Raw genomic sequence first — 55,478 nt, 5'->3', positions numbered from 1 at the left:
GTCATCCCGGGTGGGGCGGGCGCGGTGTCTTGACCGGGTCCGGCTCTGTGCCGGAGGCAGGGTTCGGGGTGTCGGCGTCATCCCGGGTGGGGCGGGCGCGGCGTCTTGACCGGCTCCGGTCCTGTGCCGGAGGCAGGGTTCGGGGTGTCGGCGTCATCCCGGGTGGGGTGAGCGCGGTGTCTTGACCGGGTCCGGCCCTGTGCCGGAGGCAGGGTCCGGGCGGGTTCCGGGCGTCGGCGTCATCCCGAGTGGCCCGGGCGCGGCGTCTTGACCGGGTCCGGGCGCCGGACGCGGTCGGTGCCGACCGGGCGCCGGGTGCGGTCAGGCCCGGGCTCGGGTCGGTGGCTGTGCCGGAGCTGCGGCGGGCGCCGGCGACTCTCGCCGTCGTCGCGCGAACCGGGCCGGCCACAGCGTCCGCCCAGAGGCCCGAACCCGTGTCGGCCGCCGGCCTTCGACGGACGCCGGGCGCCGGCGCCACACCGGACCGCCCACCCCCGGCACCTTGACCGGCCCCGGACGCCGATCCCACCGCGGACCTCGTCCCGGCCGCGAGAGCCACCTTGGCCACAGGCCCCGGGCCGGCTCCAGCGCTCGGCCAGGGAGGACCGGACGCTCGCCACGCTCGCCCGCCACCAGCCGCGCCGACCGCAGGCCTCGATCCGGCCCCAGCTCCCGCCCGGGCTCCGGTTCCCGCCCCGCCCCCGGAAGCCACCCCGGCCGCAGCCCCCGTACGGACGACCCCGGCCGCATCCCCCCGGCAACCCCCCCTCGCCGCCCCCACCGCAGCCGGCGGCCGAGCCACGTGCCCGAAGCCACCAGCAGGCCCAAGCCGACCAGGAGCCAGGCGGCTGTGCGCAGGGTGGCGGTGAGGGCGTCGTAGACCGCGCCGGCCGCCGCGTGCGGGACGTCGGACGGCAGGTCGGCCAGGGTCACACCGCGGCCGACGGCGAGGGCGGTGACGAGCAGGGCGCCGCCGAGGGCCGTGCCCAGCGCGGTCGCGACGACGGCGCGGCGGCGCCGGAGGGCCAGGCCGATGCCGCCCACCGCGAAGCCGACGGCCGCCACCGGCAGCCAGAGACCGGCGACCTCCAGCACCTGGAACCCCTTCCTGAGCGCCACCAGTTCCCCGGCGGGCAGCACGGACACCGCGGTGTGCTCCACCGGTATCCGCTGGGCGAGCGGGATGTGGTCCTCGGTGAGCCGGCGCTTGACCTGCGCGGTGACCGGGGCGAGGTCGACGGTGACCTCGCGGTCGTCCTCCTCGCGCAGCGCGCGCAGCACCGCGTCGTGCGTGACCCGGTTGCCGGTGTCCCAGGCCAGCCGGAACGCCTCGGTCTGGGTGAAGGAGCGCACCGCGTCGTGCACGAACGGCCGGACCGAGCCGCGTACCGGACGGACGTCCACGCGCTGGTCCACCGCCCGCAGGATGCCGTCGCCGACCGTGTCCGCGACGGCGTCCCGGACGTCCGGGTCGGTGGCGAGCGGCGCCATCGCGGTGACGTAGCGGCCCGTGTCGGCGAGACCGTACGCCGCCCAGGCCGCCAGCGTGCCGAACGGCACGAGGAGGCAGGACAGCGTGATCAGTGCGGCCGAGAGGGCGCTCCGGAGGCGTGGGGGCACGCTTCCAGGCAACGGCCGGGGGGTCGGGCGCGCGAGCGGGGTGACTGCGTTCGGGGGGTTTTCCGGGCCGGACGGGTGGCGCCCGGCGCCGCCCGCTTGCGCAGGACTCCGAAGCGTGGCCCGGGTGGAAGAGTCGTCCGGACGGGTGTTTCCTGGTGCTGGGGTGACTGGTGGGGCGGGGCCGGAGCCGGGGGTGCGGAGGGAACAGGGGAGCGCGTGGGGCCCCGGCCGTCCGGCCGGGGCCCCACGCGTGCTCGCCGCCGGAGCGGTCCGGGGTCAGCGGGCCCGGCGTCCGAAGGCGTCCCGGTGCGTGTAGTAGTGGTAGAAGAGCGCGGCGAACGTCGCCGCCGACACCACCAGCGACATCAGCACCGTCCGCAGCATCGTCTTGTCGGTCTGGCTGTAGGCGAAGCCGAACGCGCAGCCGACGAACGCCGTCCACAGCAGGGCGTGCAACTCCTTCGGCAGCCGGGGGGTCAGCGTCAGCAGGGTCATGGACAGCGCCGCGAAGACCAGCGCGCTGACGAACCCGAGGAGCAGGTTCCAGCCGGTGATGGGGCCGCCCGAGCGGCTGTTGGCCGAGACCCAGTAGCCGTAGATCAGCCCGAGACCGACCGGGACGATGATCCGGGAGAGCGCGTGGACGCGGGCGTCGAAGACGTCGGGGGTCCGGACGCGTTCCTCGGCGGCCCGGCGCTCGGGTGCACGGCCGGGACGGTGGACGCCGCCGCCCGTGGGTGCCGCTTGAGCCATGAGAGCACTCCTCTCTCTCCGCCCCCGGCTTCCAATGCACACCGGCGGGCACACCCTGGCAAGTCGGCCGGGAACGTGACGAGTGCCCGGATGCGGGGTGTTGTCCCCCATGTTTCTCTGAGGACATGGAGGGCTGCCGGCCGTGACGGAGACAGGGAACGGGCGGTGGCGCCGGCTGCTGCGGGTGCGTGGCCGGAGCATCGCCTGGGTGCTGCCCCTGGTGCTGCTCGTCGGCATCGTGGTCGCCGACCTCGACACCCCCGAGCAGTTCCGGATCATCTCCTGGATCGTGCTGGTCCCGGGCATCTCGGCCGCCATCTGCGCGGTGTGGACGACGGCCCTGTTCGGTCTGGCGGCGGTCGTGATGTACGTCGCCGCCGACAGCGTCTGGCCCGACCAGTACAAGGCCGGCCTCGCGGACTTCGTGCTGGTGGCCGTCGGCGGGCTGCTGGCCACCCTGGCTGCGGCGGCGCGGATCGACAAGGAGCGGCAGAGCCTGCGCATGCGGGACATCGCCGACACCATCCGCCGTACCGTGCTGCGCCCGCTGCCGCCCTGCTGGGCCGGCCTGGAGCACGCGGCGGTGTATCTGACCGCGGACGTCGACGCCCGGGTCGGCGGTGACTTCTACGACATCCAGCCGGGCCCGCACGGCACCCGCGTCCTCGTCGGCGACGTGCAGGGCAAGGGCCTGGGCGCGGTGGAGACCGCCGCCGCGCTGCTCGGCACCTTCCGCGAGGCCGGGTACCACGAGGCGGACCTCGCGACGGTCGCCGGGCGGCTGGAGACCCGGATGGCCCGGCACCGCCTGCACACCAGGGCGCTCGGCCGGGACGTCGGCGACCGCTTCGCCACCGCCGTCCTGATCGCGTTCCCCGCCGATGCCGATACCGGCGCGGGGGAGGGCATCGAGCTGGTGAACTTCGGGCACGAGCCCCCGCTCGCCGTCGGTCCGTGCGGCGTCCGCGAGCTGCCGAGCGGCGACGGGCTGCCGCTCGGCCTCGCCGACCTGACGGGCCGCCTGCCGCCGGTGCGCCGGGTGCGGCTGGCCGCCGACGAGACGCTGCTGCTGGTCACCGACGGGGTGACCGAGGCCCGCGACCGGCCCGGGGTGTTCTACCCGCTGGTCCGCGAGGTGACGCGAGCCGTCCGCGCCGACCCGGGCCGCGCCGAACCGGGCCGTCTGGTGCGCCGGATCCGGGACGGCGTGCTGCGGCACAGCGGCGGCCGGCTCCAGGACGACACCACGGTGTTCGCCGTGCGCCGGGTGCGCGGGGCGGGGAACGAAGCGCTCGAAGGGGGACGTTTGCGGTCCTGAGCCGCCGGTGGCCGCCGGCAGCGGTTACGGTGCTCGCTGGAGAGCCGTTCGACAGGGACCACCCGACCGCGGGCCCTGGGGGGAGGACCGATGCCCGGAACCGTGCTGCTGCTCGCGGCCTCGCCGCTGGGCCGGAGCCGCCTGGTGGACGCGGCCGGGGTGCTGCCGGTGCTGGCCGCCGTCGCCCCGGCCGTGCTGGCCGGCGCCGACACGGCCAACGTGGTGGAGCTCGCCGATCCGCTGGAGCCGCAGGCCGTCCTCACCCGGCTGCGCGCCGCCGCGGCCGCGCCCGGACCGCTCACCGTGTACCTCACCGGCCAGCTCCACCTGGACCGGCGGCAGCGGCTGCCGCACCTGGCGCTGGCCCGCACCACCGCGGCCACCGTCCGCTACACCGCGCTGCCCTGGCACTGGATCCGCGAGGAGCTACGGCTGCGCTCGGCCGCGGAGACCACGCTGTTCGTGGACCTGCACGCGGACCCCGAGGCCTGGGCGCACATCGCCGGGCACGGACTCGACTGCGGCCCCACCACCGCGCTGTACGGCCGGGTCGCCCCGGGCGGCTCCGGGCGGCGGGGGATCGCGGAGCCGTCGTACATGAAGGCCGTGGCGACGCTGCTGCGCAGCGGGCACCGGCCGCCGCCGGCCGAGCTGCACGAGCGGGCGCTGGCCCGGGTCATCGAGCCGGGCGCGGGCCGCGACCTGGTGCTGGCCGGCGCCGGCGGTCTCGCCCCCGTGCCGGGACAGCGCCCCGGGACTCCCGCGCCGGCGCCCGCCGATCCGCACGACGCCCTGAGCGCCGCCGTGCGGGACGGGCGGCACGACGAGGCCGACGCGCTGGCGGCGCGGCACGAGACGGCCGCCGTACGGGCGTTCGGGCCGGCCTCCGAGGAGGCCCTGCACTGGAGCGAGGTCCGCGCCGACCTGGCGATGTTCGCGGGCGACACGGTGCGCAGCTGCCGGGCCTGGCTGGCGGTCGCCGGGACCCGGCTGGCCGCCGGGCAGGCGCCGGACACGCCCGCCGTGGAGGCGGCCGTGGACCGGGCGCACCACCAGTGGACCCGGATCGACGACACGGCGCGGGCCCGGGAACTGGGGCCCGCGCTCGCGGAGTTGCGGCTCAGGGTGCCGGGGCGCCGCAGTGGCGCGCTGGAGAGCGTCCAGCGGCAGCTACGGCAACTCCAGGCGCAGTAGTCTCACTTGGTGAAGGTGAAGTACTTCCAGGCGCCGTGCGTCGTGGAGTTCACGGTGTCGCCGGAGGACGCGTTGATGTACGACGAGCGGACCCGGAAGCGCCAGCCGACGTCCTTGCCGTGGTCGCCGTTGATCCGCACCTTGGAGACGCCGTCGGAGCCGAGCGCGAAGTAGGCGGGGTCGCCCGGGTACCAGCGGCCCTGGTAGTACACCTCGAACTCGAACTTCTGCTTGCGGCCCGGGTAGTACGGCATCCTCGTCGTGATCAGCGGGTCCTTGCTCTTGTGGAAGAAGTAGTACGTGTGGCCCCACGTCGACTTCGCCTGGTAGTGGCCGCCCACCGAGCTGCTCACGCTGACCTGGGCGCCGACCGTGCTGGTGGCGGTGGCCGGCTGGTAGCGGGCGTCGCCGGCGAACTTGGCGGTGAGCCTGGCGTCGCGCTTCAGGTCCAGGGTGACCGACACGTTGCCGTGCGCGTCGGCCTTGCCGGACTTCACCAGCTTGTTGGGCTTGTCCGGGCCGTACGGGTCGGACCAGATCTCCACCGTGCGGTTCTTGTAGGTCGTCCCGAGGTGGGCCGTGAACTTCACGTCCTTGCCGTACGCGAAGACCTTGCCGTTGTTGTTCAGCGTGAGCGAGGCCTTGGCGCGGGAGACGGTCACCGCGTCCGAGCCGGAACCGGCCGCGTGCCCGGCGTCCCCGGCGAAGGCGGCCTTGTACGTCACCTTGCCGCCGGCCGGCGGGGTGTCGGTGAAGGAGAAGGTGCCGTCCGCCTTGGTGACCGCCGACGCCAGTGCCTTGCCCTGGGGCGACTCCAGGTCGGTCCGGGTGACGGTGAGCTTCGTCCCGGCCGGCAGCGCCGTCTTCGAGGTGGCCTTGCCCTTGACCGTGAGCTTCTTGCCGCGGGCGGCGGTGGCCGGCGCGTCCACGGTGACGGTGGTGACGGCCTTGGTGGGCGACGTCAGCACGCGCAGCGCGTACACGCCCTCGTTGTTGGAGGTCACCGCGAACAGCCGGGAGCCGTCCGGGCTCCAGGCGAGCCCGGAGTCGGCCAGCAGGTCCGAGCCGGAGCTGGTGCCGGTGTTGGGGAAGTCGTAGGTGCGCACCGGCTCGCCGCTGCCGGGCCGGAAGACGTAGACGTCCGGCTCGTAGGAGCCGTCGATGCCGGCCGCGAGGGTACCGTCGGGCGCGATGGCGACCGAGTTCGGGTAGGAGTCGGTGTCGTACGTGCCGTCCTCGTTCAGGTCGGAGGTGCGGAAGACCTGCTGGTAGTTCGGCGAACCGCTGGCCACCACGACGTCCTTGCCGTCGGGCGTGAGCTGGAGGTCGCCGAGGTTGCTGCCGGCCTCCGAGGTGCTCGCCAGCTTGGTGGCGGTGCCGGACGAGACGTCGTACGACGCCAGCGTCACCGGGCTCTGCCCGAGCGCGCCCGCGACCAGGATGTCCGAGCCGGGCGTGGCGTCCAGCAGCGGGGCCGCGTACCAGTCGCGACTCTGGTCGAGGGTGACCTCGTGCCCCTCGCTCGTCAGGTCGACGGAGCCGATGCCGCCCGCCGCCGCGGCGCCGTAGCCGAACCAGAGCTTGCCGCCCGCGAGGGCGACGCTCTCCGGCTTGTCACCGACGGCGTAGCGGGTGGTCTCGGTGCCGGTCGCAGTGTCGAAGACGGCGATGGCGTCGAGGTCGCGCACGGCCGCGTACAGCGTGCCGGAGTCGGCCGACAGCTCCAGGCCGCTGACGCCGGAGAGGTTGGCGGTGAGCTGCTTGACGACGGTGCCGGCGTAGTCCGTGACGACGATCTTGCCGTTCAGCGGGTCGCTGACGAACACCCGCTGGTGGACACCGTCGACGACGATGTCCCCGGTCGCGCGGACCGGAAGGGTCTTGCTGGAGTCGGCGAACGCCGGGCCGGCGGCCAGGGCCACCGAGCTGAAGAGGACCGCCAGAGTGGTGGCAGCCGTGAGAGTGCGCATACGCACGCTGATTCGAACCCCCCGGAACGAATGAAGAGGAACGCCACGAGACACGCCCACTTGTGTGAGTCCCCTGTGGGGCGCGTGTGACGGGTGGGTGAAGACTAGGCCGGAACACTAAGTCATGCCACTGACAAAAGTGTGAGCGCCCCCGACACCAGCGTGCGCACCCCCGGGGCGAGCGTGGCCAGGTCGGGCGCGAAGTGCGGGCTGTGGTTGCTCGGCACCGCCGCGAGCTTCTCCGGGAGGGTGTCGCCGGCCGCCCGCTCCCAGACCTCGGCCGGGGTGGTCGTCACGAACCAGTAGGCGTAGGGGACCGCTTCCGGCGCCAGCTCGGAGAAGTCCTCGCTGCCCATCGCCGGACCCGGGTCGAACACCGTGCCCGCGCCGAACACCTCGCCGTGCACGGCGGCCACGGCGGCGTCGGCGGTGGCGTCGTTGACGGTCGCCGGGAAGGTGTTGCCGACGCTCACCTCGGGCTCGCGCGGGCAGCCCGCCGCCAGGCACTCGCCGTCCGCGATGCGCCGGATCGCGGCCAGCATCCGGCGGCGCACCGCCTCGGACCGGGTGCGCAGGTTCAGCGCGATGCGCGCCTCGGACGGGATGATGTTGTGCCGGGTGCCCGCCTCGATCCGGCCGACCGTCAGGACGGCGGACTCCCCGGCGGCGACCTCCCGGGAGACCACCGTCTGCAACCGCGTGACCAGGTAGGCGGCCGTCACCACCGGGTCCACGGTCGCCTCCGGGCGCGAGCCGTGGCCGCCCCGGCCGTGCACCACGATGTCCACGTCCGTCGAGGCCGCCATGATCAGGCCCGGCACGTGCGGGTACAGGCCGGCCGGGCCCGGTGTCGCGTGCTGGCCGAGCAGCACGTCCGGCCGCCCGAACCGCTCGTACAGCCCGTCGGCCACCATCCGCCGCGCGCCCTGCCCGGTCTCCTCGGCGGGCTGCCCCACCACCAGCAGCGTGCCGTGCCAGGTCTCGCGCCCGGCGGCCAGCGCCGCGGCGGCCCCGGCCAGCCAGGTGACGTGCAGGTCGTGCCCGCAGGCGTGCATCACCCCGGCGGTCTCGGACGCGTACGGCAGCCCGGTCGCCTCCGGTACCGGCAGCGCGTCCATGTCGGCCCGCAGCAGCACGGTCGGGCCGTCGCCGTTGCGCAGCCGGCCCACCACGCCGGTGCCGCCGACGCCCCCGGTGGTCTCGAAGCCGGCCGCGGCGAGGCGTTCGGCCAGCTTCCCGGCGGTGCGGTGCTCGCGCAGGGACAGCTCGGGGTGGCGGTGCAGGTCCCGGTAGAGGTCCTCCAGCGCCCAGGCGGCCGGGTCGGCGGTGAGGGCCAGGGCGGTACGGGCGGCGGCGGCCGGGCCGGCGGCGGCAGAGGTCATGCGCGCAGGGTAGGCCGCTGCCTCCGGTCCCGGTACCCGTCGTAGCTGTCGTAGCTGTCGTGCTCGTCGTACCTGTCGTGCCTCGTCAGGGCTGGACCGTGCCGGCCGTCGTCGTGGTCCGGCCGGCCGCCTCCGGTGCCGGGCCCGCGTGCGCCGCCGTGAGCAGGACGGCCACGGCGAGGACCGCGGCGGCGAGGGCCCTGGCGTACCGTGCGGTGGTGCGGTCACGGGCGGCGGCGGATGTACGTCCGAGCACGGCGTCCTCGCAAGGGCAGCGGCGGGTTAAACCTGCTTAATCCGCCGTTTAACCTAGGGCTGCGTGTGACGAACAGCAAGAGGTGCCAAGGGAGTTGGGGGCGGCGCGGATGCGGGAACGGGACGAACCGCAGGTCATCGGGCGGCGCGTGCAGCAGTTGCGCACCCAACAGGGCCTGACGCAACGCCAGTTGGCGGAGCCTGCGTACACGCCCGCCTACATCTCCACGCTGGAGGCCGGCCGGGTGCGGGCCTCCGACGAGGCGCTGCACCACATCGCGGGCCGGCTCGGGGTGGCCTTCGAGGAGCTGGCGGTGGGGCGCCCCGCCCATCTCGCCACCGACCTGCGGCTGCGGCTCACCGAGGCGCAGCGCGTGCTCGCCGACGGCCGGGCCGAGGACGCCGCCGAGCAGTACACGGCGCTGCTGGCGGAGGCCGAGCTGCACGACCTGCCCGCCGAACAGGCCGCCGCGCTGCTGGGGCTCGGCGAGTGCGCCCTGGAGACCGGCGAACTGGACCTGGCACGGGGACACTTCGAGCGGGCGGAGGAACGGCAGGCCGGCGAGTCGTTGCCGGTGCGGGTGCCCGCCGTGCGCGGCCGGGCGGTCTCCCACTACCTCGCGGGCGAACTCCGGTACGCGGTCTACCTGCTGGAGTCCACGCTGGACGAGCTGAACCGGGGCGGCCTGCACGACCCGGACGCCCTCCTGCTGCTCTACGCCAGCGTCATAGGGCCCTACATGGACATGGGCGCCCATGCCCGCGCCGCGCAGGCCGCCGAGTTCGCCCTCGCGCTCGCCCCGCAGGCCGGCGACCCGGCGCTGATCGCCCGGATGCACCGGTCGGTCGCCCGCACCCTGCTCGCCGAGGGCCGGGTCGCCGAGGCCGACGCCTCCCTCGCCAAGGCGGCCGAGCTGTACCGCCGCCTGCGGCTGCGCACCGAACTGGCCAACTGCCACTGGATGCGCGGCTACGTCTGCGCGCAGGACGGCGAGCTGGACCGCGCCGAGGACGAGCTGCGCCAGGCCCTCGCCATGCTGTCCCAGACCCGCGCGGCCCTCTACCGCAGCCAGGCCGCGGTCGAACTCGCCGACGTGCTGCACCGCCGGGGCAAGTCCGCCGAGGCCGCCGAGCTGCTGCGGGGGGTGCTCGGCGGCCTCTCCTCCGAACGCGGCGCCGTGCACGCCGCCGCCGCCCACCGCCTCCTCGGCATCATCGCCGAGGACACCCGGGACACCGAGGCCGCCGAGGAGCACTACGTCCGCGCCCTCAGCCTCCTGGAACGCGCGGGCGCGGCGGGCGACCTGGCCGACCTCTGCCGCCTCCTGGGCGACCTCCTGCGCCGCACCGGCCGCACCGAGGCGGCCCTCGACGCCTACCGCACGGGCCTGGGCCACCGCACGGCCCCGGGCACGACGACACTGGGACCGGCACCGGCTCAGCCGCCGTTGTGAGGGAGCCCCTGCTGTGGCGGGGGGCAGGCGGAGCGGTGCTCGGCTCGGTCGCCGGTGTGGCGCGATGTCCGACTCCGGCGCCCTCGGGCCCGTCCCCTCGGGCCCGTCCCCTCGGCCCCGTCCCATCGGCCATCGGCCATCGGCCATCGGCCGTCGGCCCGACGAGTTCGGCTGTGACGGAAGCTGTCCGGTGCTGTTCGGCCGGCGCGGGGGCGCGGGCCGTGCGCGGCGGCGACCGGCCCGGCACCGGTTCACGCCGTCGCCGTACGGCCGACCGGGACGGCGAGCCCCCCGCCGCTCACCCCCGTCAGACCTGGACCCGCCCCTGCTTGCGGATGTCGGCCAGACGCAGCGCGCCGACCTGGACGGCGGCCTGGGTGGCGTCGTTCGGGACGTCGCCGAGGCCCGCGTTGGTGAGGGCGAAGGCGTCCTCGCCGACCCGGACCGCGGCCAGGTCGATGGTGAGCAGGTAGTCCTGGCCGTCCGGGGTGGTGGCGGCGAGGCTGACGCGCAGGCCCTGCCGGGCGTCGCCGACCTCCGGCAGCGGGGCGTCGACGACCTGGACGTCCTCCTGGAGCCCGGTCCCCGTGGTGGCCGTGAAGCGGGCGCACTGCTCGGGCATCGACCGCAGCCACTCCAGCGCCGCGTCCACGTCCGCCGGGCGGCGCGCGCCGATCTGGTAGCGCAGCTGGGCGTCGGTGTCGGCGTCGTCCAGGCCGACCGCGACCCGGGCGGGACCGCCGAGCAGCTCGTCGCTGTACAGGGCGTCCAGCAGCCGCTGGCACGGTCCGGCCGAGCTGGTCGCCTTCAGCAGCCCGTCCCGCCAGGTGGCCGCGCCGCGGGTGGCCTCCCAGGGGGCGCCGAGATCGTTCCGGGTGATGAGCGCGGCCTCGGCCTGCTGGTCGCTGAGCGTGGAGCCGTCGGCCCGCGTGGACGCCTTGGGCGTCGGGGCCGGGGCGTCGATGGTCGGGAACGGGTGCGGAGCGGCCGCCGGGTGCCGCAGCCCGAGCGCCGCGCAGCCGCCGACGGCCAGCAGACCGGCGGCCGCCAGCGACAGCCGGAGGCCGCGGGGTCGTATCTCGGGGATCATGGCGGGTGCCTCCTGAGCTGCGGTCCGGGCGGACGGGCGGTGCCCCCGCCTCTCACGGCACCACCGCCCCGCCCGCCCCACCAGCGGTCCGGGCCCGTCCGGGTGAGGAGCGGGCTCGCCGGCCGGACCCGTCCCCGTCGGCTCCGGCGCCCGGGTCCGCCGCACGGCCGGGGGCCGCACTGCGGGACCGACCGCTCGCCGCCGCCCGTCCTGATCTAAGGTCGGCTCGACGGAAGGAGGCCGCCGTGGCCGGTCAGCCCATCCCCGTGATCATCGACTGTGACACCGGGGTCGACGACGCCCTGGCCCTGCTGTTCGCCGTGCGGCACCCGGGGCTCGACCTGCGGGCGGTGACGTGTGTCGCCGGGAACACCGACGTCGACGGGGTGGTCCGCAACACCCTGACCGTGCTGGAGCGGGCGGGCGCCCCCGACGTCCCGGTGGGCCGGGGTGCCGAGCGGCCGCTGCTGGAACCGGCCCGCTCGGCCCGGCACGTGCACGGCTCCGACGGCATGGGCGACCTCGGGCTGCCCGCGCCGACCCGGGCCCCCGCCGACGTGGACGCCGTCACCCTGCTGCGCCGCGAGATCCTCGCCTCGCCGCGCCCGGTCACCCTGATCCCCACCGCGCCGCTGACCAACATCGCCCTGCTGCTGCGCACGCACCCCGAGGTGACCCGGAACATCGAGCGGATCGTGTTCATGGGCGGCGCGGTGACCACCGGCAACGCCACGCCGGTCGCCGAGTTCAACGTCTGGCACGACCCGGAGGCCGCGGCCATCGCGCTGACGGCCGGGGTGCCGATCACGATGTACGGGCTGGACGTGTTCATGCGGGTCGTGGTGCCGGGGCCGGAGGTGCACCGGCTGCGCGGTAGCACCGAGCCCGGGACGCGGCTGGCCGGCGACCTCCTCGCGCACCGGCCGACCCAGCAGGGCGGTGACCCGGAGGCGGAGGAGGCGGGCGGACTGGGCGACGCGGGCGCGGTGTGCGCGGTCGCCGACCCGGAGGGCATCGTCACCCGCCGCCTCCCGGTGGAGGTCTCCCTCGCCCCCGGCCCGGCCCGCGGCCAGACGATCGTGGACCGCCGCCCGCGCCCCGGCGAGTCGGAGATCCACGAGGGCCGCCGCGAACTGGCCCTGGTGGACGTGGCGTTGGACGTCGACGTGGACCGGTACGTCAAGCTGTACCTGGAGACCGTCGGGCGGCCGTAGGCCGACGGGGCGGTCCCGGCGGCGTGCGAATGTTCCCTTTCAGGGGGATGTGGACAGATTCCCCGGAGCGGTGCCGTCGACCTTCCCGAAGGGATCCCCATGGCAGACCTCTCCTCCAGGAACCCCGACTGGTGGCGGCAGGCCGTCGTCTACCAGGTCTACCCGCGCAGCTTCGCCGACGCCGACGGGGACGGTCTCGGCGACCTGCGGGGCGTCGCCCAGCGGCTGCACCACCTCGCCGCGCTCGGCGTGGACGCCCTGTGGCTGAGCCCGTTCTACCCCTCCGAACTCGCCGACGGCGGCTACGACGTCGCCGACCACCGGGACGTCGACCCGCGCCTCGGCACCCTGGACGACTTCGACGCGCTGGTGGCCGAGGCGCACCGGCTCGGTCTGAAGGTCGTCGTGGACCTCGTCCCGAACCACACCTCGCACCTGCACCCGTGGTTCCAGGAGGCGCTGCGCTCGGCGCCCGGATCGCCGGCCCGCGACCGGTACGTCTTCCGCCCCGGCCGCGGCGCGCACGGCGAACACCCGCCCACCGACTGGCAGTCGGTGTTCGGCGGCAGCGCCTGGCGGCGGACCCCGGACGGCGCGTGGTACCTCCACCTCTTCGCCGCCGAACAGCCCGACCTCAACTGGGACGACGACGAGGTCCGCGCCGACTTCCGCACCACCCTGCGCTTCTGGTCCGACCGGGGCGTGGACGGCTTCCGCGTCGACGTCGCCCACGCGCTGGCCAAGGACCTCACCGAACCGCTGCGGGACGTCGGCGACATCGGCGCCACCGGCGAGCAGGCGCTGCCGCGGGTCGCGCCCGGGGACCACCCCTACTGGGACCGGGACGAGGTGCACGAGATCTACCGCGACTGGCGCACGATCCTCGACACCTACAGCCCGCCCCGCACCGCCGTCGCCGAGGCCTGGGTCCCGGGCACCCGGCGCGCCCTGTACGCGCGCCCGGACGAACTCGACCAGGCCTTCAACTTCGAGTACCTGGAGACGCCCTGGGACGCGGCGGAACTCCGCCAGGTCATCACCGACTCCCTGGCCACCGCCCATGCCGTCGGCGCCTCCGCGACCTGGGTGCTCTCCAACCACGACGTGGTCCGGCACGCCTCCCGGCTGCTGCTGCCGCCCGGCACCGACCCGGCCGCCTGGCTGCTGTCCGGCGGCCGGGCACCCGCACTCGACCCGGCGGCCGGACTGCGCCGGGCCCGGGCGGCGACCCTGCTGATGCTGGCGCTGCCCGGGTCGTTGTACCTCTACCAGGGCGAGGAACTGGGCCTGCCCGAGGTGGCCGACCTGCCCACCGAGGTGCTCCAGGACCCGATCTGGGAGCAGACCGGGCACGTCCGCAAGGGCCGGGACGGGTGCCGGGTGCCGATCCCGTGGACGACGACGGGACCGTCGTACGGCTTCGGAACCGGCGGTGCCTGGCTGCCGCAGCCCTCGTCCTTCGCGGCGTACGCCGTCGAGGCGCAGACCGGTGCCGAGGGCTCGACGCTGGAGCTGTACCGCACGGCCCTGCGGCTGCGCCGCAAGCTGCTGGAGGGCGAGACCCTGACCTGGACCGAGGGCGGCCCTGCCGGGGTGCTGGACTTCACCCGCGGCGAGACCTGGCGCTGCGTCACCAACCTGACGGCCGACCCGGTCCCGCTGCCCCCGGGCGAGGTCCTGCTGGCCAGTGTCCCGCTCCCGGACGACGGCACCCTGCCGCCGGACACCACGGTCTGGCTCGCCTGAGCCCTAACGGACGGTCGGACTGGCGCCGGGGGCCGGGGTGCCGCCCCCGCTGCCGCCGCCCGCGATGCCGTCGATGTCCAGGGGGGTGGACGTGGCGGTCGGGGGCGGGGTGAGGACCACCTCGGGCTGACCGGCCGGCGGGGCCGGGGGAGTCAGGTCGGCGGACGGCAGCTTGGGCGGGGTGGTCTGCTGGAAGATGGTCTGGTCGAAGTCGACCAGACCGGTCTTCTCCATCACCGTGATGTGGTCGAGGACGGTGTCGTTGGCCTGGTCGGCGAGCGCCCGCACCAGGGAGTTCTTGGTGGTGGAGCGGATCTTCGCGATGGAGTTGAAGATCGAACCGTGCGTCATCCGCAGGATGTTGGCGAAGTCGGTGTCGAACTTCTTCCCGCTCTCGCCCTTCAACTGGGTGACGAAACCCTCCTGTTGCGGGCTCGCCACGTTGGGCAGGGTGATGTTGAGCATCGGGGCGATCTTGCGGCAGGAGGCGTCCAGCGCGGCGTGACCGTCGATCAGGTGCTCGCTCGCCGTCCGCACCCCCTTGCTGCTGCCCTTCTGGAGCCCGATCTGCCCGAGCGGGTACTCCCACAGCCCGGCCGCGCGCACCCGCACCACGAAGTCGCGGTCGCCCTCGGTGAGCGGCCCCCACTGGGTGCCGGCGATGATCCGCGTCTGCGAACTGGAGACGGTGCTCACGCCGAGCATGCTCGGATAGGCGAGCGCGGCGAGGGTCAGGACCATCGCACCGCCCACGAAGAGAGTTCCCGTCGCGTTCCGCGAAAAGCGCACCGTGCCTCCTGGTCGTGGCTCCGCCCGCGGGGTCGGCGCGGGCGGTTCGGACGCCCAGCAGTACGGACGCGGAGGCGGTTCTTCTCTGCCGGGCGGGTAAAAAGTGCGCCGGGCCGCCTGTGGGTCCGCTGGTCGCCTGCGGGTTCGCCGGCCCGCCCGTGGGATCGCTTGTCCGCCCCGGGGTCCGCTGATCCGCCCGTGGGTCCGCCGGCCCGCTTGCCAAAACTTGATGTACATGACAGACGGTTGGGGAAACGTTGACCGGCCGCCGGGAGAAGCGGCCGCGGCCCCGCGCCTAGATTCGCGAACATGCCCCCACAGCCCGCACCCCGGCCGCCCGCGGGCCGCCCGCCCGCGGCCCTCCCCGTGCTGCCCTACCGCAAGCCCGCCAAGGGCCGTGACTACTGGGTCCTGGACGACGTGCTGCCCGACGTGGACGCCGTACGGGAGCGGTGCCTGGCCAAGGACGACTGGGTGAAGGGGTACCCGTACACCGCCGAGACCTGGCCGGGACTGCGCGCCATGCCGGGCCTGGAACCCGCCGAACTCGGCCGCGTGGAGCGGCTGGTGCGCAAGGCGACCGGCGCGAAGGAACTCTGGGTCCAGCAGGCGCCCGGCGGCGGCACCCTCAACCACAACTGCGTCCAGGTGGTCGGCGAGGGCGAGAGCGAGCCGCGCCCGCACACCGACTCGCGCGCGCTGTGCCGGTACGCGGCGGTGCTGTACCTCAACCCGCGCCAGCCCAAGGACTGCGGCACCAGCTTCTACCGCCAGTCCCTGCCCGGCGGCCGGCTCGGCGGCAACGTCGTCCAGGCCCCGCACACCAACCTCGTGGAGGCCCTCGGCACCCGCTTCGTCGCGCCCGACGCCTTCGAGGAGGACGTCCGGGTCCCCCACAAGTACAACCGGCTGCTCCTCTACAACGCCAACCTGGTGCACAGCGCGACCGGCTACTCCGGCCGGACGCTGGAGGAGAAGCGCATGACGGCGGTCTTCTTCTGGATGGCCTGACCTGGCCCTCAGGCCACCGGGTGAACGAGGATGCCCCGGTGACCGAACAGATGATCAAGGGCGCCTGCCAGGCCCCCGGGCTCCGGCCCGTACGGGTGGCGGGACAGGCGGCCGTCGGGGGACTGCTGCTCGCCGGGCTCGGCTGGACGCTGCGGGCGGCGTGGGAGATACGGCTGGCGCTGGCCGGGGAACCGGCCTCGGGGCCGCCGGACCAGGGGAACGGGGTGCACCGGCCGCTCGACGGCCTGGAGAACGCGTACCACGTCGTCACCAGCGTCGCGAACCTCGCCGCCCTGGTGTGCGCGGTGAGCTTCCTGAGCTGGCTGGTGCGGGTACGGGACAACGCGCGGACGCTGTCGGGGCGCCCGCCCCGGTACGCCGGGGTCTGGGTGTACCTCGGCTGGATCGTTCCCGTCGTCAACTTCTGGTTCCCGCGCGGACTGGTCGCCGACGCCTTCCGGGCTTCCGCACCGGGCCGCAAGGTGCCCTTCACCGTCAACCTGTGGTGGGGACTGTGGCTGGCCGGGACGCTCAGCGGGGTCGGGCTCGTCTACAAGGACTCCACCGACGAGGTCATCGCCCGCGCCTATGACGAGGTGTGGCCGCTGCTGGCGAGTGACGCGGCGCTGGTCGGTGCCGCCGTGGCGGGCGCGTTCGTCGTACGGGCCGTCACCCGGGCGCAGACGGCGGCGCCGCGGCCGGCCTGAGTGCCGGGGGCCCGCCCGGGGGTGTGGGGGCGGGGCGGGCGCGGTACGCATCGGGCATGAGCTGTGTCGCCATCGTCGGAGCCGGGCCCGGTCTGGGCGCGGCCGTCGCCCGGCGGTTCGGGCGGGAGGGGTTCGCCGTCGGGCTCCTCGCCCGGGACCCCGGGCGCCTCCGGTCGCTCGTGGACGGACTCGCCGGGGAGGGCGTCACCGCTCGCGGCTTCCCGGCCGACGTGCGCGAACCGGAGGCCCTGGCCGCCGCCCTCGCGGACACCGCCGGGGCGCTCGGGCCCGTCGAGGTGCTCCAGTACAGCCCCGTCCCGCACCCGGACTTCATGCGGCCCGTGCTGGACACCGGGCACCGGGACCTGGTCGGACCGGTCGAGTTCTCCGTGTACGGGCCCGTCGCCGCCGTACGGCAGGTGCTGCCCGGCATGCGTGGGCTCGGCCGCGGCACCGTCCTGTTCGTGAACGGCGCCACCGCCGCCGTACCGCATCCCGAGCGGGCCGGTACGTCCATCGCGTTCGCGGCCGAGAGCGCCTACGGACACCTGCTGCACGACCGGCTCGCCCCCGAGGGCATCCATGTGGCGCAGCTCGTCATCCCCGGCGCCATCGTGCCCGGCCACGCCCGCAAGGACCCAGCGGTGCTCGCGGAGACCCTGTGGGGCATGCACCGGGACCGGCAGGGCTTCCGGCACTACGCCGACGACCTCGACAGCTGACGGGCCCTCTTTCCAGGGTTGCCTCTGCGCGAAGAGCGTTTATGCGCGAATATGGTGATATTGGGCCGCATTGCTCTCTTCAAGGGGGCCTTCATGGCTGTCGAAATACCGTCGCTCATCAAGCCGTCCAAGCTCAGAAGCCGGGGCGGGCTGCTGGGCGAGTGCCTGGCGGAGTTCCTCGGGACCTTCGTCCTCATCTCCTTCGGCTGCGGCGTCGTGGCCATGGCGGTGGCCGCGCTGCCCGGCTCGGGCCGGGCCGCCACCACGACGACGATCTTCCTGGCGGCCGGCGACTGGCTGCTGATCACCTGGGGCTGGGCCATGGCCGTCATGCTCGGCGTCTACGTCGCCGGCGGCATCAGCGGCGCCCACCTGAACCCGGCGGTGACCCTGGCCATGGCCGTGCGCCGCGGCTTCCCCTGGGCCAAGGTGGTGCCCTTCGTGTTCGCGCAGGTCGTGGGCGCGTTCACCGGCGCGGCGCTGGTCTACCTCGTCTACCACAACGCGATCGACGCCTTCGACGCCACCGTGCCGGGCCCGAAGGTGAACGGGCACACCAACGCCACGTTCTCCATCTTCGCCACCTTCCCGGCCCCGTACTTCCACGGCGGGATCTGGGGGCCGCTGATCGACCAGATCGCCGGCACGGCCTTCCTGCTGATGCTGATCGCCGCCGTCCTCGACGTCCGCAACCAGGCCGTGAAGGCCAACCTCGCACCGCTCATCGTGGGCTTCATCGTGGCCGCCATCGGCATGTCCTACGGCGCCAACGCGGGCTACGCCATCAACCCGGCCCGCGACTTCGGCCCCCGCCTGTTCACCTGGGCGGCGGGCTGGGACAGCCTGGCCTTCCCGGGCAGCGTGTCCGGCTCCTTCAGCGCCTACTGGTGGATCCCGATCGTCGGCCCCCTGATCGGCGGGGTCATCGGCATCCTCGTCTACGACCTCTTCATCGGCGACGCCCTCGTCGTCCGCGACGAACTGGCCCGACTACCCGAACCGGGCCGCTCGCGACCGGTCAAGTCGGTCGAGGAGGGCGAGGAGTTCTAGTCCGCTGCCGGTGCCGGGTTCCGCACGGTCACGGCCCCGGTCCGGGGAACCTGCGACGGGGCACTGAAAGCACGGGCACAACCGGTACACCGCCGCCGGTGTACCGGTGTGTGTCCACCCGGACCGGGTGGGGCTGCCCGCCGCTCCGTACGCCAGCAGCGGCCTCCCCCTGCCGTGGGAGACTCCGCCGCCTGCCGAGGCCGGCGAGGTCCCCGCGTGGGAGCGTGCGGCGCTGGACGCGGCGCCTCCGGAGGTCTGTGACGACATGATCCGGCAGGCGACCGCCATCCTGCTCGCCTCGGATCCCGACACGGACATCACGGCTGTGCTGCGCGCCGCTCTCCACCAGTCCACGGCAAAGGCGATGTCGTGCTCCCGGCCGGACCGCCCCATGCCGGTGCCGGCGACGACACCGCGACGAACCTGACGACCGGGCCTTGCGGGGCTGTCGCGGCGGTATGGCGGCGCCCGGTTCCGGCCGCGCCGTCTCACAACGGCCGGTTCGGCCAGTCCAGGAGGCGGGCTCCGATGACCGCGGTCTGGAGCATGTAGCGGTGGGCGGGGTCTGTCGGGTCCGCGCCGGTGAGGGTGTGGATGCGGGCCAGGCGGTAGGTCAGCGCGCGGACGCTGAGGGAGAGCCGGCGGGCCGCCTCGGCGGCCACGCAGCCCGCGTTGAAGTAGGCGGCCAGGGTGGCCAGTAGCGGCTCGGCGCCGCCCCGGGCCCCGGTGAGCGGGCCGAGCGCGTGGGCCACCAGGTCGGCCAGCGCCTGCCGGTCCCGCGCCAGCACCGGGTAGACCAGCAGGTCGGCGGCGCGCAGCACCGGTCCGGCCAGGCCAAGGCGGCCGGCCATCTCCAGCGCGGCGAGCGCCTCCTCGTACGACTGCACCACCCCGCCGGGGCCGGGCTGCGGGCGGCCGATCGCGACCCGCGCGCCCGGCATGGCCGCCACCGCCTGCTCGGCGAAGTGACCGAGCACCTCTTCCTCGTCGCCCGGCGCGACGCACAGCAGCCGGCCGCCCTTGGTCGTGAACAGGACGCTGCGGGCGTCGAACCGGGCCAGCACGGACGCCTCCACGCCACGGGCGAGCGCCCCGCCGTCGAGGTAGGCGGCCGACCCCTCAGCGACGGCCACCGCGTGCGCCCGGGACAGCCGCAGCCCGAAACGCTCGGCGCGCTCGGCCAGCCGGCCCAGGTCGCTGCGGCCGTACAGCAGGTCGTCGACGAACTCCCGCCGTGCCGCCTCCTCCCGGCGCACGGCCAGGCGCTGGGCGTCCTCGTAGCCCTCGGCGAACGCGTCGACCGCCTGCTGTACGGCCGCCAGCGCGCCGTCCACCGAACCGGCCCTGGCGGGCCAGGCGGTGCGGGCCATGGCGAGGTGGGCCACCACCAGCGTGCGCAGTCCGAGCCCCGCCTCGGCGGCCTGCTCGCCCAGCGCCCGGCGCAGCTTCAGCTCCTCCCGGTTCAACCGCCGGCCGCTGACCGCCACCTCGGCCAGGGTCCGGCCGAACCCCGCCACGTACTCCTCGGACCCGTCCTGCCGCTCGGTCACGCCGCCCCCGTCTTCCCGCGATCCTGACGCCGTACTGACGTGTCCTTGACGCCCGTCCGGCACGCAGACCCTAGTGAACGCTGCCGGAAACCGGCAATGCGCGCCCCCCGCTCCCCGGCCCATCATGAGGGTTCCGATGCCGGACACCGGCAGAAGAGGACGAGCAGAGAGAGGGAGCGTCCGCGGATGATGTACTTCTGCGCGCCGCCGGCCGTGGCGCTCGTGATCGTCGCGCTGATGACGGCCGTGTCCGTCCGACGGGACCGGCGGCCGACGGGCGATCTGTAGTCTGGGCCCCCGCGAACCAGAGCCTCGTGCTCGCGGGGGCAGGGGGAGCCATGGGCAGGCGGGCGGCCGTCGGCGGAGCGCTGACCGCCGCGTTCGGAGGCTTCGCGAGCTTCAACCTCACCCTCTCCGCGCTGCCCGCGTACGCGGTGCGCTCCGGTGCCGGTCCGGCCGGCGCGGGCGCCCTCACCGCCACGCTCATGGCGGCCACCCTGCTCGTCCAGCCCGTCACGCCCCGGCTCTTCGCCCGGCTCGGCCGCCGGTACGCCCTCGCGCTGAGCGGCGTCCTGCTCGCGCTGCCCTGCCCGTTGCTGTCCGCCGCCGGGTCGCTGCCCGCCCTCACCGCCCTCACCGCCGTACGCGGCCTGGGTTTCGGCGTCTTCGTCGTCGCCGGTGTCACCTTCACCGCCGAGCTGTTCCCGGCCGGCCGGCGCGGCCGGGCCATCGGCTGGTACGGCGCGGTGGTCGGGGTCGCCGGTGTCCTCGGGGCGCCCGCCGGCATCGCCCTGGCCCGCCGGGCGGAGTACGGGCTCGCCTTCGCGCTCGCGGCGGGCACGGCCGCGCTCGTGGTGGCCGGCGCCTTCGGCCTGCCCCGCGCCCCCGACCACCCCGCGACCGACCGGCCTGTCGGGACCGGGCGGCGCCGTCCGCGGGACATCCGGCGCTCGCTGCGCCCCCTGGCCGGCCCCCTCTCGGTGGAGGCCGCCTCCACCACGGCGTACGGCGTCGTCTTCACCTTCCTGCCGCTCACCACCCCGGCCGCGCCCGCCGCGCTGCTGGCCGCACAGCTCGCCACCGTGCTCTCCCGGCTCGGCGCCGGCCCCCTGATCGACCGGTACGGCGGCCGGCGGGTGCTGTGGCCCGCCGGGTTCGTCACCGTGCTCGGCACGGCGGCGGGCGCGGCACCCGGCCGGCCGGTCCTGCTGCTGGCCGGTGCCGCCCTGTTCGGGGCGGGCTTCGGCGCGGTGCAGAGCGCCACCCTGGTCCTGGCGATGCGGGCGGCCGGGGACCACGCGGCCGGGCTGGCGCTGGCCGGGGTCGCGTGGAACATCGCCTTCGACGGCGGTACCGGCGCCGGCTCCCTCGTCGGCGGCCCCCTGCTCGCCCTCGGCGGTCCCCGCGTCCTCTTCCCGGCGGCGGCCGCCCTGCCGGCCGTATTCCTGCTCCTGGAGCTTCGCCCGGGGCGCGCGAGGAATCACCGCCCGGCGCCGGAAAACCGGACCGCCACCCGCCGGGCCGGGTGAATTCGGCGGCCTGGAAACAGTCGTGGAACAACGGCCCGAATTCATCGCGCAGTTGCTACTGTGAGCCCATGCGGATAGGCGTGAACGTCCCCAACTTCGGGCCCGGAACGAACCCGGACAACCTGGCCCGCTGGGCCGGAACAGCGGAAGGGCTCGGCTTCGATCTGCTGATGCTCTCCGACCATGTGGCGATCACTTCGGATGTCGCCGGACAATATCCGGCCCCCTTTTACGAACCTGTCACCACTCTCGCCTGGCTGGCCGGGATCACGACCCGGATCCAGCTCGGCACGACCGTGCTCATCGTGCCCTACCGGCACCCCCTGCTGGTCGCCCGGATGGCCGCCAACCTGCACCAACTCAGCGGCGGGCGGCTGATCCTGGGCGTCGGCGTCGGCTGGGCCCGCGAGGAGTTCGCGGCGCTCGGCGTACCGTTCGAACGCCGTGGCGCGCTCACCGACGCGTACCTGGAAACCATGCGCACCGCGTGGGAGAACGAGGCCGACTACGGCCCCGGGAGGATTCCGGTCTGGATCGGCGGCAACAGCGACGCCGCGATTTCCCGCGCGGTACGGCTCGGTTATCCCTGGCATCCGCTGCGCTTCACCATGCCGTGGTTCCGGGACGCCCTGAACCGGGTGAAGGACATTGCCGGCCGGCTGGAGAAACCCGTCCCGGAACTGGCCCCGCGCATGATTCTCCGCATCACGGAAAAACCCCTGGACCATCCGGACCGGCGGGCCGGAGAAGGCACCCTGGAGCAGATTCTCGGCGACATCGAGGAACTCCGTTCCGCCGGTGCCGAAACCCTGCTCCTCGATCCCTATCTCGGCGATCCCGAGGAGACCCTGCGCCCCGAGACGGCCTGGCAGGCACTGGCCACCGTGGCCGCCCACCGCCCCCGGCCGTGACCGGCCCCCTGGAGAGAGACGGAGCATCCGTGACCACCGACGATCGCCCGCCCGCCCCCGGCACCACCGTCACCGAAGCCGACCTGCCGTATCTGCGCCGTTGTGTCGAACTGGCCGCCGAGGCCGTGGCCGCCGGTGACTGGCCGTTCGGCTCGGTGCTCGTCGGCGTGGACGGCACGGTCCTCGCCGAGGACCGCAACCGCGAGTCCAGCACCGGGGACCCGACCCGGCACCCGGAGTTCGAACTCGCCCGCTGGGCCGCCCTCCACCTCGCGCCCGAGGAGCGTGCCTCGGCGACCGTGTACACCTCGGGCGAGCACTGCCCGATGTGCGCCGCCGCCCACGGCTGGGTCGGCCTCGGCCGCATCGTGTACGCCAGTTCCGCCCGGCAGGCCCGGGACTGGAAGGCCGAGTGGGGCGTGACCGCCACCTCGCCGCTCAGCCCCCTCACCGTCCAGGAGGTCGTCCCCGGTCTGCCGGTGGCCGGTCCGGTTCCCGAACTGGCCGAGCGGGTGAAGGGGTTGCAGTGGCGGTTCCGCAACCCGGAGGTCTCGGAGGCGGATTGACCGCGCGGAGGGCCCGGCGGCGCGCGAGACCGCGCCACCGGGCCACCCCGACCCACGGCTCAGACCATGAACTGGTCGTACTTCGCCATGTGTTCCTGCAACTCCTCCAGGGTGGGGTTGCGACCGCCCGCCGTCAGCCGGCCCAGGCCGCGGAAGTAGTCCTCGCGGTTGTAGATCGGATAGAACATGATCAGCAGGGTGGCGTCCTCGGTGCCCCGGTTGGTGAAGCCGTGCGGCTCCCCCTTCGGGACGTAGGCGAACGCGCCCGGCTCACCCACCACCTTGCGGTCCCCGATGGTGAACTCGATCTCGCCCTTCACGACGTAGAACATCTCGGTGGACTGCTTGTGGATGTGCGGGGCGGCACCCTTGGCCTCCGGAGCCATGTGGTGCTCGAAGAAGCCGAACTCGCCGTCGGAGTCGGGCGTGGTCAGCTTGAGGTACGTCCTCTTCGTGTCACGGATGTTGACGTACTCGCCCTCACCTGCGGGGACGTACAGCGGAACGGACATGGCTCTCCTTGGCTCTCCTGAGGGGCGACCGGATCGGTACGCGGTGGTCGGAAAAAGGGGGATCGAGTGGATCGAGTGGCTAGGTGGTCTCGGCGAGGCTCGGGTCCGGGTCCGGTCGCGCACGGTCGTCGGCGCGGGCCTGTGCCCACCTGCCGATGGCCGGGGCGGCCAGACCGCACAGGGCGAACAGCGCGGCCAGGACCACCCAGCCCGCGCTGCCCGTGGTGACGACCAGGCTGACCAGGACCGGAGCCGCGATCTGCTGCACGGCGACGCCCAGCCAGAACACCGAGAGGTAGACGCCCTCCTCGCCGGGCGCGGCCAGCAGATAGGAGCCGCCCCAGCCGCCGGCCGACTGGAACAGCTCGCCCCCGGTCAGCGCGACCATGGCCAGCACCAGCACGGCCACGGCCAGGGCGACCGGCAGCTTCGGCGCGGCCACCAGCAGCAGGCAGCACAGGGCGAGGGAGACACCGGCCCGCACCAGGGCCCGGGAGGCCCCGGCGATGGTGTCGGTGCCCCGGCTGGCCCGCACCTGGAGGGCGACGGCGAGGACGGTGTTGACCGCGACCAGCGGCGAGATCAGCGCCGAGGAGACGTCGGTGTGGCCGACGATCCACAGCGGGATGCCGATGCTCAGCAGGGTCATGTGCATCGTCAGGACCGCGTTGACACCGGTGAAGGACAGGAAGGAGCCGTCCTTGAGCACACTGGCCGAGAACCGCCGGCGCAGGCTCTTCGCGGGCGCGCTCAGCACCGGCAGCCGGGCGGCCAGCGTGGCGAGGACGGCGAACGAGGCCGCGTTCAGCAGCAGGATCACGCTGTAGCCGGCGCGGGTGTCGGCGAGCAGGCCGATGCCGCCGAGCAGGGCGCCGACGGTGAAGCCGACGTTGCGCAGGGACCGCAGGACCGCGACCACCCGCACCCGGTCGTCGGCCTGCGTCGCCTGCCCCACCAAGGCCTGCTCCATCGGCGCCGCCGCCTTGTCGACCAGGCCGAGCAGGCACACCACCGTCAGGAACTGCCACAGGTTCTGGACCAGCGGGTAGAGCACGAAGCACGCGCAGCGCCACAGGCTCACCCCGACCAGGACCTTCTTCGGGCCGATCCGGTCGGCGAGGACGCCGATCGGGATGGCCGTGCCCAGGGCGATGGCCGCGGACAGGGTCAGGCCGAGTCCCAGCCTGCCTTCGGAGAGGCCGACCGAGTGGGTGATGAACGGCACCGAGACCGCCAGGAAGGCGCCCGTGCCGACCGCGTCGATCATCGCCATCACGGCCAGCCGCAGACCGACCGAGCCCCCGGGCACGCGCTGCCACAGATGAGACATATGTTTCCTCAACTCGTCCCGCCGCTCAGCGGGTTGCGATGTGGACGGTGTGGTCCGCGGCCAGCACGTGCCGCAGTGCCGCCGCCGCGTCGGGGCCGGTCGCGATGGCGTGCCCGGCGCGGTCCCAGGAGGACGTCCACGGCCGTACCTCCTGGCCGGGCCCGACGTCCAGGGCCACGTCCCGCACCCCGGGCAGCGCCCGCGCCGCCGCCAGCCCGGCGATGTCCGTGACCGTGCCGGGCGCGGCGGCCAGGAACCGGATCGCCGCGCCCTGTTCCGGTGCGCGGGGCAGCGAGACGGGACGGCCGGCCAGCAGGTCGATGAGGGTCAGCCGGATCCGGGTGCCGTAGGCCAGGTCGATCAGGTCGATCAGATGGTCGCCGGGGCAGCGTCCGGCGCACTCGACCAGCGCCGGACCGGACTCGGTCAGGATCCACTCGGCGTGCAGGATGCCGGTGCCGAAGCCGATGGCGGCCACCAGCGCCCGGATCGCCGTACCGAAGGCCTCCTGAGGCCCGGAGTCCAGCGGGGCGGGCAGCAGGTGGCCGAGTTCGACCGGGTACGGCCCCGGGACCACCGTCTTGGCCGTGACGTTCTCGAAGACGACCTCGCCCTCGCGCACCAGGGCCTCGACGCTGTACTCGGGGCCGCGCAGCCGCTCCTCGGCGAGGAAGCGCCAGGTCAGCTCACGGTCGGGCACCTGTTCGTACTCGGCGGCCTCCGAGGTGCGCCGCCAGGCCTCGGCCGCGCCGCCGGCGTCCACCGCGTCCAGCAGCTGCACGCCGACGCTGGCCTGCCGGTTCGCCGGCTTGACCACCACCGGGCCGCCGGCGGCGAAGTCCAGGATGTCGCCGGGTCCGTGGATCTCGCGCCAGCGCGGGTTGCGGATCCCGGCCGCCGAGGTGACCTCGCGCAGCCGCACCTTGTCCCGCAGGGTCCGTGCGGCCGGCTCGCCGGCACCGGGCAGGCCCAGCTTCTCGGCCAGCGCGGCCGTCGCCGGCACCGCGTACTCCAGACCCGGCACCACGGCGGCCACCGGGCGGGCGGCCGTCAGCTCCGCCGCCAGGTCCAGGGCGCCGTCCGCCTGCTGGTAGGGCGCCGGGACGATCCGGTCCAGGCACCCGAACCGGTCGGCGGCGCCGTGCAGTTCGCGCTTGCGGATGATGTCGGGCTCCTCGACGACCACCACGGATCCGGCCGGGACGCGTCCGTCGATGGCGCGCAGATAGGCCGCGTTGTAGCCGACGAACACCACCTGCGCGTCGGCGGCGGGGCTGGTCATGGCGACCTCCGGGGTGCGGATGCGGTCCACTGCATGGGTCGGTGCCTTTCTTCGGGGTGGGGGGAAGGGGTGCCGCCGGTTCTCATACGCCGCCGGTCCTCATACGGGGCTCCCGGTACGGCCGTCCGCCCGCGCCGGGGTCCCGTCGACTACGGCCTCGACGGTGCCGAGCACCTGCTCGCAGCGGGCCAGCGCCTCCTCGTACGAGGCGCCGGAGACGATGACGTGCCCGTGCCGGCTCTTGGAGTCGCGGACCTCCGGGGCGGTGTCCCCCGGAGCCAGGCGCAGGCTCAGCTCGTCCACGTAGGCGAGGCGGCCGGCGCGTTCCAGGCCCCGGATCTCCTCGACGCGGCCGGGCGGGAAGGTGAAGAACCGGACGATCGCCGTCCCGGCCGGGGTGACCGGTGCGGCCGGTGCGCCCGCCAGGGCGTCGAAGATCGCCCGCTCGATGTCCAGGCCGGTGGCGAGCCGGATCAGCCGGGGTATCCGGTCGCCGCCGAGGCGGGCCTGCGACTCCACGACGCGCGGGCCGCGCGGGGTCCAGATGACCTCGGTGTGCGCGGGCCCGAACCGGTAGCCGCACGCCGTGAGGAACTCCGTGGTCAGCTCCTCCACCGCCCGTCTGCGGGCCTCGGGCAGCGGCGCCGGGTGGACGTGTCCGACCTCCACGAACAGCGGTGGCGGGCCGAGCAGTTTCGCGGTGATGCCGACCACCTGGTGGCGGCCGTCCCGGCTCAGGGTCTCCACGCTGTACTCGGGCCCGCGCAGGTACTCCTCGACCAGGAAGGGGCCGTCGTAGCCGTACCGCTCGACCAGCGCGGTCCAGGCGGCCAGGTCGGCCGGCTCGCGCCACAGGAACACCGCGCGGCTGCCGGCCAGCGCGGTCGGCTTGACCACGGCCGGCAACCCGATGCGCGCGACCGCGTCCGGCACCTCGCGCCGGGTCGCCGCCGCCTCGAACGCCACCGGGGACAGGCCCCGGCGGGCGAGCAGCTCCCGCATGGCGTGCTTGTCCGTGAGACACCGCACCGCCTCGGCCGGGTTCAGCCCGGCACCCAGCTCCTCGGCCACCTCGTGGGCGGCGACCATCGTCTCCTCCCGGCCGATGTGGTAGACCCACCCGGCCCGGTGCTCCCGCGCGGTCTCCCGGATCGTTTGCCGCAGCCCCTCCGCGTCCTCGAAGTCGGCGAGCACGAACAGATCGGCCGAGGCCCGTACGTCGTCCAGGTACTCCGGCGTCTCCAGCCGGGGGTCCCACACCGCCCCGACCCAGAACCCGGCGGCGCGCGCCTTGGCGACGAACTGCCGGTAGGGCATGACCATGAGGAGGCGGGGGCGGTCGTCGGCACCGGTGGGCGCGGGTGCCGGACCCTGCCCGGTCACCGGTCGCCCCCGCCACCCGCGCCCGCCGGCACCGGCTCCGGCTCCGCGCCCAGCAGGCTCAGGTACCGCTCGCCGCTGTCCGGGAGGAGGGTGACGACGCGCCGGCCGCGCAGGGCGGGGCGGGCGGCGACGGCGGTGGCGGCGTGGACGACGGCGCCGGCCGAGATGCCGACCGTCAGGCCGGTGTGGCGGGCGAGGCGCCGGGTGGTGTCGAGGGCGTCGGCGTCGGAGACCGCGATGACCTCGTCGATGAGGTCCCGGTCGGTCGTGGGCGCGATGAAGCCGCCGTTGAAGCCGGGGATGGCGTGCGTGCCGGGTTCGCCGCCGGAGAGCAGGGGCGAGCCGGCCGGTTCGACCGCGACGACGCGCAGGCCGGGGTGCCGCTCGCGCAGGTACCGGCCGGCTCCGCTCAGCGTGCCGCCGGTGCCGACGCCGCAGACGAACACGTCGATGCGCCCCTCGGCGTCGGACCACAGCTCCGGGCCGGTGGTCTCGTAGTGCGCGCGCGGGTTGTCCGGGTTGTCGTGCTGGCGGCAGAACCAGGAACCGGGGGTGAGCCGGTGCAGTTCCTCGGCGTGGTCGACGGCCGCCTGGTAGCCGCCCGTGTGCGCGGTCCGTACCACCTCCGCGCCCAGCGACCGCAGCACCGCCACCCGCTCCGGCGTCGCGTTGTCCGGCAGCACGATCACGCACCGGTAGCCGCGTGCCGCCGCCAGCGCGGCCAGCGAGATCCCGGTGTTGCCCGAGGTCGCCTCGATCACCGTGCCCGTGCCCGGTGTCAGCAGCCCCCGCTCCTCGGCGCCGCGCAGCATCGCCAGCGCCGCCCGGTCCTTGCTGCTGGACCAGGGGTTGAACAGCTCCAGCTTGGCCAGCACCTCGGCGCCGGCCGGGACGCCGCCCGGGACGCCGTCCGCGAGCAGCCCGGCCGGGAGCCGCAGCAGGGGCGTGCCGCCGATCAGGTCGGCCAGGGAGTCCGCGACCGGGCGCCGGGGGACCGGCTCGGTGCGGATGACGATCTCCTGCGCCGCGGCCTCGGCGGTACGTGCCGCGAGCTGCGCGCTCGCGGCCACCACCAGCACGTGCCCGGCCCGGTCGCCGTTGCGGCGCGGTTCCCGCAGCACCGCGCCCGGCTCCGGCTTGACGACGACCTCCTCGACGCCGGGCAGCGCGGCGGCCCGCGCCTGTCCGGCGACCGACACCACCCGGCCGGGCGGGGCGGTGAGGTAGCGGATCGCGGCGCCGCCGGCCGGCCGCTCGGGCAGCACCCGGGCGGGCAGCGGCCGGCCGAGGTACTGCCGGGCCACCAGTTCGAGCGACTTGATGCCGAGCGCCCGGTCCACCAGGTAGGTGATCTTGCCGCCGGCGGGGCGCGGGTTGATCTCGACGAGCTTCGGTCCGGACGCGGTCACCTTGATCTCGACGTGGGCCATGCCCAGGTCGAACCCGACCGCGCGCAGCGCCCGCACCGCCAGGTCGCCGCAGGCCCGCACCACCGGCTCGGGCAGCCCGGAGGGGAAGCTGTGGGCCAGCTCCACGAAGTAACCCTGGCCGGCGACCGACTTGTCGGTGACCCCGAACACCTCGTACCGGTCGCCGTCGGCCAGCACCTCGACGCTGACCTCGGGCCCGCTCAGATACTCCTCCACCATCAGCTCGTGGTACCGGGCCTGGCCCCGGGTGTTCTCGACCCGGGAGCGGATCAGCGCGACGTGCTCACCGGCCTCGGCCGCCGTGTCCACCAGCCGCACGTCGGCGCTGCTGGTCTCGTCGGCCGGCTTCACCACACAGGGCAGCCCGATCTCGGCGGCGGCGACGGCGGCCTCCTCGGGGGTCCGCACGGTGCGGAACTCCGGTATGGGCACGCCGAGTTCGGCGCAGCGGCGGCGCATCAGCGCCTTGTTCCGGGCGGTGGCGACCCCGTCGACGCTGACGGTCGGCAGTCCGAGGCGCACCGCGACCTCGGCGGCCACGACGACGTCGTACTCGGCCAGCGTCAGGAACGCGTCGAACGGGTGCTTCGCCCCGATCGCGTGCACCCGCGGAAGCAGTTCCGCCAGGATGTTGGTCTCACAGTGGACGATCTCGTCCACATAGGCGTCGAAGTAGGCCGGACCGCCCGGCACTTCCAGGTACCGGTCCAGGTCGCGGGTGAAGAAGGTGACCCGGCAGTCGAGTTCCTTGATGATCTGCAGGCCCTCGAAGCCGGAACCGGAGAGATTGCTCTCCAGGACACCGACGTGAATCATCTGTGCCTCCGATGGCGTACCGGCACGGAGCCGGGCGGGAATGCGGCGTACAGCGGCGGACAGGGGCAGAAGGCGGTGGACACCGGACCGGGACGCGGGCCTCACCAGCAGCCGGAGGTGGCCAGCGCGCGCAGCAACCGGCCCGCCTCCGCCCGCTCGACCGCCTCCCCCCGCTCGGCCACCGGCGGCGGGAGGACGACGGCGGCGACGGGCGCCAGCACCCGGGCCCCCGCGGGCACGTCGCCGACGACCAGGGAGCCGGCGCCGACCAGCGCGTCCGCGCCGACGGTGACCGGGCCCAGCACGGTCGCGCCCGCGCCGAGCACCGCCCGGTCGCCGACGACCGGGTGCCGGCGGGCACCGGCCGGGCGCCGCCCGTCCCGCCACCAGCCGACCGCGCCGAGCGTGACCTGGTGGTAGAGCGTGACGTCGTCGCCGACCTCGGCCGTCTCCCCGATGACCACGGCGGCCCCGTGGTCGATGAACACCCGCCGGCCCAGCCGGGCCCCCGGATGGATCTCGATCCCGGTCACCGACCGCGCCCAGTAGGCGAGCAGCTTGGCCGCCCTGCGGCGGCCCCGCCGGTACAGGGCGTGGGCCGCCCGGTGCGCCCACAGGGCGGGCAGCGCCGGGTGCAGCAGCGCCTCCCCGCGGCCGCGCACCGACGGGTCCCGCGCGACGATCACGGCGAGGTCCTCCCCCGCCCGGACGAACACCCTGTGCATGAGGTCTCCGCCCGGCTCAGTAGGTGGGGGCCTTGACGAGGTTCCCGGTGCCTTCGACGATCTCCGGTATGTAGACCCGTTCGTTCCACACGTCCCGCGCCACCGGCTCCAGGGCGATCGACACGGCGCCCGCGTCGACGGAGAACGCGGTGCGCACGGCGCTGGTGATCGCGTCGACCAGGGTGGAGATCTGGTCGGCGGCGAGGTTGTCCGGGAAATGCTTGATGCTGACGTGGGGCACTCCGATGACCTTTCCGGTGGGTCGGCGGGACCGTAGGGCGCCGACGAGTTCGTCCATTCCGTGCGCGCGCAGCAGTTGGTAGTGATCGGCGTCCAGCCGGTGCACCGTGGGCGGGTCGACCGTCAGGGCGTGGCCGGCGTCGAGGAAGGAGTCCTGGTCGCCGCGGGCGCGCAGCACCGTGACCGGCGCCCGGAGCCCGCGCTCGGACAGGTCCCCGGGGTCGTACTCGAAGCGGAAGGTGCGCCGCACCACCCCGGTGATCCGCCGCACCAGGTCCGGGTCCAGGTGCGCGAACCGGCTCAGGACGAACGCCGTGAAGGACTCCTCGTCCCGGGCCGCGGCCAGGCAGGCGGCCACCGCCGACGGCTCCAGGTTCCCGGCGAACACCGAGTAGAGGATCGACACGAAGGCGGGGTCGCCGAAGTCGGCCGTGGCACGGCCGTCCGCCTCCACCGGGGGCTTGCCCGGCGCGAGCAGCACCACCTCGTCCACCCGCTCGCCGGCCCGCTCCAGTCGGTGGGCGGCCGCGAAGGCGAGCCGCGCCCCGAAGGAGTAGCCCCACAGCGTGTACGGCCCGGACGGCTGGAGGCGCCGGATCAGTGCGAGGTCCGCCGCGACCATCTCCTCGAAGGCCGGGTACGGCACCTCGCCCGCGTTGACGCCGTACGCCTGCACCCCGACGAACGGCCGGCCCGGTTCGTCGAGCCGTCCGGCCAGCAGCCGCAGGCTCATCGGGTAGCCGCCGAGGCCGGGCCAGCAGAACACCGGCCGGCCGCCGTCCCCGGCGCGCAGCCGCACCAGCCGGGACAGCGCGGTCGTGGGCTCCCGGTCGACCCGGCGGGCCAGTTCGGCGATGGTCGGCGCGTCGAACAGCACCTGGAGCGGCAGGGCGGCGCCCAGTTCCCGGTTGATCCGGCCGACCAGGCTGACCGCCGTCAGCGAGTGCCCGCCGGCCGCGAAGAAGTCGTCGCGGATGGAGACCCGCTCCTGCCGCAGCACCTGCGCCCACAGCGCGGCGATCGCCTCCTCGGTGGGGGTGCGGGGCGCTACGACCGGTGTCTCGGCGTCGTCCACGGCGGCCCGGTCCAGCTCGCGCAGCGCCCGCTGGTCGACCTTGCCGTTCGGGGTCAGCGGGAACGCGTCCAGCACGGTGACCCGGTTGGGCACCATGTACGGCGGCAGCGTCTCGGCGAGGTTGTCCCGGACGATCTCCGCCGGGCCGCGCAGGTGCACGGAGTCCTCCCGCATGCCCTCGCTCCGCCACTGCTCGGCGCTGATCCGCCCGCCGACGGCGAAGTACGAGGCGGCGTCCGGTCCGTGGCCGGTGATCTCGGCGAGTCGCAGGGCGGCCGGCAGCGGGTTCCCGGTCTCGGAGCTGTACCCGGCCGACATCAGCCCGAGGTGCAGCCCGTTGAGCTGGAGGCGTTGCAGCTCCCGGCCGAGGTCGGCGTACCGCTGCCACGGCTCGGCGGCCCGCCCGACCAGGCCGACCCCGAACGCGGCGCGCTCGTACACCTCCTGGTTGATGGCGATGACGTCCCGCCGCCGCACCAACTCCTCCGACACGGGCACGAGGTCGCCGTCCCGGTACCGGTACTGTCCGCCGGGCAGCCCGGCGACCCGCCCGGGGTGGGCCTGCACGTACACCTCGACCGCGCTGCCCGCGTCCGGCGCGGCGGCGGCGCTCGCCACCTCGTAGGACCCCAGGTAGTAGTCCTCGTCGGGGCAGCGCAGCAGCTCCTTCACCCCGGGTACGGCGGCCAGCGCGCCGATCCGCAGCCCGAACCGGGGCAGCACGTGGTCGAAGAGGCCGACCAGGTGGCCCGCCTCGAAGCGCAGGACCTCCTCGATGTTGTTCCGGTAGACGGGCTCGATGGCGGAGCGCCGCCCGACGAGGTGCGCGCGCAGCCGGGGCGGCCCGGCCGGGGCCGGGGCGATGCGCTCCAGCCGGTGCAGCACCGGGTGGTAGTAGTGGAAGCCCGCGTCGAGCCCGGCGATCCCGGACAGCTCCAGGTACAGCTGCGTGGCGTACAGCGATCCCGGTGAGGCGTAGCCGTACTTCGGCAGCAGCCGCTCGGTGCTGTGGAACTGCCCGAAGTAACGCAGCAGGAAGCCCAGTTCGGCGAGGTCGAGGTCGCCGGGCTCGCGGGCCGGGTCCGTCGGGTCGGCGGTCCGGGGGGCGAGCAGGGCGAGGAGGTCGGCGCGGTCGACGCCGCCGCCGTCGTAGAACCGGTAGGTCTTGCGGCCGAACACCGTGCGCCGCTGCTCGGCGGTGGCGTCCCGGCCCGGCAGCCCGACCGCCGGGGGCCCCTCCTCCCGCCGCACCCCGAGATCGGCGAGCTGCGCCTTGAGCTGGAGTCTGCTCCGCTTGGACTGGTGGTGGGCGCCGTGGTTGCCCTGGTCCATCAACGCGGCCCGGCGCGGGTCGAGTTCGACGAAGGCGACCAGGTTGGCGCCGACCCGGGTGTCCTCCCGGACCAGGACGGCCGCCCGTTTCACCCAGTCGTGCCGCTCGATGGACACCTTGACCTCGTCCAGCTCGACCCGGAAGCCGCGCAGCTTGACCTGGCTGTCGGTGCGGCCGAGGAACTGCACGGTGCCGTCGTCGTTCCAGCGGGCCAGGTCACCGGTGCGGTAGAGGCGGGCGGAGTGCGGGTCGGCGGGGTCGGCGAACGGGTTGGGCGGGAACCGGCGGCCGGTCAGCTCCGGGTTGTTCCAGTAGCCGCGCGCCAACTGGGCTCCGCTGATGTGCAGTTCGCCCGCCTCACCGGGGGCGAGCGGCCGGCCGGCGGGGTCGAGGACGTGGAAGGCCAGCCCGGGTACCGGCCGCCCGATGGGCAGGTGGTCCGGGCCGTCCCGCACGGTGTTCCGGTCCACGGTGTGGGCGGAGGCGTTGATCGTGCACTCGCTCGGCCCGTACAGGTTGACCAGCGCGCAGTCCGGCAGCGCGTCCAGCAGCTCGATGGCCAGGGTCCGGGTGAGTGCCTCGCCGCCGCTGAAGACATGGGTGAGCGAGGTGCAGCCGGACAGCCGCCCGGTGTCCACGAGCGCCTGGAGCAGGGTCGGCACCCCCTGGAGGGTGGTGACGCCGTGCGCCTGGACGAGGCCGATGAGCCCCTCGGGGTCGGCGTATCCGCCCGGTTCGCTCATCACGACGGCGCTGCCGCAGGCCGGCGCCAGGATCTCCCACTGGGCCGCGTCGAAACTGAGCGGCGTCTTCTGGAGCACGGTCCGGCGGTGGTCCAGCCCCTGTTCCTCGGCGAGCCAGCGCAGCTGCCGGACGATGCTGTGCTGCTCGATGCCGATGCCCTTGGGGCTGCCGGTGCTGCCGGAGGTGTAGATGAGATAGGCCAGCGCGTCGGGGCGGGCCGGGACCGGGGACTGGGCAGGGGCCGGAGCCTGGGCCGGTGGCGCCGGGACGGACCGGTCGAAGGCCCCGGCCCCCTCCTCCCCGCCGTCCGGCGTGACGATGCGCGTCCCCGGGGGAGTGAGCGCGCGCAGCCGGGGGACCAGGGACGCGTGGGTGAGGACGATCCCGGTGCCGGAGTCCGCGATCATGTAGCGCACCCGCTCGTCCGGGTACTCCGGGGACAGCGGCAGATAGGCGGCGCCCGCGTGCAGGACGCCCCACACACTCGCCATGAGGTCGACGGACGGCTCCATGAAGATGCCGACGGCGACGTCCGCCGCCGCCCCCAGGCGCCGTAGCCGGCCGGCGAGGTGCTCGCTGCGGTCACCGAGCTGCTGGAACGTCAGCCGCTGGGTACCGCAGGAGACGGCGGTGCGGTCGGGCTGGGCGAGTATGGCCGCGCGCAGCATGTCGGACAGGGACAATTCCTCGGACCCCGAGAGTTTCGCCATCATCCTTCGAACCTTGAAGTCGTCATTTCTCGCGAACACCACCGGCGCCGCGCGCCACCCGGAAAAGGGCGTGCGTCATCGCGGCCGGTGAGGTGCTTCGGTACGGGTGAAGGCAGCGGGATTCACGCGGCGCCGGAAAACCGGAAAGACGGACCCTTTCCGGAGGAGACTTCTCGCGCGGTACCCGGTGTGACCGGCGTCAGGCCGTCTCGGTACATCGCCGACAGGGGAAGTGCGCTCGGCGAAGGAGTCGTACGGACATACCTTTCGAGCCCCCAATCATGCGGCGTTTCGTGCCGCCCCCGCTCCGTGACGGCGGGGCGGCACAGGCGAGAACAGGACAGCGGTCTGTGCGAGCACTCGGAAAGTACACGAGGGACATGGCCGAAGCGAGGCGGGTGAATAGGCTTTCCTGTCCCCTTCGTCCCGTTTACCGCCGGGAGACTCTCGGCCAGTCCCCGGTGGCCGAACCCTTGTGCGCTGCAAACCGGGAGAAATGATTCCGGGGGACCGGTACGGACGCGGCCGACCGACCGCGAAACCGCCCCCCGATCCGGCTGACCTGGTGCGTGTCCGGCGGTGCGCGGAAAAGGGACACCGCATTCCCCGGGGCGGCGCGAACCGGCCGCCGTCTGCTGTCGTGAATACCCGCACCGGCCGATCACACGGCCCGCCCGCCGATCACCTCCGGGTACGTCAAGAACTGTTCACGGAGCTGAAACGGAGAGCGCCCGCGGAGGAATTGCCACCGCTTGGGAGAACACCGTCCGAGGCGCGCGAGGAGGGGACGGAGCACCGTACGCCCCGGGCGCGCGGCCCGTGCGACTCCGGCGCGGATGCGACGGGACCGCGCCCCCGGCCAATCCGCCGCCCGCCCCCGCTCCGGATTACGCGCGCAGACCTGATCACGCGGCGCGCGAGGAGAGACGATGGAGCGGACGGCACGGGACGTCCCGTACGGGGCGGGGCACCCGGCCCCGTACAGGCGGCGGACGGCCGTGGTGGGGTCGGGGGTGGCGGGGCTGACCGCCGCGTACGTCCTGAGCCGGGGCGGGCACGTGACCCTGTACGAGGCCGACGGCCGGCTCGGCGGCCACGCCCACACCCACGAGCTGACCTCCCCCTCCGACGGCCGGGTGCACCGCGTCGACTCCGGGTTCATCGTGCACAACCGGCGCACCTACCCGCACCTGCTGCGGCTCTTCGACGAACTCGGTGTCACCACACAGGAGTCGGAGATGAGCATGTCGGTACGGTGCGAGGGCTGCGGCCTCGAATACGCGGGCGCCCGCGGCCCCGCCGGACTCCTCGCCCAGCCCCGCAACGCCCTGCGCGGCCCCTTCCTGCGGTTGCTCGCCGAGGTGCCCCGCTTCCACCGGGCGGCCCGGCGCCTGCTCGCCCGGGGCGGTCAAGGCGGCCTGACCCTGGGCGCGTTCCTGGACCGGGAGCGCTTCTCCCCCTACTTCCGCGCCCACTTCATGACCCCGCTGGTGTCGGCGGTGTGGTCCTGCGACGCCGGCACCGCACAGCGCTACCCGGCCGCCTACCTGTTCCGGTTCCTGGAGCACCACGGGATGCTGTCGGTCGGCGGCTCGCCGGTCTGGCGCACGGTGACCGGCGGGTCGCGCGCCTACGTCGACCGGATCGCCAAGCACATCGGCGAGGTGCGCACCGCCACCCCCGTGCGGGCGGTGCGCCGGCACGCCGGCGGAGCCGACGTCACGGCCGAGGACGGCACCACCGAGTCGTACGACGCCGTGGTGATCGCCGTCCACCCGGACCAGGCCCTGGCGCTGCTGGCCGACGCGAGCGAGCGGGAACGCGAGGTGCTGGGCGCGTTCCGCTACTCCCGCAACACCACCCTGCTGCACACCGACACCCGGCTGCTGCCGAGGTCCCGGGGCGCCCGCGCCTCCTGGAACTACCTCATGCCGGCGTGTGCGGCCGGCGCCGACCGGGTGCGGGTCAGCTACGACATGAACCGGCTCCAACGCCTGGACGCGGCCGAGTCGTTCGTGGTCACGCTCGGCGGGGAGGACCGGGTCGACCCCGGCCGGGTGCTGGCCCGCATGGTCTACGAACACCCCGTCTACACACCGGAGTCGGTGGCGGCTCAGCGCGCTCTGCCCCAACTGAACAGTGAGGTCTGCGCGTTCGCGGGTGCCTACCACGGCTGGGGTTTCCACGAGGACGGCTGCCGTTCCGGTGTCGAGGCCGCCGCCGCGCTGGGGGTGCGCTGGTGACCGCCGTACCCGCCCTCTACCCGTGCACGGTCGGGCACGTGCGCACCGCCCCCCGGCGCTACACCCTGCGGCACCGCACCTACCTGTGGCTCATCGATCCGGACCGGCCGCCCCGCCTGCCACGGCCGCTGCGGCCCCTCGCCCGCTTCGAGGCCCGCGACCACTTCACCGGGGAGCACCCCTCGATCCGGGCCGGCCTGGACGCCCTGCTCGCCGCGCACGGGATCTCCCTGGACGGCGGCCGGGTGCTGATGCTCGCCGCCGCCCGGGTCCTCGGGTACGTCTTCAACCCGCTCACCCTGTACTGGTGCCACGGCCCCGACGGCACCCTGCGCTGCGTGGTCGCCGAGGTGCACAACACCTACGGCGGCCGGCACTCCTACGTGCTGCGCCCGGACGCGGCCGGCACCGCCCGTACCGACAAGCGGTTCTACGTCTCGCCCTTCTTCCCGGTCGACGGCGCCTACCGCATGCGGCTGCCGCTCCCGGACCGGCGCCTCGACCTCACCATCCACCTGGACCGCCCCGGCGGCCGGGCCCTCACCGCGACGGTACGCGGCACCCGGCGCGCGGCGACCCCGGCGGCCCTGCTGCGGCTGGCCCTGCGCCACCCCTGGTCCACCCTCACCGTCTCGGCCGCCATCAGAGCCCACGGCATACGCCTCTACCTGCGGGGCCTGCCCGTCCAGCCGCGGCCCGCGCACCACCGCACCCCGGAGACCACCCCATGACGACGACCCGGCCCGCCACCACCCCCGACGCGCCCGCCACGCGCCCCGCCGTACCCGCTCCCCGCCCGGCCCCGGACGCCCCCGCCCCCACGCCCTGGCCCGACATCACCACCGTCCCCCGCTCCTCCCGGGCCCGCGGCGCCGTCACCGCCGCCCTGCTCCGACGCGCCCTGCGGGAGCTGCCGTTGCGGGTGCGGTTCGGCGACGGGGACGGGGACGGGGAGCCGGTCGGGCGGGGCGGCCCGGTACTGGAGGTGCGGGACCCGGACGCCTTCCACGCCCGGATCGGCACCGGCGGCCTGGTCGGGTTCGGCGAGTCGTACATGGCCGGCGAGTGGGACGCCCCCGACCTGGTCGGCGCGCTCACCGTGCTCGCCGCGCACGCCGCCGAGCTGGTGCCGGCCCCGCTGCAACGGCTGCGCGGCCTGTGGGCGCCGCGCCACCCGGGCGCCGAGCGCAACACCCCCGACGGCTCCCGCTCCAACATCAGCCGCCACTACGACCTGTCCAACGACCTGTTCGCCCTCTTCCTCGACGACACCCTCAGCTACTCCGCCGCCGTCTTCCGGGGCTTCCCGGCGACCTGGGACCTGCTCGCCGCCGCCCAGCGCCGCAAGGTCGACCGGCTGCTCGACCTGGCCGGGGTCGGCGCGGGCACCCGGCTGCTGGAGATCGGCACCGGCTGGGGCGAACTCGCCCTGCGGGCCGCCGACCGAGGCGCCCGGGTCACCTCGCTCACCCTCTCCCGGGAACAGCGCGCCCTGGCCTTGGAGCGGGTGCGCGCGGCGGGGCTGGCGGACCGGGTCTCGATCGAGCTGTGCGACTACCGCGAGGCACGCGGCACGTACGACGCCGTGGTGAGCGTGGAGATGATCGAGGCGGTCGGCGCGGAGTTCTGGCCGGTGTACTTCCGCACCCTGGACGACCGGCTGGCCCCCGGCGGCCGGGCCGCGCTCCAGGCCATCACCATGCCGCACGAGCGGATGCTCGCCACCCGGGACACCTTCACCTGGATCCACAAGTACGTGTTCCCCGGCGGCCTCATCCCCTCCACCCGGGCGATCGAGGAGACCGCCCGCGACCACACCCGGCTCCGCCCGGTCCGCCGGGACGGCTTCGGCGCCCACTACGCCGAGACCCTGCGCCTGTGGCGGGAGCGGTTCACCGCACGCGCCGACGACGTCGAGGCGCTCGGCTTCGACGCGACCTTCCGCCGCCTGTGGACCTTCTACCTCGCCTACTCCGAGGCCGGGTTCCGCTCCGGCTACCTCGACGTGCACCAGTACCTGTTCACCAAGGAGGACCCCGCCCGATGACCAGTGTCCAGCCCGCCCCCCGGACCGGCGCGGCCCACCGGCTCGCCGCCCTCGCCGCGGACGCGCTCGGCGGCCCGCTGCCCGTGCGGCTGCGCGCCTGGGACGGCAGCGAGACCGGCCCGGCCGGCGCCCCCGTGGTCGTGGTGCGGTCCCGGCGCGCCCTGCGCCGCCTGCTGTGGCAGCCCGGCGAACTGGGCCTGGCCCAGGCGTACGTGACCGGCGAACTCGACATCGAGGGCGACCTCGGCGACGGTCTGCGCACGATGTGGCGGGCCGCGCGGGAACGCGGCCGGCGCCCGCCCCGGCTCACGCCCGCCGACCGGGCCCGGGCGCTCGGCACCGCCGTACGCCTCGGTGTCGTGGGCCCGCCGCTCCCCGCCCCCGCCTCCCAGGCCCGGCTGCGCGGCGGCCTGCACAGCAGGGTCCGGGACCGGGCCGCGATCAGCCACCACTACGACCTGTCCAACGACTTCTACGCCCTGCTCCTCGACGACACGATGGCCTACTCGTGCGGCTACTGGGCGAGCGAGGAGCCCGACTTCACGTCGGCCGCCGCGCAGCGGGCCAAGCTGGAGCTGGTCTGCCGCAAGCTCGCCCTGCGGCCCGGCGCCCGGCTGCTGGACATCGGCTGCGGCTGGGGCTCGCTCACCCTGCACGCGGCCGAACGGCACGGCACGCTGGTCACCGCCGTCACGCTGGCCCGGGAGCAGGCGGCGTACGTCCGCGAGCAGGTCGCCGCCCGCGGCCTGACCGGGCGCGTGGACGTGGTCTGCCAGGACTACCGGGACATCGCGGGCGGCGGCTTCGACGCCGTCACGTCGATCGAGATGGGCGAGCACGTCGGCGACGCCGAGTACCCGGCGTTCGCCGCCGCCCTGCACCGGCTGGTCCGGCCGGGCGGCCGGGTGCTGGTGCAGCAGATGTCCCGGGGGCGCACCGCTCCCGGCGGGGGCCCCTTCATCGAGGCGTACATCGCCCCCGACATGCACATGCGCCCGCTCGGCGAGACGACGGGCCTGCTGGAGGCGGCCGGTCTGGAGGTCCGGCACACCGAGTCGCTGCGCGAGCACTACGTCCGTACGGTGGCCGCCTGGCACCGCACACTGGAGGCGCGCTGGGCGGAGTTCGTCCGGCTGGTCGGGGCGGAGACGGCCCGGGTGTGGCGGCTCTACCTGGTCGGCGGGGCCCTGGCCTTCGAGGAGGGACGCATGGGCGTCGACCAGATCCTGAGCGTCCGGCCCGGCCCGGAGGGCGCCAGCGGCATGCCGGCGACCACGCGCTCCTGGTACGACGGCCTGGAGAACGCGTGAACGGCTTCCAGTGGGGCGGCTTCCGGTGGGGCGGCTCTCCGTGGAGTGCGTTCCCGTGGGGTGCCTTCGCCGTGAACCTCGCCTGGGCCGCCGCCGCGGCGCTCGCGGTGCTGCTGGTGACCTTCGCCGTCGCGGTGCGCGCGGGCGTGCACCGGATCGTGGACGTCGCCTGGGGGATCGGCTTCACCGCCGTGGCCGCCGTGACCCTCGCGGCCTCCGCCGGGCACGGGGACCTCATCCGGCGGGTGCTGGTCACCGCGCTGACCGCGCTGTGGGGGCTGCGGCTCGCCGTCCACATCGCCCGCCGCGGCCGGGGCCACGGCGAGGACCCGCGCTACGAGGCGCTGCTCGCCAAGGCACCTGGCAACCGGAACGCGTACGCCCTGCGCGTGGTCTACCTGCTCCAGGGCGCCCTGGTCTGGCTGGTGTCCCTGCCGGTGCAGGCGGCGCAGTACGTGCCGGGGCCGCCGTCCCCGCTGCTCTGGTGCGGTACGGCACTGTGGGCGGCCGGCCTCGCCTTCGAGGCGGTCGGGGACGCCCAGCTCGCCCGGTTCAAGGCCGACCCGGCCAACCAGGGGCGGATCATGGACCGGGGCCTGTGGTCCTGGACCCGGCACCCGAACTACTTCGGCGACTTCTGCGTCTGGTGGGGCCTGTTCCTGCTCGCCTGCGACTCGCCCGCCGCGGCGGCCGTCTCCGTCGTGTCGCCGCTGGTGATGAGCCTGCTGCTGACCCGCGGCAGCGGGGCACGGCTGCTGGAACGCCACCTGGCCGACCGCCCCGGCTACGCCGACTACCAGGCCCGCACCAGCGGCTTCCTCCCCCGCCCGCCGAGGCGCCGATGACCGGCCCCGCGCCCTCGCCGCCCGGCGCCCTCGTGCCGCTGCTGGTCCCGCCGCGCCCGCGTGCCGCCGTACTGGTGCTGCACGGGGGCGCGGCGGACAGCACCGTCGCCGCCCGCCCCTGGCACCCGGCGGCCCTGCGCATGCGCCCCTTCCCGCGGGCGATCAGGTCCGCGCTGCCCGACGGGGACGTGCTGCTCGCCCGGGTGCGCTACCGCCTGCGCGGCTGGAACGGCACCCGCGCCGACCCGGTCCGGGACACCCTGGAGGCGCTGCGCCGCCTCACCGACCTGGCCGGACCCGTGCCCGTGGTGCTGGTCGGCCACTCCATGGGCGGCCGGGCCGCGCTGCACGCCGCGAGCCACCCGCGGGTGCGGGCCGTGGTGGCCCTGGCCCCCTGGTGGCCACCGGGCGAACCGGTACGTCAGCTGACGGGCCGTCAGGTGATCGCCCTGCACGGCGAACGGGACCGGATCACCGCGCCCGCCGACACGGCCGCCTGTGTGCGCCGGGCACGGCAGGCCGGGGCCCGCACGGCGATGGCGCTCGTCGGCACCGGCGACCACGCGATGCTGCGCCGCTCCGGCTTCTGGCACGACACCACCGCCGCCGTCGTCGCCCACCTCCTCGACCCCGGGCACCACCCGGACCCGCTGCCCGCGCGGTGCTACGGCGACGGCGCCTTCCCGGTGCTCTGACGCGCGGCCGTACCCCGCCTGCCGAGTTCCGCGGCGAACTGCGCGCCGGTGAGCAGCGCCAGGTTGGACAGCCACAGCCAGACGAGGAAGACGACGACGCCGGCGAGGGAGCCGTAGAGCCTGCTGTACGTGCTCAGGGTGGACGCGTAGAACGCGAACCCGGCGGAGACCGCGAGCCACAGCACGGCGGCCAGCACCCCGCCGGGCAGGCTGTGCCCGCGCCGGCGCGCCAGGTCGGGGCCGGTGTGGAAGACCACCACGACGAGCAGCGCCACCAGGCCCAGCAGCAGCGGCCAGCGCAGCACGTTCCACGCCCAGGCCGCGGTGGCGCCCAGACCGAGCAGTCGCCCGACGGCCTCGGCGAGCGGCCCGGTGAGCAGCAGCGCCAGGGACCCGGTCAGCAGCAGGGCGAGCAGCGCGAGGGCGGTCAGGACGATGCGGTGCGCCTTGCGCCAGGTCGAGCGCTGGTCCTCGACCCGGTGCATCCGGTGCAGGGCACGGCGGAAGACGGCCAGGTAGCTGGAGGCCGACCAGAGCGCGCTCGCCGTGCCGGCCACCAGCAGCGGCCACGCGCCGGTGTCGGCGCCCAGCGCCCGGGACAGCGCCGCGTGCAGGGCGGCGGCGGACTCGGCGGGCGCGTACGCGGTGACGTGGGTGACGAACTCCCGTGCCGTACCCGGGCTGATCAGGCCGAAGGACAGCACGGTGACCAGCATGGCGGGCAGCACGGCCAGGATCGCGTAGTACGTCAGGGCCGCCGCGTAGTCCGAGATGTCGTCGTCCCACAGGGACACCGGGGTGCGGCGCAGCGCCGGCCACCAGGCGGCGGGCGGCGCGGAGCGGGCGGCCGGACGGGCGCCGTCGGCGTAGGGGTCAGCGGACATGCGGCATCCGGTGCGGGACGGCGCCGATCGGCGGGCGGGTGTGCGTGGCGTGCGGTGCGGCCGACTCCGCCGGCCCCCACTGGTCCGGCGGTGGGCCGCCCGCCTGACTCGGCCGACTCGGCCGACTCGGCCACCAGGACGGCAGCCGGCGCCCGAGGGCCGTACCCCCGACGGTGAGCCCCGCGCCCACCGCGGGGTGTGCCGCCCCGAGGACGCCGAGGGCGACCCGGTTGACGACGGTACGGACGCTCCGAGGGTCCCGCATCACGTCTTCCCTTCCGTGCCGCCGCCGAGGGCGGGGGTGGTGACCGGCGCCGGCGGCTGCCGGACGGTCTCCGCGACGATTCTCACCCGCGGGCCGCGGGGCGGGGCGCGGTCCGCCGGCCGCCGGCGCGTCGCCGGCCGCGCCGCGACCTCGGCCCGCGCCCTTACGGCTTCCCCGAAAAGAAGCCCGGCCCGCACCCCGACCCGCCGCCTGCGCACCCGGCTGTCGCTGTGCCGCTCCGGTCACCGGCGGCTCCGCTCGAACAGGTCCCGCGCGTCGCGGACCCGGCCGCCGCCCCCGGCCCAGTGGCCCACCGCCCAGCCGACCGCGCCCAGCGCGGCCACCAGCACGAACGCGCCGAACCCGCCGAAATACCCGGCGAAGGCCAGCGCCATACCCGCGATCATCCCTACGAACGGTGCGTTCATCGCCGTCCACCTCCCACCTGGATCCGCCGCCTGCCCACGCCCGGCGGCTCTTACTCCACCCGGGCCTCGCCGCCGGCCGAGGGTTCGTCCTCCTCGGGTAGCCGGACGTCGTTGACGGCGATGTTCACCTCGACGACCTCCAGGCCGGTGATGCGCTCCACCGCCGCGATCACGTTCTCCCGCACGTCCCGGGACACGTCGGTGAGGGGGACGCCGTACTCGACGACGAGGTCCAGGTCCACGGCCGCCTGCCGCTCGCCGACCTCGACCTTCACCCCGCGCCCGACGTTGGACCGCCCGCCCGGCACCCGGTCGCGCACCGCGCCGATGGTGCGGGACAGGCCGCCGCCCATGTCGTACACCCCGGGGATCTCGCGGGCCGCGATGCCCGCCACCTTCACGACGACGAGGTCGGCGATGGACGTCCGGCCCCGGTTCCCGGCCGGCTGGTCCGCGCCGGTGGCGCCGCCGGCGACGGCCGCCGTGCCCTCGGAGCCGTACGTGGTCTGCGTGGTCATGATGGTGTCCTTCCCGCCTCGGTCCGCGAGGCCTCTGCCGATGCCCCTACGGCTCCCTTACTGACTCCCTTGCTGGCTCCCTTACTGGTTAGGACCCGCTCCGGCCGCCGCTGTGACGCGGAGTCCCGCGCGGCCTCCGCCGGAAGGCCGGATCTCCGCCGGAACGCCGAAGGGGGCCGGGACCGCCGCGGTCCCGACCCCCGACGACAGTCACCGTCAGGAGGACGGCATCAGCACCGAGTCGACGATGTACACGGTGGCGTTGGCGGTCTTGACGTTGCCGCAGACGACCTTCGCGGAGTCGTTGACGGTGTACGACTCGCCGGAGCCGGACGTGCGCAGCTTGGACTTCTCCAGGGTGGGGAAGGAGCCGTTCTCCAGGTTCTTCGGCGCGAGCTTCTGGCCGACGACGTGGTAGGTCAGGATCTTCGTGAGCTGGGCCTTGTCGTTCAGCACCTTGTCCAGGGTGGCCTTCGGGATCTTCTTGAAGGCGTCGTTGGTCGGCGCGAACACCGTGATGTTCTGCGCGTTGTTGAGGGTGTCGACCAGGCCGGCCTTCTGCACGGCGGAGACCAGCGTGGACAGCGCCGGGTTGTGGGAGGCGGCGGTGGCCACCGGGTCCTTGGCCATGCCGTCGAAGGAACCGGCACCGTTCTTCGGCACCGCCGAACAGGCGGACCCGAAGGGCTCGTCCATCGCGGAGGCGGAGCTTCCGGAGCCGCTCATGCCGTCGTCCGATGCGGTGGCCGACGCCGACGCCTTTCCGGAGTCGGACTTCGAGTCGCCATTGTCGGAGCAGGCGCTGAGCGCGAGCGGCAGCACGCTCGCGGCGGCCAGGGTCACGGCGGCACGGCGGATACGGGTGTTCATGAGATCTCTCCTGTGGGTTGTCGCAGCCGGAGCTGCCTGTCTCGGGGGGAAAGGGGTTCGGGGGGTCACTCGACGGTGACCACGACGGAGTGCCGGCCACTGGCACCGTCGGGGACGGTCCGGGCGCGCCGGTCGGTCTGCACCTGCCCGGAGCGGTCGGTGGCGCGGACGGTGAGGGTGTGGCCGCCCTTGCCGGCCTGCCAGGGGAAGGACCACTGGCGCCAGGTGTCCCGGCTGTCCTCGGGGGCCAGCCGGGCCTCCTGCCAGGGCCCGTCGTCGACCCGCACCTCGACCTTGTCGATGCCGCGGTGCTGCGCCCAGGCGACCCCGGCGACCATGACGGTGCCCGTACGGGGCCGCGCGAAGGGCTTGGGGGTGTCGATGCGGGACTGGGTCTTGATGGGGGCCTTGCGGGCCCAGCCGCGCTTGACCCAGTAGGGGTCGTAGGAGTCGAAGGTGGTCAGCTCGATGTCCGTGATCCACTTGCAGGCGGAGACGAACCCGTAGAGCCCGGGCACCACCATCCGTACCGGGAAGCCATGGTCGAAGGGCAGCGGCTGCCCGTTCATGCCGACGGCGAGCAGCGCGTCCCGGCCGTCCATCACGTCCTCGACCGGGCTGCCGATGGTCATGCCGTCCACCGAGCGGGCCACCAGCTGGTCGGCCGGACCACCCCGCGAGGGCGGCTTCACCCCGCACTCGGCGAGCAGGTCGGCCAGCCGCGTGCCGATCCAGCGCGCGGTGCCCACGTAGGGGCCGCCGACCTCGTTGGAGACACAGGTCAGGGTGATGTCCCGTTCGATCAGCTCGCGGCGCAGCAGGTCGTCGAAGGAGAGCACGACCGGCCGGGACACGCCCTTGCCGTGGACGCGCAGCCGCCAGGCGGTGGCGTCCACCTTCGGCACCACCAGCGCGGTGTCGACGCGGTAGAAGGAGTCGTTGGGCGTGATGAAGGGGCTGATGCCGGGGATGCGGAGTCCGGCACCCCGGGGAACGGCGTGGGCGGGGGAGCCGGGCGCCGGCAGCACCAGCCGCTCGCGGGAGGCGACCGCGTCCTTGCCGCTCGCGCCGTTCAGATACCGGCCCAGCGTCCCGGCCCCGGCGGAGGCCACGGCCGCCACACCGGCCGCGACCACGAACCCGCGCCGGTCCCAGTCCCGGCTGCTGTCCCGCCCGCCTTCCCGGTCACTGTCCGGGCCGCCTTCCCGGTCACTGTCCGGACCGTCTTCCCGCCTGTCCTCCGGGCCGCTTTCCTGACCCGGGGCAGGCCGCTCCCGCCGCGCCGGCCGCCACTCCAGCCGACCGGCGAGGACGTACAGGAGTACGGCGCCGACGCCCGCGCCCCCGAGTGACGGCAGCGCGTCGGAGAAACCACGCGAGTCCGGCCGGGTGGTCGCCGCGAGGGCGCCGACGACACCGAACAGCAGGACCCCCGCCGCACCGGCCCGCCGGAATCGCAGCACGGCCATTCCGAGGGCGAAGGCGAAAAGCGTCAGGACCGCGAGAATGCCGAGTTCCAGCACGAGTTTGTCGTTCGTGCCGAAATTCCGGACGGCCCAGTCCTTCACGGCGAGTGGGGTCCGGTCGATCGCCGCACCGCCGACCGCGACGACGGGCCCCGCCTGCGGACGGACCCCGGCCGACACCAGCTCGGCCACGGCGAGCGCGGCGAACCCGGCGACGGCACCGGCGAACGCACCGGCCGCGAGGCGCGGCGGTCCGTAGCGTCCGGGTGGATTCTTCTCGTCGTCGGTCACGGGGGGAATCCGGCCCCGGCCGCCTTCCGGATTGGTCGTCGGCCCGATCGAGTGAATCTTTTTTCCCCACCAATCCGCGCACCGCACGGCTCCGGATAAATGGGAAATTCGAGGGGCTTCCGCGTCACAGGCTCGGCGCACGGGTGTCCAACGGTCGCAGCAACCGGACGAGAGGAGCCGCCCAGTGGCGGGGCCCCGCACACCGACCGCACCACCGGACGCCGGGGGCGTCACCGACGACGCCCTGCTGGCGGTCCGGGCCGCCGAGGGCGACGAGGACGCCTTCGCGGTCCTCGTGCACCGCCACGCACCGGCCCTGCTCCGGTTGGCCACCCGGCTGCTGGGCAGCCCCGCGGAGGCGGAGGACGCGGTGCAGGACGCCTTCCTCAGCGCCTGGCGCCGGCTCCCGGAGTTCCAGGGCCGGGCGGCCTTCGGCACCTGGATGTACCGCATCGTCACCAACCGCTGCCTGAACGTGCTCCGTTCCCGCAGACCCGTGGCACCCCTGGAGGCGGCGGGCGAGGTGCCGGCGGCCGAGTACGCCACCTCGCCCGAGCGCCTCACCGAGGCCCGCGACGCCGTCCGCGAGCTGCGTACGGCCCTCGACCTGCTGACGGCCGAACAGCGGGCATGCTGGGTGCTGCGGGAACTGGACGGCCATTCCTACGAGTTCATCGCGGACGCGGTCGGCCTCAGCCAACAGGCCGTGCGTGCCCGCGTCTTCCGCGCACGTCGCTGCCTGACACGAGCACTGGGGGCCTGGCGATGACCACCCACACCGACCCGCCCGACACCGCCCGCGACCACGGCGACGACGAACACCTGCCGTGCGGACGGCTGTTGTCCCAGGTCTGGGACGACTGGGAGCGCGGCACCGCCGACCCGCACCGGGCCGGCTGCCCCCACTGCCGCGGCGCGGTGAGCGACCTCGACGCCCTGGAGACCGCCGTACGCGGCCTGCGCGAGGAGACACCGGGCCCCCGCGGCCACGACGCCGAGCCGCTGGCCCGCCGGGTGATGGACCTGGTCCGCCTCGAACTGCGCCCCGGCCGCCCGCTGCCCCTGGGCGAACCCGCCGAGGACCTGTGGATCACGGAGACGGTGGCCGCCCGCGCGCTGCGCGCCGCCGCCGAGACGGTCGACGGCGTCCGCGCCGGCTCCTGCCGCCTCACACCCGCCGAGGCCCCGGAGAACGCCCCGAAGGACAGCGGGGTGGGGATCCGTCTCGACATCCACGCCCCGCCCGGCGCCGTACTGCCCCTGCTGGCGGAGCGGGTACGGCAGCGGGTGCGGGAGACGGCCGACCGCGAGCTGGGCATGCCCACGGCGGCCGTGGACATCCGGGTCACCGACCTCGTCGACGACACCCCGGCCGACGACCAGGAGGGACGCATCCCATGACCGCGCACGGCACACAGACCACGCACACCGCGCCCGCCGGACTCGCCGAGGAGGTCGCCAGGGTCGTGTCGGCCGTGCCGGGCGTCGCCTTCCTCAAGCCGGGCCTGGCCGCCCGGCTCCGCTCCCCGTGGTCCTGCCCCGCCCCCGGCAGGCCGTCGACCGCCGGAGTCCGCCTGACACCCTTCCCCGGCCCCGGCCCGGAGGGCGAGGGCGGCGGCTGGCAGGTGGACGTCCAGGTGGTGGCGCTGCGCCGGGCGAGGACGGTGGAGGTGGCCCGGGCCGCCCGTGCCGCCGTACAGGGACACCTGGCCGAAGTCCTCCCCGGCCGCCCGCCCGCCCGGGTGACCGTGACGGTCACGGGCCTGGTCTGACCCGCGCCGCCGGGCACCCGGTGCCGTACCCGCCGGTCCGGCTCAGGCGGGGAAGCCCACCAGGGCGAGCGGCGCGGAGGTCGGCTTCGTGGAGCCGCCCGCCGGCTCCACGGTGACGCCCATGCCGGAGGCCCCGTCGACGGCGCCGCCGAGCAGCACCGCCTGGTCGGTGCGGCCGGGGTCCATGAGGCCGGCCGACCGCATGGTGCCGCCGTCGTCGAACCAGAGCTGGTAGACCTTCCCGGCACCGGGCCGGGCCATCCCGGCGACGACGAACACGGCGCGGTCCCGCTTCCGGGAGACGACGACCGTGCCGGTGGCGTCGTCGCCCAGCGCGGCCGTCCGGGTCCGGGCGTCCGGCGCGGCCAGGACGGCGGCGATGCCGTCCGTGGCCCGCTCCGCGCTCCGTGACCGGCTGAGGGCGTCCTCGGCCCGCTGGTGCTGCCACACCGTCGTACCGCCCAGCGCGGCGGCCGCCGCCAGACAGGCGGCCAGCGCCCACCGGGACAGCGAGCGGCCCCGCGTCCCGGACCTGCCCGCCCGTACGGCCGTCGACACGCCCGGCGGCTCCTGCCGGACGGACGAGACCCGGCGCAGCACCCGCTCGCGCATCGCCGACGCGGGCGTCACGGTCGCGGCGAGCCCGAGCCGGGCGGCGGTGGCGGACAGCTCGGCGGTCTCCTGGGCGCAGGGCTCGCAGCCCGCCAGGTGCCGCTCGAAGGCGGCGCGTTCGTCGTCCGCCAGGGCGTGCAGGGCGTAGGCCCCGGTCATCCGGTGCAGATCGGCGGTGGTGGTCACGCGGTCACCCCCAGGCAGTCGCGCAGCCGGATGAGCCCGTCCCGCAGCCGGGTCTTGGCCGTGCCCAGCGGAAGCGTGAGCGCCTCCGCGACCTGGCGGTAGGTCAGCCCCCGGTAGTAGGCGAGCGTGACGGCCTGCCGCTGGATGTCGGTGAGGGTGCGCAGACAGCGCCGTACCTGCTCCCGCTCCAGTCTGGCCTCGACCTGCTCGGTCACCTCGTCGAACTCGGGGGTCCGCTCCAGCAGCGCGGCCTTGTGGTCCCGGACGACGGCGGCCTCCACCGACCGCACCCGGTCCACGGCGCGGCGGTGCGCGAGCGTGAGGATCCAGTTGACGGCCGTCCCGAGATCGGGCCGGTAACGGGGGGCGGTGCGCCACACCTCCACCAGCACCTCCTGCGCCACCTCCTCCGACTGCGCGTGGTCCCGCAGGACGGCGCGCACGACCCCGAGGACGGGCCCCGCCACGGCGTCGTAGACGGACGCGAACGCCTCCTCGTCCCCCAGGGCGACGCGCCCCACCAGCTCCTGCAGATCGGGTTCCGACGAGGGATTTCGGCCGATGTACACGGCTTCTCTCACAGGGGGGCCTCCGCGGTCGGGTCGTCTCCGTGCGTAATCCGGTCCCGCCGGGCCGACGGATTGGTGCCGGCGCAAAGAAAACGGCGTCCGCCTCAAACGGCCCCCCGGCTCACCAGCCGAGCGGGTCCTGGTCGGCTCGCACGTCGTGGACCGGCGCGACCGGCCGCGCGTCGTGGCAGGTGAAGCCCAGCCGGGTCAGCGCCCGCCGCATCTCACCCGAGGTGAAGTCGCGGCGGTCCTGCCGGGTGATCACTTCCCCGACCTGCATCACGGGGTAGACGCTCCGGCCGATGGTCACGGACACCCCGGTCACGGGCTCGGGCGTGACGCCGTTCATGGACTGCTCGACCTCGCTCTTGACCAGGTCGAACGGGAAACGGGCGATGACACAGCGCATGAAGACCTCCACGAGGACGAGGACGGGAACGGGACGGGGACGGAAGGGAACGCGACGGACGACCACACGACGGCGGCCGGTCAGGGTATGGAGGCGAGGATCCCCGCTGCGAGGCCCCCCGGGACGTCACCGTGCCCGGAACCGACGCGCGCGGCGACGGGCATGCGGCCTCTCCTCCTCACAGGTCCTCGGGTTCCTGCTCACGCGCTACGCGCTGTCCCCCCGAGCGGACCGACGGCCCTGACCGCCACTCCGGCCGCGCTCCTGGGACACGCCACCCCGGCTACCGCGCTCCGCCCGCCCGGCACCCTGGCCACCGGCACTCTGGCTCCCGGCTCCGCGGCCACCGGCGCTTCGGCCGCCACCCCCGGCCCGCCCCCTGCGACGGCGCCCGGAGCTCCCCCCGCTCTTGCCCTGCCCCTCGCTCGGGGCGTCGGCCGGCACGGGAAGGACGACCGGCACGCCGGAAGGCGTCCGGGCCCCGGTGATGCGCTGCAGCTCCTCCTCGCCCGGCCGGACCCGGGCGGTGCTCGGAGCGATGCCCGCGTCGGCCATCAGCCGGTCCACGGCCCGCCGCTGGTGCGGCAGCACCAGGGTGACGACGGTGCCGGACTCGCCGGCCCGCGCGGTACGGCCGCCCCGGTGCAGGTAGTCCTTGTGGTCGCCGGGCGGGTCGACGTTGACGACGAGGTCGAGACCGTCGACGTGGATGCCACGGGCCGCCACGTTGGTGGTCACCAACGCCGTGACCTGGCCGTTCTTGAACTGGGCGAGCGTCCGGTTGCGCTGCGGCTGGGACTTGCCGCCGTGCAGGGCCGCGGCGGCCACCCCGACGGACAGCAGGTGCTTGGCCAGCCGGTCGACGGCGTGCTTGGTGTCCAGGAACATGATCACCCGGCCGTCGCGGGCGGCGATCTCGGTGGTGGCCGTGTGCTTGTCGGCGTCGTGCACGTGCAGCAGGTGGTGCTCCATCGTGGTGACCGCGCCCGCGGACGGGTCGACCGAGTGCACGACGGGGTCGTGCAGATACCGGCGCACCAGGAGGTCGATGTTGCGGTCCAGGGTGGCCGAGAACAGCAGCCGCTGACCGCGCGCGGGCACCAGGTCGAGCAGGGCCGTCACCTGGGGCATGAACCCCATGTCGGCCATCTGGTCGGCCTCGTCCAGGACGGTGACCGCGACGTGGTCCAGCTTGCAGGCGCCGCGCTCTATGAGGTCCTTGAGCCGGCCGGGCGTCGCGACGACGACCTCGACACCGCCGCGCAGCACTCCCGCCTGGCGGCCGATCGAGACGCCGCCCACGACGGTGGCGAGCCGCAGGTGCAGGGCCCGGGCGTACGGGGTGAGCGCGTCGGTGACCTGCTGGGCCAGTTCCCGGGTGGGGACGAGGACCAGCGCGAGCGGCTGCCGGGGCTGGGCGCGCTGTCCGTCCAGCCGGGCCAGTACCGGCAGGCCGAAGGCGAGCGTCTTGCCCGAGCCGGTACGGCCCCGGCCCAGCACGTCGCGGCCGGCCAGCGCGTTGGGCAGGGTGGCCGCCTGGATCGGGAAGGGCGCGGTCACGCCCTGGGAGACGAGCGCGGCGGACAGCCGCTCGGGCATGTCCAGCTCGGCGAAGGTCTCGACGGCGGGCAGCGGCTCGGTGAGCGTGACCGGCAGGGCGAACTCCTGCCGCCCGGCGCTCGGCCGGCCGCCCTGGCCGCCCGGCTTGCCCTTGCGGCCGGCGCCGGGGCGGGAACCCTGACGGCCCGGCTCCTGGGTACGGAAGCGGCCGCCACCGCGGGCGGTGCCCCCGGCGGCGGAACGGGTGGACCTGGCGTCGGTGCGGGAGCCGCCGGCGCGACGGGTGCGGTTCATACGGGAACCCTTCCTCGATGCGGCGTATCGAGGAATTCCGGCAGCGGTGACGACCGCGCGAGGATTCGCAAGAATGAGCCGTGGAAATAAACGTGAATACCCGGCCACGCGGTGCTGAAGACCGAAGGGCGCCCGGGAGACGAAGACTCCGGACGGCGGGGGCCAAGGCAATGGGCTGGGGCCCGCACCCCTAGAGTGCGGGCCCCAGCCACATGATGCGAAGCGCGAACCACCGGCTCGCGACGTACTCGCGTCAGCGTCAGGCGGGAACGATGTTCTCGGCCTGCGGGCCCTTCTGGCCCTGCGTGACGTCGAAGGTAACCTTCTGGCCTTCCTGAAGCTCGCGGAAGCCGGAGGTGGCGATGTTCGAGTAGTGGGCGAACACGTCAGCGCCGCCGCCGTCCTGCTCGATGAAGCCGAAGCCCTTTTCCGCGTTGAACCACTTCACGGTGCCAGATGCCATATTGAATCTCCCTAAGGGGCAGTGCCGGACTCCGCACTTTACGAAGCCGAGTCGCCGCGATGATCACCCCTCCGGAAAGATCCGGAAAGCTCAGCAAAGAAAAATTCTCTGGCAACCAAAACTGCAACTGGTATCACGCTAACACAGGTCGGTCGCAAGCGGCCATGCGTTATGGCCCGCGTCGGGTCGCTCCCAGGCCGCCGCGGACCCCCGAGGAAGGACTCCCCGGCACGTCGAACCGTCCTCGGGTCTCCCGCGTCTACGGAGGTGTAGGCGCGCGCTGACCTCGCGCGCCGGTCCGCATCGAGGGGAACCCGAACATCATGAACAGCAAGCTGACCGCCATGGCCCTGACGGCCGTCGTCGCCGCCGGCACCGCCGCTGCCACCGTCCCGGCCTCGGCCGCGCCCGCCACGGCCGCGCCGACCCGCTGCCACACCGCCGACCTGAAGGCCGGCTTCGCCACGGGGGAGGACGCGCAGCCGGAGATGGGGCAGACGGACAAGCAGACCCAGGCGTACATCTGGTTCACCAACAAGAGCGCCCGCACCTGCACCCTGTCCGGCTTCGCCGGTGTCGACATGGTGGGTGCCCAGAAGATCGACGGCACCTGGTCGCTGGCGCGCTCCGCCAAGAAGCCCCCGAAGCTGACCCTCGCGCCGGGCGACACGGTGGACTTCAGCGTCACCCTGCTCCCGGTGGCCAAGTCCACCCCGCAGAAGGAGAAGTTCGTCCCGTCGAAGTTCCTCGTCACCCCGCCGAACGAGATGACGCACTTCACCCTGACCTGGCCCTTCGGCGGCCAGCTCCTCAGGCAGGACGCCGCCACCCACCCGGGCACCTACCTCAACCCGATCGGCCTGTAACCACCGCAACGACCACCCGCCCGAACCACCCGACCGACCACCCACGATGGCCACCGCCCCCACGCCCCTGGCCGAGCCAACACCCCCGGGCCGGCAGCCCGGGGGTGTTGGCCACAGAGCGGATGCCACGACTCACCACGAACTACCCGGCGTTCACCGGCGGCGGTGGTGGTCAGGCGACTTCGAACCCAACCTGAAGGAGGGAGCGGCCGAACTGCGGGCGGCCATCGACCGCATTGAGCGGGCGACCGACCGGCGAGGCGACTGAAGGCCTACAACGGGGAGTACTTCGTGCGCACCGCTTTCCTGGTTCCTGTCACCCTGTCGTCTGGTGATCGAGGACTGATGACGGCCGACACATGCTGACGAAGGCATGCAAAAACCCCAGGCCGATGACCTGGGGCTTCTCTCTGGAGTGGGTGACGAGAAGCGAACTCGCGCCCTCAGCTTGGGAAGCGACGGCGCTCGACTGGTCCCTATGTCTGTGAACTGAGCAGATGGCATTTGCCCGGGCGGTCGCACGGGGCGCGAGGCTGTGGGCAAGGTGCGCTCGAGGAACGCCTTCGCGCGTGCACAGAGACTGCTACCGCGTGGTTGTCAGTGGCTGCCCCTAGTGTGCCCACGTGACGACATTTCGATCCGGCTTCACGCTCTGGCAACTAGTCAAGAAAGCACGGGAACTGACTGAGGATGCGCGCGTCCGGGAGCGCGTCGACGCGGTGCTGCACATCATGGGCGGCCTCGGTGGGACGTACGGCAAGGGCAGGTCGCTGGTGAACGCCTTGGAGGACGTGGCCCAAGAGGCCATCATGCGAGGCGACTTCGCATTCGCCCGGCGCTTTCAGCGCTTTGCCGCCTATGCCGGAGGCGAACTGTTCCGACATCCTTGAGAACTACTACGACGACGAAGCCCGACAGCGCAGCGAGGAACACATGCGCAGGATGGCCGCGCTGGGTGCGGACAGGGCGGTCGCCGCCCTGAACGTCCTGTGCCGCGACAAGCCCGACGCAAGCGCCGCCGACGCCCGTGACCTCTTTCGTGGCATAGCCCAGTCCGTCGACTACCTGGGTCTCGGAGCCGGGGAGGGCGGGATCCGGCTCTCCACCAAGGAGGCGAGGCGACTCCAGCAATACGGGCACATGGAGATGGTCCTCCGTAACCTGCCCCGGCCCGCCTCCGCCGAGGCCGCCCGGATGATGAGCGACGTCCTGGCCGATGTCGACGCCGGCATGCTGGCCCAGTTGCTCGAACTGCGGGCCAGACAGGTCGGCCTGGCGGCCCTGCGTACCGCGGTGGAGGACCCGGACAGTTCCGAGAGTGCCCTCCACGGCTGTCTGAAGAACCAGGAATGGATCTTCGGCGGGGCCTTCGTGGCCGAGTTGGCACGCCGGCAGTACACCCCGGACGCCATCCTCGACATCCCGCTCCTGCGCGGCGACGGCTCCCTGCACGTGGTGGAGCTCAAGCGCGCCAAGATCAAGGACCTGGTCATACGACGCTCCGGCCACCTCATGCTGGGTGCCCCGGCGCACCATGCGGTCTCCCAGGCGCAGAACTACCTCCGGGCCATGGACGAGAACCGCCCGAGCATCCTGGCCGAGCACGGACTCGACACCCGCCGGGCGTCGGCGACGGTCGTGATCGGACACCCGCGGTATGTGACGGGGGACGTCACCTCCCAGGAGATCGCGGAGACGCTGCGGACCTACAACACGCACCAGGCGCGCATAGAAGTGATCACATACGAGACCCTGCTGGACTCAGCCTCCCGCATGCTGGCTCTGTCATCGGCACGGCAGGACGCAGATCCCGACCCGGACGAGGGACCCGCCGCATGACCGACACACCCCCCGCGATCGAACCGCTCCTGGCCCGCTTGTGCGGCGGTGAGATCACCGACAAGGACTATGTCGGATACTTCATGAACGAGTACGGAGAGGAACTCGTGTTCGCCCAACGTCGGGGCGAGAAGACCGCTCGACTCTGGCACAGCGACGCGGACTGGGAGATGTTCCCCGTCGGTGACCACTCGATTCGGCTCGACGGCCCGATGGACGGGATGATCACCGTTGCGGACCTGATCATCAACCGCGAGGAGGCGACATGGCTGTCCTCCTGCCTCGCCGCTTCCCGCCACCTACGGCAGGGACGGACCTGACCGCGCACGTGTTCAGGCCTCGACAGACGGACCTGGCTCAGGGGAGGCGGCCAGGCCCCTGCACATGAGCCCCGCTTTGCCAAGGATGTCCTCCACCCCGCCGCCCGCGACTTGGTCGCCCGCGGCCAGGGTGGCCGTGGTCCGCGCGTACGGTATCGCTGCAGTCGCCATGAGGCCGGCGAACGAAGCGGGTGGGAGCCGCTCGGGTACTCCCTGGCGACCTTCCGCTCTGACGCAGGCTCCTTGGCGCTCAAATTCCCGCCCCCGCAGGAGAGTCGTATCCACCCACGACGAGGTGCGGTGTGGGGCGGCCCA

At 74.2% G+C, this 55,478-nt stretch carries 51 protein-coding genes and 2 pseudogenes; 26 read left to right on the top strand and 27 right to left on the bottom strand.

Annotated elements, in window-relative coordinates; genetic code table 11:
- Positions 1–771 precede the first annotated feature (771 nt).
- Together NX794_RS32475 and NX794_RS32470 are read right to left on the bottom strand one after the other, a co-directional pair.
- Positions 772–1,620, bottom strand: a pseudogene (locus NX794_RS32475) (hypothetical protein); the annotation flags it as partial.
- 276 nt (positions 1,621–1,896) lie between these two features.
- A complete protein-coding gene (locus tag NX794_RS32470; RefSeq protein WP_258783249.1) occupies positions 1,897–2,373 on the bottom strand; it encodes a hypothetical protein in 477 nt (158 codons plus the stop codon).
- A gap of 142 nt (positions 2,374–2,515) precedes the next feature.
- Here NX794_RS32470 and NX794_RS32465 point away from each other — a divergent pair, with 142 nt between their 5' ends.
- A complete protein-coding gene (locus tag NX794_RS32465; protein WP_258783248.1) occupies positions 2,516–3,691 on the top strand; it encodes a PP2C family protein-serine/threonine phosphatase in 1,176 nt (391 codons plus the stop codon).
- 90 nt (positions 3,692–3,781) lie between these two features.
- On the top strand, positions 3,782–4,885 hold the full coding sequence (locus NX794_RS32460) for a hypothetical protein (RefSeq protein WP_258783247.1): 1,104 nt from the start codon (positions 3,782–3,784) through the stop codon (positions 4,883–4,885).
- A 2-nt stretch (positions 4,886–4,887) separates the two neighbouring features.
- Here the strand turns inward: NX794_RS32460 and NX794_RS32455 are convergent, their stop codons facing one another.
- The 3 genes from NX794_RS32455 to NX794_RS32445 form a co-directional block, all read right to left on the bottom strand.
- The gene (locus tag NX794_RS32455) at positions 4,888–6,855 is read right to left on the bottom strand and encodes an Ig-like domain repeat protein (protein ID WP_428986006.1); all 1,968 of its coding nucleotides are present in this window, start codon (positions 6,853–6,855) and stop codon (positions 4,888–4,890) included.
- Positions 6,856–6,977: 122 nt separating this feature from the next.
- Positions 6,978–8,237: an amidohydrolase gene (locus NX794_RS32450; RefSeq protein ID WP_258783245.1), complete on the bottom strand. Its 1,260-nt coding sequence runs from the start codon at positions 8,235–8,237 to the stop codon at positions 6,978–6,980.
- 85 nt (positions 8,238–8,322) lie between these two features.
- Complete coding sequence (locus NX794_RS32445; RefSeq protein WP_258783244.1) at positions 8,323–8,493, bottom strand: hypothetical protein; 171 nt, start codon at positions 8,491–8,493, stop codon at positions 8,323–8,325.
- Positions 8,494–8,602: 109 nt separating this feature from the next.
- Here NX794_RS32445 and NX794_RS32440 point away from each other — a divergent pair, with 109 nt between their 5' ends.
- Entirely contained in the window at positions 8,603–9,946 is a 1,344-nt protein-coding gene (locus tag NX794_RS32440; RefSeq protein WP_258783243.1) for a helix-turn-helix domain-containing protein, read from the top strand.
- 307 nt (positions 9,947–10,253) lie between these two features.
- Here the strand turns inward: NX794_RS32440 and NX794_RS32435 are convergent, their stop codons facing one another.
- The gene (locus tag NX794_RS32435; protein WP_258783242.1) at positions 10,254–11,036 is read right to left on the bottom strand and encodes a hypothetical protein; all 783 of its coding nucleotides are present in this window, start codon (positions 11,034–11,036) and stop codon (positions 10,254–10,256) included.
- A gap of 245 nt (positions 11,037–11,281) precedes the next feature.
- On the opposite strand from NX794_RS32435, the gene NX794_RS32430 reads away from it, so the two are divergent.
- A complete protein-coding gene (locus NX794_RS32430) occupies positions 11,282–12,250 on the top strand; it encodes a nucleoside hydrolase (RefSeq protein WP_258783241.1) in 969 nt (322 codons plus the stop codon).
- Between the two features lie 99 nt (positions 12,251–12,349).
- Complete coding sequence (locus NX794_RS32425; RefSeq protein WP_258783240.1) at positions 12,350–13,996, top strand: glycoside hydrolase family 13 protein; 1,647 nt, start codon at positions 12,350–12,352, stop codon at positions 13,994–13,996.
- A gap of 3 nt (positions 13,997–13,999) precedes the next feature.
- On the opposite strand, the gene NX794_RS32420 is transcribed toward NX794_RS32425, so the two are convergent.
- Positions 14,000–14,749, bottom strand: a complete 750-nt coding sequence (locus tag NX794_RS32420) for a DUF4142 domain-containing protein (RefSeq protein ID WP_258783253.1) — start codon at positions 14,747–14,749, stop codon at positions 14,000–14,002.
- Between the two features lie 345 nt (positions 14,750–15,094).
- Between NX794_RS32420 and NX794_RS32415 the strand changes: the two genes are divergently transcribed.
- The 5 genes from NX794_RS32415 (at position 15,095) to NX794_RS32395 (ending at position 18,702) form a co-directional block, all read left to right on the top strand.
- Positions 15,095–15,796, top strand: coding sequence for a DUF6445 family protein (locus NX794_RS32415; RefSeq protein WP_258783239.1), 702 nt, complete (start codon positions 15,095–15,097; stop codon positions 15,794–15,796).
- A gap of 38 nt (positions 15,797–15,834) precedes the next feature.
- Positions 15,835–16,503 (top strand): DUF4328 domain-containing protein, encoded by a 669-nt coding sequence (locus NX794_RS32410; protein WP_428986005.1) that lies wholly within the window; start codon positions 15,835–15,837, stop codon positions 16,501–16,503.
- A gap of 56 nt (positions 16,504–16,559) precedes the next feature.
- Positions 16,560–17,225, top strand: a complete 666-nt coding sequence (locus NX794_RS32405; RefSeq protein WP_258783238.1) for an SDR family NAD(P)-dependent oxidoreductase — start codon at positions 16,560–16,562, stop codon at positions 17,223–17,225.
- 93 nt (positions 17,226–17,318) lie between these two features.
- Positions 17,319–18,275 carry an MIP/aquaporin family protein gene (locus tag NX794_RS32400; protein ID WP_258783237.1) on the top strand — a complete coding sequence of 319 codons (957 nt, stop codon included), beginning with the start codon at positions 17,319–17,321 and terminating at the stop codon, positions 18,273–18,275.
- Between the two features lie 106 nt (positions 18,276–18,381).
- Positions 18,382–18,702 (top strand): hypothetical protein, encoded by a 321-nt coding sequence (locus tag NX794_RS32395; protein ID WP_258783236.1) that lies wholly within the window; start codon positions 18,382–18,384, stop codon positions 18,700–18,702.
- Between the two features lie 61 nt (positions 18,703–18,763).
- Here NX794_RS32395 and NX794_RS32390 read toward each other — a convergent pair whose 3' ends face one another.
- Entirely contained in the window at positions 18,764–19,825 is a 1,062-nt protein-coding gene (locus NX794_RS32390) for a PucR family transcriptional regulator (RefSeq protein ID WP_258783235.1), read from the bottom strand.
- A 338-nt stretch (positions 19,826–20,163) separates the two neighbouring features.
- Between NX794_RS32390 and NX794_RS32385 the strand changes: the two genes are divergently transcribed.
- The 3 genes from NX794_RS32385 (at position 20,164) to NX794_RS32375 (ending at position 22,831) form a co-directional block, all read left to right on the top strand.
- Positions 20,164–21,354 carry an MFS transporter gene (locus tag NX794_RS32385; protein ID WP_258783234.1) on the top strand — a complete coding sequence of 397 codons (1,191 nt, stop codon included), beginning with the start codon at positions 20,164–20,166 and terminating at the stop codon, positions 21,352–21,354.
- Positions 21,355–21,422: 68 nt separating this feature from the next.
- On the top strand, positions 21,423–22,265 hold the full coding sequence (locus NX794_RS32380) for an LLM class flavin-dependent oxidoreductase (protein WP_258783233.1): 843 nt from the start codon (positions 21,423–21,425) through the stop codon (positions 22,263–22,265).
- 29 nt (positions 22,266–22,294) lie between these two features.
- On the top strand, positions 22,295–22,831 hold the full coding sequence (locus NX794_RS32375) for a nucleoside deaminase (protein ID WP_258783232.1): 537 nt from the start codon (positions 22,295–22,297) through the stop codon (positions 22,829–22,831).
- A 59-nt stretch (positions 22,832–22,890) separates the two neighbouring features.
- Here NX794_RS32375 and NX794_RS32370 read toward each other — a convergent pair whose 3' ends face one another.
- From NX794_RS32370 to NX794_RS32335, 8 genes and pseudogenes are all read right to left on the bottom strand, one after another.
- Positions 22,891–23,343 carry a cupin domain-containing protein gene (locus tag NX794_RS32370; RefSeq protein WP_258783231.1) on the bottom strand — a complete coding sequence of 151 codons (453 nt, stop codon included), beginning with the start codon at positions 23,341–23,343 and terminating at the stop codon, positions 22,891–22,893.
- A gap of 79 nt (positions 23,344–23,422) precedes the next feature.
- Positions 23,423–24,673 (bottom strand): MFS transporter, encoded by a 1,251-nt coding sequence (locus NX794_RS32365; RefSeq protein ID WP_258783230.1) that lies wholly within the window; start codon positions 24,671–24,673, stop codon positions 23,423–23,425.
- Between the two features lie 25 nt (positions 24,674–24,698).
- Complete coding sequence (locus NX794_RS32360) at positions 24,699–25,955, bottom strand: ATP-grasp domain-containing protein (protein WP_258783229.1); 1,257 nt, start codon at positions 25,953–25,955, stop codon at positions 24,699–24,701.
- 99 nt (positions 25,956–26,054) lie between these two features.
- On the bottom strand, positions 26,055–27,338 hold the full coding sequence (locus NX794_RS32355) for an ATP-grasp domain-containing protein (protein WP_258783228.1): 1,284 nt from the start codon (positions 27,336–27,338) through the stop codon (positions 26,055–26,057).
- Entirely contained in the window at positions 27,335–28,348 is a 1,014-nt protein-coding gene (locus NX794_RS32350; RefSeq protein WP_258783251.1) for a PLP-dependent cysteine synthase family protein, read from the bottom strand. The genes NX794_RS32355 and NX794_RS32350 overlap by 4 nt, the downstream gene beginning before the upstream one ends.
- A pseudogene (locus NX794_RS32345) lies at positions 28,349–29,584 on the bottom strand (ATP-grasp domain-containing protein); the annotation flags it as partial. It lies immediately after the preceding gene.
- Positions 29,585–29,685: 101 nt separating this feature from the next.
- Complete coding sequence (gene epsC, locus NX794_RS32340) at positions 29,686–30,309, bottom strand: serine O-acetyltransferase EpsC (RefSeq protein WP_258783227.1); 624 nt, start codon at positions 30,307–30,309, stop codon at positions 29,686–29,688.
- A gap of 16 nt (positions 30,310–30,325) precedes the next feature.
- Entirely contained in the window at positions 30,326–34,414 is a 4,089-nt protein-coding gene (locus tag NX794_RS32335) for an amino acid adenylation domain-containing protein (protein WP_258783226.1), read from the bottom strand.
- 926 nt (positions 34,415–35,340) lie between these two features.
- Between NX794_RS32335 and NX794_RS32330 the strand changes: the two genes are divergently transcribed.
- The 6 genes from NX794_RS32330 to NX794_RS32305 are packed head-to-tail and all read left to right on the top strand — an operon-like array spanning position 35,341 to position 41,551.
- Positions 35,341–36,654, top strand: coding sequence for an NAD(P)/FAD-dependent oxidoreductase (locus NX794_RS32330; protein ID WP_258783225.1), 1,314 nt, complete (start codon positions 35,341–35,343; stop codon positions 36,652–36,654).
- Positions 36,651–37,385 carry a DUF1365 domain-containing protein gene (locus NX794_RS32325; RefSeq protein ID WP_258783224.1) on the top strand — a complete coding sequence of 245 codons (735 nt, stop codon included), beginning with the start codon at positions 36,651–36,653 and terminating at the stop codon, positions 37,383–37,385. The genes NX794_RS32330 and NX794_RS32325 overlap by 4 nt, the downstream gene beginning before the upstream one ends.
- Positions 37,382–38,701 carry an SAM-dependent methyltransferase gene (locus NX794_RS32320; protein ID WP_258783223.1) on the top strand — a complete coding sequence of 440 codons (1,320 nt, stop codon included), beginning with the start codon at positions 37,382–37,384 and terminating at the stop codon, positions 38,699–38,701. The genes NX794_RS32325 and NX794_RS32320 overlap by 4 nt, the downstream gene beginning before the upstream one ends.
- Positions 38,698–40,011, top strand: a complete 1,314-nt coding sequence (locus tag NX794_RS32315; protein WP_258783222.1) for an SAM-dependent methyltransferase — start codon at positions 38,698–38,700, stop codon at positions 40,009–40,011. The genes NX794_RS32320 and NX794_RS32315 overlap by 4 nt, the downstream gene beginning before the upstream one ends.
- Positions 40,008–40,856 (top strand): DUF1295 domain-containing protein, encoded by an 849-nt coding sequence (locus NX794_RS32310; protein ID WP_258783221.1) that lies wholly within the window; start codon positions 40,008–40,010, stop codon positions 40,854–40,856. The genes NX794_RS32315 and NX794_RS32310 overlap by 4 nt, the downstream gene beginning before the upstream one ends.
- Positions 40,853–41,551: an alpha/beta hydrolase gene (locus NX794_RS32305; protein ID WP_258783220.1), complete on the top strand. Its 699-nt coding sequence runs from the start codon at positions 40,853–40,855 to the stop codon at positions 41,549–41,551. The genes NX794_RS32310 and NX794_RS32305 overlap by 4 nt, the downstream gene beginning before the upstream one ends.
- On the opposite strand, the gene NX794_RS32300 is transcribed toward NX794_RS32305, so the two are convergent.
- The 6 genes from NX794_RS32300 to NX794_RS32275 form a co-directional block, all read right to left on the bottom strand.
- Positions 41,521–42,435, bottom strand: coding sequence for a YihY/virulence factor BrkB family protein (locus NX794_RS32300; protein ID WP_258783219.1), 915 nt, complete (start codon positions 42,433–42,435; stop codon positions 41,521–41,523). The two genes, NX794_RS32305 and NX794_RS32300, sit on opposite strands and share 31 nt — an antisense overlap.
- A complete protein-coding gene (locus NX794_RS32295; RefSeq protein WP_258783218.1) occupies positions 42,425–42,700 on the bottom strand; it encodes a hypothetical protein in 276 nt (91 codons plus the stop codon). Before NX794_RS32295 ends, NX794_RS32300 begins: the two co-directional genes overlap by 11 nt.
- Before the next feature lie 242 nt (positions 42,701–42,942).
- The gene (locus NX794_RS32290; RefSeq protein WP_258783217.1) at positions 42,943–43,128 is read right to left on the bottom strand and encodes a hypothetical protein; all 186 of its coding nucleotides are present in this window, start codon (positions 43,126–43,128) and stop codon (positions 42,943–42,945) included.
- A gap of 50 nt (positions 43,129–43,178) precedes the next feature.
- Positions 43,179–43,646: an Asp23/Gls24 family envelope stress response protein gene (locus NX794_RS32285; protein WP_258783216.1), complete on the bottom strand. Its 468-nt coding sequence runs from the start codon at positions 43,644–43,646 to the stop codon at positions 43,179–43,181.
- Between the two features lie 216 nt (positions 43,647–43,862).
- Entirely contained in the window at positions 43,863–44,516 is a 654-nt protein-coding gene (locus NX794_RS32280; protein ID WP_258783215.1) for a fasciclin domain-containing protein, read from the bottom strand.
- A gap of 65 nt (positions 44,517–44,581) precedes the next feature.
- Positions 44,582–46,273 carry a molybdopterin-dependent oxidoreductase gene (locus tag NX794_RS32275; protein WP_258783214.1) on the bottom strand — a complete coding sequence of 564 codons (1,692 nt, stop codon included), beginning with the start codon at positions 46,271–46,273 and terminating at the stop codon, positions 44,582–44,584.
- 184 nt (positions 46,274–46,457) lie between these two features.
- On the opposite strand from NX794_RS32275, the gene NX794_RS32270 reads away from it, so the two are divergent.
- Genes NX794_RS32270 through NX794_RS32260 form a run of 3 tightly spaced genes read left to right on the top strand, consistent with a single transcriptional unit; the run spans position 46,458 to position 48,045 of the window.
- Entirely contained in the window at positions 46,458–47,042 is a 585-nt protein-coding gene (locus NX794_RS32270) for an RNA polymerase sigma factor (protein WP_258783213.1), read from the top strand.
- Positions 47,039–47,674 (top strand): Asp23/Gls24 family envelope stress response protein, encoded by a 636-nt coding sequence (locus tag NX794_RS32265; RefSeq protein WP_258783212.1) that lies wholly within the window; start codon positions 47,039–47,041, stop codon positions 47,672–47,674. The genes NX794_RS32270 and NX794_RS32265 overlap by 4 nt, the downstream gene beginning before the upstream one ends.
- On the top strand, positions 47,671–48,045 hold the full coding sequence (locus tag NX794_RS32260) for a hypothetical protein (protein ID WP_258783211.1): 375 nt from the start codon (positions 47,671–47,673) through the stop codon (positions 48,043–48,045). The genes NX794_RS32265 and NX794_RS32260 overlap by 4 nt, the downstream gene beginning before the upstream one ends.
- Before the next feature lie 42 nt (positions 48,046–48,087).
- Here NX794_RS32260 and NX794_RS32255 read toward each other — a convergent pair whose 3' ends face one another.
- From NX794_RS32255 to NX794_RS32235, 5 genes are all read right to left on the bottom strand, one after another.
- Positions 48,088–48,816, bottom strand: a complete 729-nt coding sequence (locus NX794_RS32255) for an anti-sigma factor (RefSeq protein ID WP_258783250.1) — start codon at positions 48,814–48,816, stop codon at positions 48,088–48,090.
- 23 nt (positions 48,817–48,839) lie between these two features.
- Positions 48,840–49,424, bottom strand: a complete 585-nt coding sequence (locus tag NX794_RS32250; RefSeq protein WP_258783210.1) for a sigma-70 family RNA polymerase sigma factor — start codon at positions 49,422–49,424, stop codon at positions 48,840–48,842.
- A gap of 109 nt (positions 49,425–49,533) precedes the next feature.
- Complete coding sequence (locus NX794_RS32245) at positions 49,534–49,821, bottom strand: SCO5918 family protein (RefSeq protein WP_258783209.1); 288 nt, start codon at positions 49,819–49,821, stop codon at positions 49,534–49,536.
- Positions 49,822–50,028: 207 nt separating this feature from the next.
- Positions 50,029–51,675, bottom strand: a complete 1,647-nt coding sequence (locus tag NX794_RS32240; RefSeq protein WP_258783208.1) for a DEAD/DEAH box helicase — start codon at positions 51,673–51,675, stop codon at positions 50,029–50,031.
- A gap of 259 nt (positions 51,676–51,934) precedes the next feature.
- A complete protein-coding gene (locus tag NX794_RS32235; RefSeq protein WP_007383480.1) occupies positions 51,935–52,138 on the bottom strand; it encodes a cold-shock protein in 204 nt (67 codons plus the stop codon).
- Between the two features lie 323 nt (positions 52,139–52,461).
- Between NX794_RS32235 and NX794_RS32230 the strand changes: the two genes are divergently transcribed.
- The 4 genes from NX794_RS32230 (at position 52,462) to NX794_RS32215 (ending at position 55,163) form a co-directional block, all read left to right on the top strand.
- Complete coding sequence (locus tag NX794_RS32230) at positions 52,462–53,004, top strand: DUF4232 domain-containing protein (RefSeq protein ID WP_258783207.1); 543 nt, start codon at positions 52,462–52,464, stop codon at positions 53,002–53,004.
- A 623-nt stretch (positions 53,005–53,627) separates the two neighbouring features.
- Positions 53,628–53,894, top strand: a complete 267-nt coding sequence (locus NX794_RS32225; RefSeq protein WP_258783206.1) for a hypothetical protein — start codon at positions 53,628–53,630, stop codon at positions 53,892–53,894.
- Positions 53,863–54,843, top strand: coding sequence for a DUF4263 domain-containing protein (locus tag NX794_RS32220; RefSeq protein ID WP_258783205.1), 981 nt, complete (start codon positions 53,863–53,865; stop codon positions 54,841–54,843). The genes NX794_RS32225 and NX794_RS32220 overlap by 32 nt, the downstream gene beginning before the upstream one ends.
- Positions 54,840–55,163: a hypothetical protein gene (locus NX794_RS32215; protein ID WP_258783204.1), complete on the top strand. Its 324-nt coding sequence runs from the start codon at positions 54,840–54,842 to the stop codon at positions 55,161–55,163. Before NX794_RS32220 ends, NX794_RS32215 begins: the two co-directional genes overlap by 4 nt.
- Positions 55,164–55,478 lie beyond the last annotated feature (315 nt).

The sequence above is a fragment of the Streptomyces pyxinicus genome, from assembly GCF_024753135.1.
In the GTDB taxonomy this organism is placed as follows: Bacteria; Actinomycetota; Actinomycetes; order Streptomycetales; family Streptomycetaceae; genus Streptomyces; species Streptomyces pyxinicus.
Note: the sequence above shows the minus strand (reverse complement) of the source record. Positions and strands in the feature narration are given on the sequence as shown.

What these genes read in the sequence shown, in the direction of transcription:
- NX794_RS32230 (WP_258783207.1), top strand. Translation starts at nt 52,462, where the DNA reads ATGAACAGCAAGCTGACCGCCATGGCCCTGACGGCCGTCGTCGCCGCC.
- NX794_RS32460 (WP_258783247.1), top strand. Translation starts at nt 3,782, where the DNA reads ATGCCCGGAACCGTGCTGCTGCTCGCGGCCTCGCCGCTGGGCCGGAGC.
- NX794_RS32370 (WP_258783231.1), bottom strand. Translation starts at nt 23,343, where the DNA reads ATGTCCGTTCCGCTGTACGTCCCCGCAGGTGAGGGCGAGTACGTCAAC.
- NX794_RS32305 (WP_258783220.1), top strand. Translation starts at nt 40,853, where the DNA reads ATGACCGGCCCCGCGCCCTCGCCGCCCGGCGCCCTCGTGCCGCTGCTG.
- NX794_RS32425 (WP_258783240.1), top strand. Translation starts at nt 12,350, where the DNA reads ATGGCAGACCTCTCCTCCAGGAACCCCGACTGGTGGCGGCAGGCCGTC.
- NX794_RS32315 (WP_258783222.1), top strand. Translation starts at nt 38,698, where the DNA reads ATGACCAGTGTCCAGCCCGCCCCCCGGACCGGCGCGGCCCACCGGCTC.
- NX794_RS32365 (WP_258783230.1), bottom strand. Translation starts at nt 24,673, where the DNA reads ATGTCTCATCTGTGGCAGCGCGTGCCCGGGGGCTCGGTCGGTCTGCGG.
- NX794_RS32240 (WP_258783208.1), bottom strand. Translation starts at nt 51,675, where the DNA reads ATGAACCGCACCCGTCGCGCCGGCGGCTCCCGCACCGACGCCAGGTCC.
- NX794_RS32300 (WP_258783219.1), bottom strand. Translation starts at nt 42,435, where the DNA reads ATGTCCGCTGACCCCTACGCCGACGGCGCCCGTCCGGCCGCCCGCTCC.
- NX794_RS32295 (WP_258783218.1), bottom strand. Translation starts at nt 42,700, where the DNA reads ATGCGGGACCCTCGGAGCGTCCGTACCGTCGTCAACCGGGTCGCCCTC.
- NX794_RS32235 (WP_007383480.1), bottom strand. Translation starts at nt 52,138, where the DNA reads ATGGCATCTGGCACCGTGAAGTGGTTCAACGCGGAAAAGGGCTTCGGC.
- NX794_RS32440 (WP_258783243.1), top strand. Translation starts at nt 8,603, where the DNA reads ATGCGGGAACGGGACGAACCGCAGGTCATCGGGCGGCGCGTGCAGCAG.
- NX794_RS32415 (WP_258783239.1), top strand. Translation starts at nt 15,095, where the DNA reads ATGCCCCCACAGCCCGCACCCCGGCCGCCCGCGGGCCGCCCGCCCGCG.
- NX794_RS32360 (WP_258783229.1), bottom strand. Translation starts at nt 25,955, where the DNA reads ATGACCAGCCCCGCCGCCGACGCGCAGGTGGTGTTCGTCGGCTACAAC.
- NX794_RS32220 (WP_258783205.1), top strand. Translation starts at nt 53,863, where the DNA reads ATGCCGGAGGCGAACTGTTCCGACATCCTTGAGAACTACTACGACGAC.
- NX794_RS32215 (WP_258783204.1), top strand. Translation starts at nt 54,840, where the DNA reads ATGACCGACACACCCCCCGCGATCGAACCGCTCCTGGCCCGCTTGTGC.
- NX794_RS32335 (WP_258783226.1), bottom strand. Translation starts at nt 34,414, where the DNA reads ATGATGGCGAAACTCTCGGGGTCCGAGGAATTGTCCCTGTCCGACATG.
- epsC (WP_258783227.1), bottom strand. Translation starts at nt 30,309, where the DNA reads ATGCACAGGGTGTTCGTCCGGGCGGGGGAGGACCTCGCCGTGATCGTC.
- NX794_RS32330 (WP_258783225.1), top strand. Translation starts at nt 35,341, where the DNA reads ATGGAGCGGACGGCACGGGACGTCCCGTACGGGGCGGGGCACCCGGCC.
- NX794_RS32280 (WP_258783215.1), bottom strand. Translation starts at nt 44,516, where the DNA reads ATGAACACCCGTATCCGCCGTGCCGCCGTGACCCTGGCCGCCGCGAGC.
- NX794_RS32470 (WP_258783249.1), bottom strand. Translation starts at nt 2,373, where the DNA reads ATGGCTCAAGCGGCACCCACGGGCGGCGGCGTCCACCGTCCCGGCCGT.
- NX794_RS32285 (WP_258783216.1), bottom strand. Translation starts at nt 43,646, where the DNA reads ATGACCACGCAGACCACGTACGGCTCCGAGGGCACGGCGGCCGTCGCC.
- NX794_RS32380 (WP_258783233.1), top strand. Translation starts at nt 21,423, where the DNA reads ATGCGGATAGGCGTGAACGTCCCCAACTTCGGGCCCGGAACGAACCCG.
- NX794_RS32260 (WP_258783211.1), top strand. Translation starts at nt 47,671, where the DNA reads ATGACCGCGCACGGCACACAGACCACGCACACCGCGCCCGCCGGACTC.
- NX794_RS32385 (WP_258783234.1), top strand. Translation starts at nt 20,164, where the DNA reads ATGGGCAGGCGGGCGGCCGTCGGCGGAGCGCTGACCGCCGCGTTCGGA.
- NX794_RS32290 (WP_258783217.1), bottom strand. Translation starts at nt 43,128, where the DNA reads ATGAACGCACCGTTCGTAGGGATGATCGCGGGTATGGCGCTGGCCTTC.
- NX794_RS32455 (WP_428986006.1), bottom strand. Translation starts at nt 6,855, where the DNA reads ATGCGCACTCTCACGGCTGCCACCACTCTGGCGGTCCTCTTCAGCTCG.
- NX794_RS32320 (WP_258783223.1), top strand. Translation starts at nt 37,382, where the DNA reads ATGACGACGACCCGGCCCGCCACCACCCCCGACGCGCCCGCCACGCGC.
- NX794_RS32255 (WP_258783250.1), bottom strand. Translation starts at nt 48,816, where the DNA reads ATGACCGGGGCCTACGCCCTGCACGCCCTGGCGGACGACGAACGCGCC.
- NX794_RS32435 (WP_258783242.1), bottom strand. Translation starts at nt 11,036, where the DNA reads ATGATCCCCGAGATACGACCCCGCGGCCTCCGGCTGTCGCTGGCGGCC.
- NX794_RS32400 (WP_258783237.1), top strand. Translation starts at nt 17,319, where the DNA reads ATGGCTGTCGAAATACCGTCGCTCATCAAGCCGTCCAAGCTCAGAAGC.
- NX794_RS32405 (WP_258783238.1), top strand. Translation starts at nt 16,560, where the DNA reads ATGAGCTGTGTCGCCATCGTCGGAGCCGGGCCCGGTCTGGGCGCGGCC.
- NX794_RS32245 (WP_258783209.1), bottom strand. Translation starts at nt 49,821, where the DNA reads ATGCGCTGTGTCATCGCCCGTTTCCCGTTCGACCTGGTCAAGAGCGAG.
- NX794_RS32450 (WP_258783245.1), bottom strand. Translation starts at nt 8,237, where the DNA reads ATGACCTCTGCCGCCGCCGGCCCGGCCGCCGCCGCCCGTACCGCCCTG.
- NX794_RS32265 (WP_258783212.1), top strand. Translation starts at nt 47,039, where the DNA reads ATGACCACCCACACCGACCCGCCCGACACCGCCCGCGACCACGGCGAC.